56 protein-coding genes and 3 pseudogenes are annotated in these 47932 nt (G+C 61.3%); 33 read left to right on the forward strand and 26 right to left on the reverse strand.

Annotation, left to right across the window (positions count from 1 at the left end; all coding sequences use genetic code 11):
- Positions 1-20: 20 nt before the first annotated feature.
- Complete coding sequence (locus ACUSIJ_RS26680) at positions 21-206, reverse strand: hypothetical protein (protein ID WP_449311459.1); 186 nt, start codon at positions 204-206, stop codon at positions 21-23.
- A 181-nt stretch (positions 207-387) separates the two neighbouring features.
- Between ACUSIJ_RS26680 and ACUSIJ_RS26685 the strand changes: the two genes are divergently transcribed.
- Together ACUSIJ_RS26685 and ACUSIJ_RS26690 are read left to right on the forward strand one after the other, a co-directional pair.
- Positions 388-663 (forward strand): AbrB/MazE/SpoVT family DNA-binding domain-containing protein, encoded by a 276-nt coding sequence (locus tag ACUSIJ_RS26685; protein ID WP_449311460.1) that lies wholly within the window; start codon positions 388-390, stop codon positions 661-663.
- Positions 650-1039 (forward strand): type II toxin-antitoxin system VapC family toxin, encoded by a 390-nt coding sequence (locus ACUSIJ_RS26690; protein ID WP_449311461.1) that lies wholly within the window; start codon positions 650-652, stop codon positions 1037-1039. The genes ACUSIJ_RS26685 and ACUSIJ_RS26690 overlap by 14 nt, the downstream gene beginning before the upstream one ends.
- Before the next feature lie 189 nt (positions 1040-1228).
- Here ACUSIJ_RS26690 and ACUSIJ_RS26695 read toward each other — a convergent pair whose 3' ends face one another.
- The 3 genes from ACUSIJ_RS26695 to ACUSIJ_RS26705 form a co-directional block, all read right to left on the reverse strand.
- Complete coding sequence (locus ACUSIJ_RS26695) at positions 1229-1852, reverse strand: MucR family transcriptional regulator (RefSeq protein ID WP_449311462.1); 624 nt, start codon at positions 1850-1852, stop codon at positions 1229-1231.
- 540 nt (positions 1853-2392) lie between these two features.
- Positions 2393-2755, reverse strand: coding sequence for a GMC oxidoreductase (locus tag ACUSIJ_RS26700; RefSeq protein ID WP_449311463.1), 363 nt, complete (start codon positions 2753-2755; stop codon positions 2393-2395).
- A gap of 219 nt (positions 2756-2974) precedes the next feature.
- Positions 2975-3535: a hypothetical protein gene (locus ACUSIJ_RS26705; protein WP_449311464.1), complete on the reverse strand. Its 561-nt coding sequence runs from the start codon at positions 3533-3535 to the stop codon at positions 2975-2977.
- Positions 3536-4315: 780 nt separating this feature from the next.
- Here ACUSIJ_RS26705 and ACUSIJ_RS26710 point away from each other — a divergent pair.
- Positions 4316-4552 carry a hypothetical protein gene (locus tag ACUSIJ_RS26710; RefSeq protein WP_449311465.1) on the forward strand — a complete coding sequence of 79 codons (237 nt, stop codon included), beginning with the start codon at positions 4316-4318 and terminating at the stop codon, positions 4550-4552.
- Between the two features lie 16 nt (positions 4553-4568).
- Here the strand turns inward: ACUSIJ_RS26710 and ACUSIJ_RS26715 are convergent, their stop codons facing one another.
- Positions 4569-5066, reverse strand: a complete 498-nt coding sequence (locus tag ACUSIJ_RS26715; protein ID WP_449311466.1) for a hypothetical protein — start codon at positions 5064-5066, stop codon at positions 4569-4571.
- A gap of 62 nt (positions 5067-5128) precedes the next feature.
- Positions 5129-5485: an FCD domain-containing protein gene (locus tag ACUSIJ_RS26720; protein WP_449311513.1), complete on the reverse strand. Its 357-nt coding sequence runs from the start codon at positions 5483-5485 to the stop codon at positions 5129-5131.
- Between ACUSIJ_RS26720 and ACUSIJ_RS26725 the strand changes: the two are divergent.
- From ACUSIJ_RS26725 to ACUSIJ_RS26740, 4 genes and pseudogenes are all read left to right on the forward strand, one after another.
- Positions 5482-5742: pseudogene (locus ACUSIJ_RS26725) on the forward strand (VirB8/TrbF family protein); the annotation flags it as partial. The gene ACUSIJ_RS26720 and the pseudogene ACUSIJ_RS26725 sit on opposite strands and share 4 nt — an antisense overlap.
- Entirely contained in the window at positions 5739-6695 is a 957-nt protein-coding gene (gene trbG / locus ACUSIJ_RS26730) for a P-type conjugative transfer protein TrbG (protein WP_449311467.1), read from the forward strand. The pseudogene ACUSIJ_RS26725 and the gene trbG, both read left to right, overlap by 4 nt.
- Positions 6692-7758, forward strand: a pseudogene (locus ACUSIJ_RS26735) (TrbI/VirB10 family protein). Before trbG ends, ACUSIJ_RS26735 begins: the two are co-directional and overlap by 4 nt.
- Position 7759: 1 nt before the next feature.
- Positions 7760-7999, forward strand: coding sequence for a DUF2274 domain-containing protein (locus ACUSIJ_RS26740; protein ID WP_449311468.1), 240 nt, complete (start codon positions 7760-7762; stop codon positions 7997-7999).
- Here ACUSIJ_RS26740 and ACUSIJ_RS26745 read toward each other — a convergent pair.
- The 5 genes from ACUSIJ_RS26745 to ACUSIJ_RS26765 form a co-directional block, all read right to left on the reverse strand.
- On the reverse strand, positions 7932-8912 hold the full coding sequence (locus ACUSIJ_RS26745) for a LysR family transcriptional regulator (RefSeq protein WP_449311469.1): 981 nt from the start codon (positions 8910-8912) through the stop codon (positions 7932-7934). The two genes, ACUSIJ_RS26740 and ACUSIJ_RS26745, sit on opposite strands and share 68 nt — an antisense overlap.
- A gap of 112 nt (positions 8913-9024) precedes the next feature.
- Complete coding sequence (locus ACUSIJ_RS26750) at positions 9025-10002, reverse strand: alpha/beta hydrolase (protein ID WP_449311470.1); 978 nt, start codon at positions 10000-10002, stop codon at positions 9025-9027.
- Entirely contained in the window at positions 9999-10937 is a 939-nt protein-coding gene (locus tag ACUSIJ_RS26755) for an MBL fold metallo-hydrolase (RefSeq protein ID WP_449311471.1), read from the reverse strand. Before ACUSIJ_RS26755 ends, ACUSIJ_RS26750 begins: the two co-directional genes overlap by 4 nt.
- 255 nt (positions 10938-11192) lie before the next feature.
- A complete protein-coding gene (locus tag ACUSIJ_RS26760) occupies positions 11193-12068 on the reverse strand; it encodes an aldo/keto reductase family oxidoreductase (RefSeq protein ID WP_449311472.1) in 876 nt (291 codons plus the stop codon).
- A gap of 29 nt (positions 12069-12097) precedes the next feature.
- Complete coding sequence (locus ACUSIJ_RS26765; RefSeq protein WP_449311473.1) at positions 12098-13045, reverse strand: NADP-dependent oxidoreductase; 948 nt, start codon at positions 13043-13045, stop codon at positions 12098-12100.
- A 142-nt stretch (positions 13046-13187) separates the two neighbouring features.
- On the opposite strand from ACUSIJ_RS26765, the gene ACUSIJ_RS26770 reads away from it, so the two are divergent.
- From ACUSIJ_RS26770 to ACUSIJ_RS26800, 7 genes are all read left to right on the forward strand, one after another.
- Positions 13188-13820, forward strand: a complete 633-nt coding sequence (locus ACUSIJ_RS26770) for a TetR family transcriptional regulator (protein ID WP_449311474.1) — start codon at positions 13188-13190, stop codon at positions 13818-13820.
- Between the two features lie 5 nt (positions 13821-13825).
- Complete coding sequence (locus ACUSIJ_RS26775; RefSeq protein ID WP_449311475.1) at positions 13826-14797, forward strand: LysR family transcriptional regulator; 972 nt, start codon at positions 13826-13828, stop codon at positions 14795-14797.
- A 73-nt stretch (positions 14798-14870) separates the two neighbouring features.
- Positions 14871-15599, forward strand: a complete 729-nt coding sequence (locus tag ACUSIJ_RS26780; RefSeq protein ID WP_449311476.1) for an SDR family oxidoreductase — start codon at positions 14871-14873, stop codon at positions 15597-15599.
- Between the two features lie 61 nt (positions 15600-15660).
- Positions 15661-16353, forward strand: coding sequence for a dienelactone hydrolase family protein (locus ACUSIJ_RS26785; RefSeq protein ID WP_449311477.1), 693 nt, complete (start codon positions 15661-15663; stop codon positions 16351-16353).
- Between the two features lie 153 nt (positions 16354-16506).
- A complete protein-coding gene (locus ACUSIJ_RS26790) occupies positions 16507-17262 on the forward strand; it encodes an alpha/beta hydrolase (protein ID WP_449311514.1) in 756 nt (251 codons plus the stop codon).
- Between the two features lie 324 nt (positions 17263-17586).
- A complete protein-coding gene (locus ACUSIJ_RS26795) occupies positions 17587-18462 on the forward strand; it encodes an SDR family oxidoreductase (protein WP_449311478.1) in 876 nt (291 codons plus the stop codon).
- Between the two features lie 48 nt (positions 18463-18510).
- Complete coding sequence (locus tag ACUSIJ_RS26800; protein ID WP_449311479.1) at positions 18511-18885, forward strand: YciI family protein; 375 nt, start codon at positions 18511-18513, stop codon at positions 18883-18885.
- Between the two features lie 28 nt (positions 18886-18913).
- Here the strand turns inward: ACUSIJ_RS26800 and ACUSIJ_RS26805 are convergent, their stop codons facing one another.
- Positions 18914-19822, reverse strand: coding sequence for an aromatic alcohol reductase (locus ACUSIJ_RS26805; RefSeq protein WP_449311480.1), 909 nt, complete (start codon positions 19820-19822; stop codon positions 18914-18916).
- 72 nt (positions 19823-19894) lie between these two features.
- On the opposite strand from ACUSIJ_RS26805, the gene ACUSIJ_RS26810 reads away from it, so the two are divergent.
- Positions 19895-20362, forward strand: coding sequence for a winged helix-turn-helix transcriptional regulator (locus ACUSIJ_RS26810; protein ID WP_449311481.1), 468 nt, complete (start codon positions 19895-19897; stop codon positions 20360-20362).
- 169 nt (positions 20363-20531) lie between these two features.
- Here the strand turns inward: ACUSIJ_RS26810 and ACUSIJ_RS26815 are convergent, their stop codons facing one another.
- The 4 genes from ACUSIJ_RS26815 to ACUSIJ_RS26830 all read right to left on the reverse strand — a co-directional run bounded on the left by ACUSIJ_RS26815 (position 20532) and on the right by ACUSIJ_RS26830 (position 22885).
- Complete coding sequence (locus ACUSIJ_RS26815; RefSeq protein ID WP_449311482.1) at positions 20532-21140, reverse strand: NADPH-dependent FMN reductase; 609 nt, start codon at positions 21138-21140, stop codon at positions 20532-20534.
- 1 nt (position 21141) lies between these two features.
- Positions 21142-21540 (reverse strand): VOC family protein, encoded by a 399-nt coding sequence (locus ACUSIJ_RS26820; RefSeq protein ID WP_449311483.1) that lies wholly within the window; start codon positions 21538-21540, stop codon positions 21142-21144.
- An 86-nt stretch (positions 21541-21626) separates the two neighbouring features.
- Positions 21627-22316 carry an EthD domain-containing protein gene (locus ACUSIJ_RS26825; protein ID WP_449311484.1) on the reverse strand — a complete coding sequence of 230 codons (690 nt, stop codon included), beginning with the start codon at positions 22314-22316 and terminating at the stop codon, positions 21627-21629.
- 146 nt (positions 22317-22462) lie between these two features.
- Positions 22463-22885: a hypothetical protein gene (locus ACUSIJ_RS26830; protein ID WP_449311485.1), complete on the reverse strand. Its 423-nt coding sequence runs from the start codon at positions 22883-22885 to the stop codon at positions 22463-22465.
- 61 nt (positions 22886-22946) lie between these two features.
- On the opposite strand from ACUSIJ_RS26830, the gene ACUSIJ_RS26835 reads away from it, so the two are divergent.
- On the forward strand, positions 22947-23507 hold the full coding sequence (locus ACUSIJ_RS26835) for a TetR/AcrR family transcriptional regulator (RefSeq protein WP_449311486.1): 561 nt from the start codon (positions 22947-22949) through the stop codon (positions 23505-23507).
- Positions 23508-23695: 188 nt separating this feature from the next.
- Here ACUSIJ_RS26835 and ACUSIJ_RS26840 read toward each other — a convergent pair whose 3' ends face one another.
- Complete coding sequence (locus ACUSIJ_RS26840; RefSeq protein ID WP_449311487.1) at positions 23696-24157, reverse strand: MarR family winged helix-turn-helix transcriptional regulator; 462 nt, start codon at positions 24155-24157, stop codon at positions 23696-23698.
- A gap of 184 nt (positions 24158-24341) precedes the next feature.
- Here ACUSIJ_RS26840 and ACUSIJ_RS26845 point away from each other — a divergent pair, with 184 nt between their 5' ends.
- From ACUSIJ_RS26845 to ACUSIJ_RS26855, 3 genes are all read left to right on the forward strand, one after another.
- Positions 24342-25118 (forward strand): alpha/beta fold hydrolase, encoded by a 777-nt coding sequence (locus ACUSIJ_RS26845; RefSeq protein WP_449311488.1) that lies wholly within the window; start codon positions 24342-24344, stop codon positions 25116-25118.
- A gap of 145 nt (positions 25119-25263) precedes the next feature.
- Positions 25264-25689 carry an organic hydroperoxide resistance protein gene (locus ACUSIJ_RS26850; protein ID WP_449311489.1) on the forward strand — a complete coding sequence of 142 codons (426 nt, stop codon included), beginning with the start codon at positions 25264-25266 and terminating at the stop codon, positions 25687-25689.
- Positions 25690-25702: 13 nt separating this feature from the next.
- Positions 25703-25840: a hypothetical protein gene (locus ACUSIJ_RS26855; protein ID WP_449311490.1), complete on the forward strand. Its 138-nt coding sequence runs from the start codon at positions 25703-25705 to the stop codon at positions 25838-25840.
- 142 nt (positions 25841-25982) lie between these two features.
- Here ACUSIJ_RS26855 and ACUSIJ_RS26860 read toward each other — a convergent pair whose 3' ends face one another.
- Positions 25983-26897, reverse strand: a complete 915-nt coding sequence (locus tag ACUSIJ_RS26860) for a LysR family transcriptional regulator (protein ID WP_449311491.1) — start codon at positions 26895-26897, stop codon at positions 25983-25985.
- Between the two features lie 94 nt (positions 26898-26991).
- Between ACUSIJ_RS26860 and ACUSIJ_RS26865 the strand changes: the two genes are divergently transcribed.
- Positions 26992-27990 (forward strand): aldo/keto reductase, encoded by a 999-nt coding sequence (locus tag ACUSIJ_RS26865; RefSeq protein ID WP_449311492.1) that lies wholly within the window; start codon positions 26992-26994, stop codon positions 27988-27990.
- Between the two features lie 78 nt (positions 27991-28068).
- Positions 28069-28485, forward strand: coding sequence for a nuclear transport factor 2 family protein (locus ACUSIJ_RS26870; RefSeq protein ID WP_449311493.1), 417 nt, complete (start codon positions 28069-28071; stop codon positions 28483-28485).
- 117 nt (positions 28486-28602) lie between these two features.
- Here the strand turns inward: ACUSIJ_RS26870 and ACUSIJ_RS26875 are convergent, their stop codons facing one another.
- The 4 genes from ACUSIJ_RS26875 to ACUSIJ_RS26890 form a co-directional block, all read right to left on the reverse strand.
- On the reverse strand, positions 28603-29814 hold the full coding sequence (locus ACUSIJ_RS26875; RefSeq protein WP_449311495.1) for an FAD-dependent monooxygenase: 1212 nt from the start codon (positions 29812-29814) through the stop codon (positions 28603-28605).
- A gap of 35 nt (positions 29815-29849) precedes the next feature.
- The gene (locus ACUSIJ_RS26880; protein WP_449311496.1) at positions 29850-30596 is read right to left on the reverse strand and encodes a siderophore-interacting protein; all 747 of its coding nucleotides are present in this window, start codon (positions 30594-30596) and stop codon (positions 29850-29852) included.
- Between the two features lie 96 nt (positions 30597-30692).
- Entirely contained in the window at positions 30693-31574 is an 882-nt protein-coding gene (locus tag ACUSIJ_RS26885; RefSeq protein ID WP_449311497.1) for an AraC family transcriptional regulator, read from the reverse strand.
- A 129-nt stretch (positions 31575-31703) separates the two neighbouring features.
- Positions 31704-32459, reverse strand: coding sequence for an SDR family NAD(P)-dependent oxidoreductase (locus ACUSIJ_RS26890; RefSeq protein WP_449311498.1), 756 nt, complete (start codon positions 32457-32459; stop codon positions 31704-31706).
- A 175-nt stretch (positions 32460-32634) separates the two neighbouring features.
- Between ACUSIJ_RS26890 and ACUSIJ_RS26895 the strand changes: the two genes are divergently transcribed.
- On the forward strand, positions 32635-33234 hold the full coding sequence (locus ACUSIJ_RS26895; RefSeq protein ID WP_449311515.1) for a TetR/AcrR family transcriptional regulator: 600 nt from the start codon (positions 32635-32637) through the stop codon (positions 33232-33234).
- 147 nt (positions 33235-33381) lie between these two features.
- Here ACUSIJ_RS26895 and ACUSIJ_RS26900 read toward each other — a convergent pair whose 3' ends face one another.
- Together ACUSIJ_RS26900 and ACUSIJ_RS26905 are read right to left on the reverse strand one after the other, a co-directional pair.
- Positions 33382-34044: an NrsF family protein gene (locus ACUSIJ_RS26900; protein ID WP_449311499.1), complete on the reverse strand. Its 663-nt coding sequence runs from the start codon at positions 34042-34044 to the stop codon at positions 33382-33384.
- Positions 34041-34607: a sigma-70 family RNA polymerase sigma factor gene (locus ACUSIJ_RS26905; protein ID WP_449311500.1), complete on the reverse strand. Its 567-nt coding sequence runs from the start codon at positions 34605-34607 to the stop codon at positions 34041-34043. The genes ACUSIJ_RS26900 and ACUSIJ_RS26905 overlap by 4 nt, the downstream gene beginning before the upstream one ends.
- Positions 34608-34788: 181 nt before the next feature.
- Between ACUSIJ_RS26905 and ACUSIJ_RS26910 the strand changes: the two genes are divergently transcribed.
- Positions 34789-35571: an alpha/beta fold hydrolase gene (locus ACUSIJ_RS26910; RefSeq protein WP_449311501.1), complete on the forward strand. Its 783-nt coding sequence runs from the start codon at positions 34789-34791 to the stop codon at positions 35569-35571.
- Positions 35572-35851: 280 nt separating this feature from the next.
- Entirely contained in the window at positions 35852-36793 is a 942-nt protein-coding gene (locus tag ACUSIJ_RS26915; protein WP_449311502.1) for a LysR family transcriptional regulator, read from the forward strand.
- On the opposite strand, the gene ACUSIJ_RS26920 is transcribed toward ACUSIJ_RS26915, so the two are convergent.
- A complete protein-coding gene (locus tag ACUSIJ_RS26920) occupies positions 36785-38221 on the reverse strand; it encodes an amidase (RefSeq protein WP_449311503.1) in 1437 nt (478 codons plus the stop codon). The two genes, ACUSIJ_RS26915 and ACUSIJ_RS26920, sit on opposite strands and share 9 nt — an antisense overlap.
- A 534-nt stretch (positions 38222-38755) precedes the next feature.
- On the reverse strand, positions 38756-39613 hold the full coding sequence (locus tag ACUSIJ_RS26925; protein ID WP_449311504.1) for a type 1 glutamine amidotransferase domain-containing protein: 858 nt from the start codon (positions 39611-39613) through the stop codon (positions 38756-38758).
- Between the two features lie 162 nt (positions 39614-39775).
- Here ACUSIJ_RS26925 and ACUSIJ_RS26930 point away from each other — a divergent pair, with 162 nt between their 5' ends.
- From ACUSIJ_RS26930 to ACUSIJ_RS26970, 9 genes and pseudogenes are all read left to right on the forward strand, one after another.
- Complete coding sequence (locus ACUSIJ_RS26930; protein WP_449311505.1) at positions 39776-40669, forward strand: AraC family transcriptional regulator N-terminal domain-containing protein; 894 nt, start codon at positions 39776-39778, stop codon at positions 40667-40669.
- Between the two features lie 350 nt (positions 40670-41019).
- Positions 41020-42446 (forward strand): annotated as a pseudogene (locus ACUSIJ_RS26935) (NAD-dependent succinate-semialdehyde dehydrogenase).
- Positions 42447-42478: 32 nt separating this feature from the next.
- The gene (locus ACUSIJ_RS26940) at positions 42479-42988 is read left to right on the forward strand and encodes a hypothetical protein (RefSeq protein ID WP_449311506.1); all 510 of its coding nucleotides are present in this window, start codon (positions 42479-42481) and stop codon (positions 42986-42988) included.
- Positions 42978-44357, forward strand: coding sequence for a class-II fumarase/aspartase family protein (locus ACUSIJ_RS26945; protein ID WP_449311507.1), 1380 nt, complete (start codon positions 42978-42980; stop codon positions 44355-44357). Before ACUSIJ_RS26940 ends, ACUSIJ_RS26945 begins: the two co-directional genes overlap by 11 nt.
- A gap of 89 nt (positions 44358-44446) precedes the next feature.
- Positions 44447-45199: an SDR family NAD(P)-dependent oxidoreductase gene (locus tag ACUSIJ_RS26950; protein ID WP_449311508.1), complete on the forward strand. Its 753-nt coding sequence runs from the start codon at positions 44447-44449 to the stop codon at positions 45197-45199.
- A gap of 105 nt (positions 45200-45304) precedes the next feature.
- Positions 45305-45733 (forward strand): tautomerase family protein, encoded by a 429-nt coding sequence (locus ACUSIJ_RS26955; protein ID WP_449311509.1) that lies wholly within the window; start codon positions 45305-45307, stop codon positions 45731-45733.
- Between the two features lie 127 nt (positions 45734-45860).
- Entirely contained in the window at positions 45861-46556 is a 696-nt protein-coding gene (locus ACUSIJ_RS26960) for a type 1 glutamine amidotransferase domain-containing protein (RefSeq protein ID WP_449311510.1), read from the forward strand.
- A gap of 173 nt (positions 46557-46729) precedes the next feature.
- Complete coding sequence (locus ACUSIJ_RS26965; protein WP_449311511.1) at positions 46730-47098, forward strand: MBL fold metallo-hydrolase; 369 nt, start codon at positions 46730-46732, stop codon at positions 47096-47098.
- Positions 47091-47555, forward strand: coding sequence for a hypothetical protein (locus tag ACUSIJ_RS26970; RefSeq protein ID WP_449311512.1), 465 nt, complete (start codon positions 47091-47093; stop codon positions 47553-47555). Before ACUSIJ_RS26965 ends, ACUSIJ_RS26970 begins: the two co-directional genes overlap by 8 nt.
- Positions 47556-47932 lie beyond the last annotated feature (377 nt).

Below are 47932 nucleotides of genomic sequence, written 5' to 3' on the forward strand. Positions count from 1 at the left end.
GATTAATGCACAGCTGCGCATTAGTCCCAGTAGCCGCCCCGGTAGTCCGGGCTCAGCCACTCCATGAACCGATAGACGATAAACTCAGCCGTCAGCAGCAACTGCCGGCCGAACAATTGCGGGAGGAAGTCAACCCTGTGATTGTCAGGGACAACCGTCGCCGGACGCGCCGGCGGTTGAGCGGGATTCGAGGCATCTTGTGTCATGAGGGGTTCTCCGGACGGAAGAGGACAGGACCGGACCCGGGCGGCTCTCTCTCCACTACCGGGGCTCGCCCCCTTCCCCTCCCGCCTTTCCCTCTGAAACCGCGCCACCCCACCGGCATCTTGAACGGCAAGGCCCCGGAGTGTATCTTACCGTTGTCTTACTCACGGAAGGTTCAAGTCCATGGCAGGCGCACACAAGCTCGTCACGATCGTTTCGACCAAGGGGCAGGTCATCCTGCCGAAAGCCATCCGGCAGCGGCGTGCATGGGAAGCCGGCACGCAGCTCGTGGTCGAGGAAACGCCGGAGGGTGTGCTGCTGCGGCCCGCACCGTCTTTCCCTGAAACACGGCCGGACGAGGTGTTTGGTTCCCTGGCCTATAAGGGTGAGCCGAAGAGCATTGAGGACATGGACGCCGCTGTGCTGGCCGAAGCCAAACGCCGCCATGCTCGCGATTGATACGAATCTGATTGTCCGCTACCTGACCGGCGATCATCCCGACCAGGCCGCCCGCGCCCGTGCCATCATCGACCGACAACCTGTTTTCGTTGCCGCAACGGTCGCGCTGGAGGCGGAATGGGTTCTTCGCAGCGCCTATGGCTATCGCGGCGCCGAGGTCGTCCGCGCACTGAGGTCGTTTGCCGGGCTACCGACCGTAACCGTCGAAGATACAGCACGCGTCGCCACGGCACTCGATCTCACGGAGAAGGGCATGGATTTCGCGGATGCCCTTCACCTTGGCAGGTCGGCCCATTGCGAGGGCTTCGCGACCTTTGACCGGAAGCTCGTCAAGGCCGCGAGAGCGGCAGGTCATAAGGCCGTGCAGGAAGCTTGAGCCAAGTCGATGTACACGACATCGTTGGCACGTCGGGTAAGAGCGACCTGAAGCGATGCGTCACCACTGGAGGGCATCGGCAAGGTACATTTCGTAGTCAAAAGCCGCGACCTGGGGCCGAGAGTCTCTGACAATGCTGGCATCGTACGCGTACCGGGCCGCGGCCGGCCCGGTATTCGTTCAAACCGGTCATGCGACGGGCTCTGCACCCTCCTCGTCGGCAGACTGTTTCCGCTTGCTGGTCCGCCTGGAGCGCGATGAGGCGCTCGAGGCTGCCTTGCCGCGTCCCCGTTTTGCCGGTTCGCCAACTGGCGCCTCAGACACCTCAGCAGCAATAACCGGCTCTTCCGCCGGTGAATCTGCTATTTCCGCCACTGCCGTTTCAATGTTCGCTTCAGTCTCGGCCTGCACCTTACGCCGTCCGAGGCCCTGCAGCTTCGCCGTTTCCTGACGTTGCTTCGAGTAGTTCGGAGCTACGAGCGGATAGTCGTCTGGAAGCTTATAGCGCGCCCGGTATTCCGCTGGTGTCAGGCCGTTAGTTGCCAGGTGCCGTTTCAGGGTCTTGTAAGGCTTGCCGTCGATGAGGCTGATGATGTGGTCCGGCGACGCCAAGCTGGTACGCACGGAAACAGCCGGCGTATATTCCGGTTCAGGCTTCTCCGGTATCGACGGCTTCTCATCTCCCGCAAGTGCAGCCCGCGTCGCTCGGACCAGCTGCGCAAGCTCACTGCTTGGCACCGCATTGTTCTCGACATAGGCACTCAAGAGCTGGACAGTCAATGCGGTGAGATCAGGCGTTTCGGCCGCCGACATAAGAAATCTCCTTGCATCAAGGTTGGAGGAAAGCGCGTGACATAGATGTCATCCGGTCACGTACATCTAAACCTGCAATGTTTGTTTCAGGATTTCAAGGGGATGAAGATAGAAAAACGCGTGTAAAGAAATCGGCACCTTGCTCGATGACCCCATTGTGCGGCTGAGCAGAGTTTGAAGGCCGACATTTGAGCGCGCGGGCGCTTTTCCGTTGTCCTCAAATTGAAGCGAGACGCGTGCCGCAAAGACCAAACCCTATCCCAGACGTTGACCACTCCCTCTTGGAAACATGAACATCAAAGACGGACGCGCTTTTACCACCCGCTGAAGTTCCTCCAGGACAGCTGCTGCGACTGGCTCAACGGCGTAAAGTTGTGCAACCGGAAAATCGGATTTCCGTAAAAGCACCTTTCCGAGTTTGTGCAGGTGGATAACGCTGCCGCATCATAGGCTTCGTATGCTGGAGCCGACGTGAAGTCTACGCAGTCATGTCGTTCGGCCCCACATGCGACGTGGGACCGAACGAGGTACGCGAATGCGCTACCTCTTGCTGAGCAGATGATGAGCCAATTGGTATCCTGCGACCACTGCCGGGACCATCGTGTTGGCACGCGGAATATCTGGAAAAATAGAAGTATCTGCGATACTTAGATTGCGAACGCCCCTCACCGATTGATAGCTGTCGACCACCGCCGTGTCGTCTCCGTCCACACCCATTTTCGCGGTCCCGCTCATGTGAAAATAAGTCACAACGCTGTTCCTGATGAATTCCACCATGTCAGCGCGGCCCAATTTGCCCGGCAGTATCTCCCGCTTGTTGAAATCTCGCATCTCCGGTGCGTGCGCCAGCTCTCTTGCCTGTTCAATGGCAAGGCACGAGAACCGGATACAGCGTTTGATCATGATTGGCTCCGGAAACGAAAAAACCCGGCGCGAGAGCCGGGACTGTAAGAGGTTGATGCAGCATTCACGCCGCGATTACTGGATGGACCCGACCATCAACGGACTCGATGTCCAGAGTGCGCGCCTTGCGACTATCGATCGAGAGACAGCCGATGGACAGGATAACGCTTTCGCGCTGCTCGTCCGTGTCAATGTGCTCGGGATAGACTGCCAACGGTGTCAGGCTTCCCGCGAGAGTGCAGCACGAACGGCGTCACGCCAGATCGGGTCAACCAACCGTCCTTCAACCACAGCAGCACGAAGGTTCAGTTTCCGCGCCGTTTCGTGGTTATCCCAGCTGGCTTCAGAGGAGGCCTCAGCACGCAAACGCTCAATCTCCTCCTTAACCTCATTTGCCTCAGAGTCCGATTCGACTGGATGATACCACTTGATCCCGTTGCCCCAGACCTGCCCGGCGAGCACCGTCCGCTGCTCATCGTCGACGATCTGGAAGAGGTCAGGCCAAAACCGGAGGGCGTCGTCATCATCAGTCGGAAAGTCGTCACGCGCCAGCCGGTCCTCGGCAAATGCGATCGCGGCAGGGATCGAGCCGCGCTCGCCAAGCTCTAGTGTAATCCGGACATAGTAGGTTCCGAAGATTGGATCGTCCTCCGGATATTCAACTTGCCCCTGGCAGCTGGTGTACAAGGGGGACGCGACAACGCTGCTCGCGACCGATGCGGGACCTCGGTCAACGGCGTGTCGCAAGGTTGAGATGACCTGTTGAATAATTTCGAGCATCGTCAGTTCTCCGCGACGGTTGCGGAAGCCTCTCTCCCGCGACCAAACCGTCACCGGTCAACCAACACCCTTTCTCTTTGCCGGTCGCCACGCCGGCTCCAGATTGTACGCATCAAGACCGGACGCACCTGGCCTGCGGACACCCCGAAAACGAAAGGCCTCGCATTGCATCGAATGTTGAGCGACTTGCCACGGTGGCTCTCTCTCGAGCAGCCAACACGGCATTTCTGCCTAATCAAAGCGAACGGAATGACAAGGCTATCGACAGGTCGAAGGAGCTTGCGGCACGGAAGGCTATCTCTCGCAAGCGGGACAAGGATTGACAAGCCGCTCATGTCGTTCTGCAGCCCGCAGAATCAATCCGGCATTTGTCGAGTCAGAAAGCGAGGGGTTTGTGCTCGCCCTTCCCCTCTACCGCGCGTCGCGGCAAGAGATCTATATGGCAACACCACACCGCTGGGATGCAAGAGGTCACTCACCTGATGGGCTCAGGCTCGGCCATCGTCTCTCCTGCATCATCACGGGCGCTGGCGGTAACTTTTGCGCGAGAGCCGCCCCTTGAAGTTCGAATTCCTCCTGCGCCGGGCAGCTGAGAGTCTTGTGCGACTCCGTTTTCTTGACGTATCGTCACCTATCAGATGCGACGTTACGACGCGAATGTCTGGATTCCGACACCCGAACTGACGGAGGTGCGAGCGCGCTCCTGACGGTAACTGAGAGGTGGGCTCGGGAAATTGACCACCGTATTTCGATTCCTATGCACCAGATTGCAAACGCAATGTGCCGTTTCAATGGCCTGGGAAACGTGGTCGCCTCCGGGCGATTGAAATTGGGTCAACTGATAAGCAACTTTGCGACGGCGTGCATGTGCGAAGGACCGACGAAGTAGGAGCGGTGAAAATTACAGGTCTATTTCCCGTTGGGCGTGGCCGCTTACGTGCAGCGGTTGCGTTGCCTGAGATTCAAGCATTAGATCCGGCGGAGGTTCGGCGGCGATACACCCAACCTCGCGCCTGAGCGCCACGCAAGTGTTTCAACTTGCGAGGGGCTCGTGCACCCGCAGCTGTGGCACGATCTGTTCTGCCCGCTCCATTCGACGGTCGAGGCAGTGCTGAAGGCTTTCGAGTGCCGCAGGCTGATCCTGATCGAAAAGGGCGTTGATGAGGTCCGCCGTGTGATCGAGGATATCGCGAGCAGCCTCGGGGATCATGAGCTCGCATTCGCGGAACTCGCGTGTGACCTCGTTAAAACGCCATATTTCCTGCAGCATCTTGCGATTGTGCGCGAGACCCGCGATCCTGTCGACGAGATGCTCCTGAAAGATGGACACCTGCAGTGCAAATTCGCTCGGGGCAGGCAAGTCGGCTCCCCGGCTCCAGGTCTGGAGCACCCGAGGGATCTTGAGGCCGGATAGCGCGAATCCCGCGATATTCTGGCGGATTGCGTACTGCAAGATTGCGCTCGCCATACCAAATTCGTCGCGCATCGCGTCAACCGCGTTACGATACTTTTGTCTCAGGCTCATTTGCATTGGACGGGAAGTTCCTTGTTGATCCGTCTGTGAAGTGTCCAGGTGTTACGAAATGCGATGCGTCATTCGTTCAGGAAGTCAACAGCCTCGATTGCACGCTGATTCCCCTCACGGACGAGTCGAGGCAGGATATCAAGTTTCTGTGAAAGTTGGATGTCCAGATTTTCGACAGCGGCCTCGACATCCCCGCGCTCCAGCAAATCAACGAAGCGCAGCATGGATTCTATGGTTGATTGAGCGCGCTTTGGGTCGTGAAAGTCCAGCCGCCGAATGAAGGTTGTCCGATCATTGAAGTCCTGCATGAGCCTTACGAGCCTGCGATTGCACGTTGCAGCTGCAAGCCTTTCATAGAGGTCCTCAACTGTAAGGGCGATGGTACGGGGAAACTCCTGCGGGTTTCCACGCCACTCATTTGCGATCGAACGACCCGTTCACCAAGGTCGGCCGCCAACAGGTCGCCGTCGAGGTGTCGAGCGTCATCCGCGCCTCGCCGGACTCGTTCAGGGTCGCCTGGGTCGAGCGACATTATGAGAACGGTCAGCTCTCCACCACCGAGCGCTGGACCGCGATCCTGACGATCGTCATCCAAACGCCGCGCGACGCCGAACGGCTGCGCGCCAACCCGCTCGGCATCTACGTCAATGCCATCAACTGGTCGCGGGAGCTGGGACAATGATAACGATTGTCCGTAAACCCGTCTTTGCGGCTTTGCTGCTTTCCGGGCTTTCGCTGGCCGGCTGCGCGACCTACAAGCCGCCCGAGATCAGCTATGACGCTGACGTCCCGCCCTTGCCGGCGGTGCCCACCGCCATCACCGAAGATCGGCCGCGACCGCTGCATACGCCGCCAGCCTGGACGGTCGCGCGCGGCGGCACTGCTGCCGGGACACCGACCGGCCGCGTCACCAACGCCAACGCCGCCGCCCGCGTCGAGCCACGACGCGAGGGCTATTACAACTCGATCCAGATTTATCCCTGGTCAGAGGGCGCGCTTTATCAGGTCTATGCCGCCCCCGGCCAGATCACCAATATCGCGCTGGAGCCGGGCGAGAGCCTGACCGGCGCCGGGCCGATCGCCGCGGGCGATACGAGCCGCTGGATTATCGGCGACACCGAGAGCGGATCGGGCGCAACCCGGCGTGTGCATGTGCTGGTCAAGCCCAGCCGAGCCGACATCTCCACCAACCTGGTCATCACTACCGACCGGCGCATCTACATGATCGAGCTTCGCGCCGGCGACAGCCCCTACATGCCCGCCGTCGCCTGGGCCTATCCGACGCCGCCGGCGAGCCAGCGGCAGACCGTGCCCGCCACGCCAATCATCCCGGCCGCTTCCGCTCGCAACTATCGCTATGGGCTGACGGGCGACAATCCGCCGTGGAAGCCGGTCGCGATCTACGACGATGGCCGCCGCGTCTATATCGAGTTCCCGCGCGGGATCGCACAGGGCGAGATGCCGCCGCTGTTCGTCATCGGCGCCGATGGCGAGGCGCAGATCGTCAACAGCCGTATTCACCAGCACATCCTGATCGTCGACCGCATCTTCGCCGCCGCCGAGCTGCGCCTGGGCAGCGGCCAGCGCCAGCAAACCGTCAGGATCGTCCGCACCGACGGGAGGCCCGCGTCATGAGCGATACCGACAAGAAAAACGACGACGACGTCGCCCTGACCGGCGCTCCCGACACGGCCGCGCCCATGCGGCTGCGCGCCGAGTCGCCGCGGGTGACGCGGCTGTCGCGCAAGATGCTCGCCGGTCTCGGCGTCGTCGCCTCGCTCGGCGTCGGCGGGGCGCTGATCTACGCGCTCCAGACTCGTGAGGCGGGACCGGGCGGGCAGGAACTTTATTCCACCGAGAACCGGCCTACGGCGGATGGCCTCGCCGGCCTGCCGCGCGACTATACCGGGCCGGTGCTGGGGCCGCCGCTGCCCGGCGATCTCGGCCGCCCGATCCTCGACGCCCAGAACCGGGGCCAGCCGGTCGCACCGCCGCCCGTGGCGACACCGGCTGTCGATCAGGCCGAACAGCGCCGACTGGCCGAGGAAGAAGCCACACGGGTGAGCCGCGTCTTCTTCCAGACCGCGCCCGGCGGCAGCCCAGGGGCCACGGCCGCACCCGGCGGCGCGACGCCCAATCTCGCCGGCCTCGGACTGCCCGGCCAGCCGGGCACACCCACGGCGCAGGATCGGCAGGCAGCGTTTCTCAACGCGGCCGTAGATCGCCGCACGGTCGCGCCCGATCGCGTCATGGCGCCGGCTTCGCCCTATGTCCTTCAGGCGGGCGCGGTCATCTCGGCCGCACTCATCACCGGCATCCGCTCCGATCTTCCGGGCCAGATCACCGCCCAGGTCACGGAACATATCTATGACAGCCCGACCGGCCGCATCCTGCTCGTGCCACAAGGCACCCGCATCATCGGCCAATACGACAACAATGTGCAGTTCGGGCAGCAGAGAGTGCTGCTCGTCTGGAACCGCCTGATCTTCCCCAATGGCCGCTCCATCGTTCTGGAGCGCCAGCCCGGCGCCGACACGCAAGGCTACGCCGGCCTTCAGGATGGCGTCGATTATCATTGGTGGGATCTCGCCAAGGCCGCCGTCAGCTCAACGTCGCCCCGACGTTGACCATCCGGCCGGGATTCCCGGTCAGGGTCATCGTGACGAGAGATTTGATCCTCGAACCCTATGGAGGTTGAAATGGCGAAGCTGAAGCTCGGGCCGTTGGCCGACGACAAGCCGGTGAAGGTGACGGTGGAACTGCCCGCCGCGCTGCACCGCGACCTGGCCGCCTATGCCGAGGTGCTGACCCGCGACACGGGTCAGCCTGCCGCCGATCCCGTCAGGCTGATCGTGCCGATGCTGGAACGGTTCATTGCAACAGATCGCGGCTTTGCAAAGGCACGACGCTCACCCGCGTCTCCGACGGGTCAGGGCTGAAGCCGTTGCCCTTCCTTGATCGAGCCATCGAACGGGCGAGACTGAGCAACTGCCGAAAGGCAGGATTGTCGTTTTTCGGCGACCACACAGCACTGAACGGCAATGTCTCGCCAATCATCGGCCGATAGACAACACCTGGAAACCGTGCCGCCGTGGTCGCCTCGCTGGTCAAGGTCAATCCGCGCCCAAGCGCGACGAGGGTGAGCAGATTGTCCCGCCCAACCTTTTGCGGCTCAATAGCCGGGCTGCGGCCGAGTTCGGCTAGCCTCTGAACCAGATAGTCGTGGATTTCCGATCCGCCGGCCGCGTGGCTGACAATGAAGTGGTGCCCGGCCAGGTCCGCCCAACTGAGCCCGTCCTTCTCAGCAAGGGGGTGCCCACAAGGCCGGACGGCGAAGACACGCTCGGACCATAGTTCCGTCGTCTCGCACTCGCTCCAAGCCGCTATTCCCGTAATGAAAGCCACATCTAGCCGAAGCTGTCGGACCGCAGCCACATGCTCGGCCGGATCGCCGTCGATGAAATCCACTCGGACCTTGCTGCGCTTCTCGCCGTAGGCGCGGAGGAGATCGGGCAGGAATCCCGAAGCGAGCGACGAAAAGATGCCCAAGCGCAACGCGCCTTCATCGCCGCGACCGATCAAGGCGCTATTCTGTGTCCCCTCTTGGATCGTACACAGCCCCTGTCTCGCCCTTCGTAGCAATCCTTCTCCAGCATGGGTAAGCGATACACCGGTCGTGCGGCGGTGAAACAGCGAAACCCCAATACGATCCTCAAGATCACGAATGCGGCGGCTGATCGCGGACTCGCTAACGCCCATGGCATTTCCAGCCTTGCGAAAGCTGCCATGTTCGGCGGCGGCTACAAAGTAGTTCAAATGGCGAAGCTCGATCGGATATATGCGCCCCGCCATTTGCTGTCTCATCGCACGCGGGTGGGCGAGCCGGCCGCCACTGGCTTGACGCGCTTGACGCCGTACATCAGACGCTGGGAAATCGCGCAATCGAGCGGTTCGTAGCGCAACACTACTGCCCTCGCCCCGCTTTGGAGAAGGCGACGATGGCCTGCAAGGCCACCTCCCGGGCAGGCTCCATGAGCAACATGTGAGTCGCGCTGCCGACTTCGAGCGAAGTCTTCTGCTCTGCTTGAACAAGACGATCAAACAAATCGGCAGCCATCTCACGGGTGACATCGACATCCCACTCACCACGAACCATCAAAACGGGCGTGGTGATCAGGCCTGGATCATATAGCGGTTGCCCCGCCAACCAATGATTCCGCACATCGGCCACCGCTCCGCTGGGAGCGCGGATGGCGCCCTTCGGAGCTTCGCTGTCGGTTTCATCGGTGATGTCCCGCCAACGCTCGAACCATCCCTCGGGAAGAAAGGTCTCGCGCTTCGTCTCCGGTACGGGTGCGAGCCATGCCGCGCGGTAGGCGCTCACATCGACGATGCGGTGCGTCATGATCGGCGCGCCGGAATCGAAACGCAACGGGTGCGCCGACAACCACAGCGGCGCGACCAGGATCAGCCGGTCCAGACTGTCCTGATGACGACTGGCGTATAAACCGGCCAGGGAGCCGCCCCAGGACATTCCGAGCAGCGCGATCCGCTCGATCTTGCGGACGGTTTTTATGTGCTCGACCGCGGTCGCCACGTCGCCGACGGCTTCGACTGCCGGGACGAGCGGCTTTGCGCCGGACGGCTCATGGGCCATTTCAGGGAGACGTGTCGAACCGCCATATCCCCGCACATCCAAAGCCCACACGTCGAGACCTTGACGCGCAAGCGCATCCATCACCGACGTTCCGCCCACATCCACATCGAACAGGCTCACCGACGGATATGTCGCGCCATGGACCAGCAGAATCGCCGGCTGGGAATCTTTTGTCGGGATACGCTTGTTCCGAAGGAAAAGTTCGATATCAGGATCGTCGCTCGCAATCGTGATATCATGCAGTTCAATGCCGTCAGCTCTGACGGTATGTGGCTGTTTACTCATCGGGATTCTCCGTTCTCAGGTAGCCATCGATAGTTCAGTCCGTCCCGCTCGATGCGGCCCGCTGAACTACCTGGAAAGTGGGTTGTGAATACGAGCGCGCCGGTGTCGGCTGCGATGTTGAGAGCTTTGCGGCGTGCGTTCTGCGCGGGACCAAGGAACTCACAGAAAACGGAGTTCCAGTTCAGGTTCGTGAGCTGCACAGGGTGATGAAGGACGTCGCCCCAAAAGAACGCCTTTTCGCCATTGTGCTCCAGGAGGATCGACGCATGGTCTATACTGTGGCCAGGTGTCCCGATGTAGCGAAAGCCCGGAATTGGCTCAGGACCATCAACCGTGACCCGCTTGGCGAGCCCCGCCTTGATGATCGGTGCGATGCTGTCTTCATACACGCCAGGCGCAGGAGGGTGATGCGGTATCCCGAGTCCGGCATCGGCGAGCAGGCGGTCAACCTCCGCCTTGTCCTCAGCAGCAAGTGCTGCGCTATAGTCCGCTTCCAAGCCGGAGAAATAGTATTTCGCGTTCGGAAAGGTTGGAAGCCATTCCCCTGCGCGCAGGTATGTATTCCACCCCACGTGATCGGCATGAATATGAGTGATCAGAACATCTGTAACCTGGTCAGCAGAGATCCCGACCCCACGCAATCGTTCGATGAATGGCTCCTGGAGATGGTGTAAAACCGGCATCATTGGCCGGTCCTTGTCGTTACCCGTCGCCGTATCGAGCAAGATCACGCGATCGCTTGTTTGGATCAGCCAACTATGGATGCTCTGCCGGAGCGTCCCATCGGTGTGGTCGACAGCGACCGTGTCCAAGGCCATTGCGGCCTGACGCACCTCGCGTTCATCTGCATTCGGCAGCAAACCCGAAGGAATTACCGCCTCCAGTGACAGTTCTGGGATCTTTGTTACTGTAATACTACCTATTCGGAACAGCATGCCTTTGTCCTACCTGCCAAAGACACTTAGATTGCCACTCGATGGTTATATAGCAAATCGATCTGACTTATTCTGCCAATCGATAATTCTAATCGGCCAAGTGCCTTTACGGCGCGCCGGACTGCAAAGTCACCAGACGGAAGACCTAATCAGGTGCGAAGTGGTAAGCCCCGAAGCGCAGCGGCACTAGGCTGGCCGCAGGAGCCCGCCCTTCTAGCATGCCAACGATCGCAGTTTGATCACCCGGCACATTGATCAAGCGGCGCCCTCCGCAATGCCATCGAGCAGGGTGAACGCCTCGTTCGGCAGGGTGATCTCCGCCACGGAGAGATTTTCCCGCAAATGACCGACGGACGAGGTTCCTGGGATCAGAAGGATATTGGGCGACCGGCAGAGCAGCCAGGCGAGCGCGACCTGCATGGGCTTGACGTCGAGGTCCTGCGCCACGTCGGAGAGTATGGACGATTGCAGCGGCGAGAAGCCGCCGAGCGGAAAGTACGGCACATAGGCGATACCGTCGCGGGCGAGATCATTGATCACGGCGTCATCGGCCCTGTGCGCCAGATTGTAGTGGTTCTGCACGCAGACGATCTCGCAAACACTGCGGCCTTCCTCGATCTGGGCAGGTGTCACGTTGCTGAGGCCGATATGGCGGATCAAGCCCTCCTGCTGAAGTTCGGCGAGGGCGGTCAAAGCCTCCTCGATGGAGCCCTCGGCAGGTCCAAGGAAGTCGAACATGCTGCGCAGGTTGACCACGTCCAGCACGTCGAGGCCGAGGTTGCCGAGATTGTCATGCACCGCCTGGCGAAGCTCTTCACGCGAGAAGGACGGAAACCATGAACTGTCCTCGCCGCGCCGGGCGCCGACCTTGGTGACGATGACGAGATCGTCCGGATAGGGATGCAATGCCTCGCGGATCAGCCGGTTGGTGATGTGCGGGCCGTAGAAGTCGCTGGTATCGATGTGGTTCACACCGCAGGCGACCGCCTCGCGCAGCACGCCCAGTGCCGCGCCGTGGTCCCTGGGCGGACCAAACTGGCCTTGTCCCGCAAGCTGCATGGCGCCGTATCCGAGCCGCTTCACGACGCGGCTGCCGACGGTGAACATGCCTGCCTGATCGATTGTCTGCATGTTTGATCCTCCAGTCATTTCGGGTTTCGTCAGCCGAGCGTCAGCACGAGCTTGCCGCGAATACGCCCCTGCTCCAGCCGGTCATGCGCCCGGCGGACGTCCTCGATCGGAAATGTCTCGGCGACGACGACCCTGACCTTGTCGCTGTCGATCAGTTCCGCGATCTCGGCGAGTTGGGAGCCGCTGGGCTGCGTGAGAAAGGGCGGTGCCGAGCGCGCATTTGCAGCGGCGGCCTTCCGTTCGTCTGCGCCCCCGAGGGTGCAGACGATGATCCCGCCTTCGCGCAGAACCGCCCAGGAACGATCCTGCGTTTCGCCGCCGATCAGATCGAGAACAACGTCGATGTCCTGCGCGACGTCCTCGAAACGCTCCTGCCTGTAGTCGATCGCCACGTCAGCGCCAATTTCGCGCACGAATTCGAGATCGCCAGCCGAACATGTGGTGAAGACCGTGGCGCCCGCCGCCTTGGCAAACTGGATGGCGAAATGCCCCACACCGCCCGCGCCGCCGTGGATCAGCACACGCTGGCCTTCCCGCAATCCGCCATGATCGAACAGCCCTTGCCAGGCCGTGAGCCCTGCGAGCGGCACCGCAGCCGCCTGCACCATGTCGATCGCCTTGGGCGCCGCGGCGAGGAGACCGGCGTCAACGAGGACGTAGTCGCTCTGGGCTCCGCCGGCGCCGCCGAGCATCGCAAAGACCCGTTCACCAATGCGAAATCTGCCATCTATGCCGGGGCCGACGGCCTCGACCGTGCCGGCCAGGTCGCCGCCGAGCCAGGCTGGGAGGCTCTCCGCCGGCAGGAACGACTGAAAGAGGCCTGCGCGCAACTTCCAGTCCACGGGATTCAGGCTTGCGGCCGCGACATGCACAAGCACCTCGTTTTCGGCCGGCTGCGGCACCTCGCGAGTCCCAACTTCAAGCACCTCGCTTCCGCCGAAACGAGGCAGGACAACTGTCCTGTTCAGTTTCATCATGTCGTTCACTCCAGATCTCCGATTCGAGTATTGAGGACGGCATGCGTCTCTTGCATGCCGAAGGAAGGCGTCCCGAGCCACCTTGAATGAAGTCACAGATTATGTTATCTGTGATTTGTTGTTTGTCAATGTATGAGCTTCAATGTCACGATCGTCTCCATCGCCTGTATCCGCCGCCTCGGTCCTTGGCGCCGCCAAGGCCCAGGTCCGCCGCTTTGGCGAAGCCAAAACGAATATGGTCGACATTGCGCGTGCGTTGGGGGTCAACCACGCCATGCTCTATCGCTTCTACAAGTCCAAGAGCGCCCTCATGGACGCGATCGTTCAGGAGATCATGTGCGATGAGGCAGAGATGGCGGCGGCCTATGTTGAGACAAACGGCCCTGCGGCTGACCGCCTACTTGGCCTGTTTCTAGATCTGCATCGCCGCAAGCGTGAACGCTTCATCGGGGACCGGGAGATCCATGATCTGCATCGCCGTATTCTGATCGAGCGGCCGGACATGATCGCGGACTATGCCCGACGCATCAAAACCTTGGTGGAAACGCTTATCGTGCAGGCGGCAGAAAAAGGTGAGTGGAAGATCGATGACGTCGGCAAGGCCGCCGGCATGGTATGCGACGCGATGACCGCCTATGTTCATCCGGCGCTGGTAGCGCAGTTGGTATTGAGTAGCGCGCCCGTCGAAGACATGCTGCGCACATCAGTCACCACACTTGCGCGAGCTTTCGAAGCGGGAGTGAGATATGGCCCGCCAACTGATGCAGACGGGTGAAGGCCATGAAAAACATCAATCATTTTAATCTGAGGTCGTTCGATCTCAACCTTCTGATCGCATTTGATGCTCTCATGAAGGATAGAAGCGTGACCAAGGCTGCCGGACGCCTCAAGGTTCAGCAACCGGCACTCAGTCACCATCTGTCGTCTCTGCGTGTTCTGCTTGACGATGAGCTTTTCATTCGTGTCGGTAACTATATGCAGCCCACCGCGAAGGCCGAGGCTCTCGCCGAGGGTGTCGCGCAGATCCTTGCCGGCGCCCAGGCTCTCATTCTCGCCCAGGACAGGTTCGATCCATCGATCTCCGACCGCATCTTCCAGATGGGCTTCTCGTGCGAGGAACTCCTCATTCTGCCGGCGCTCTCCGAGCGAACACAGGAGGCAGCGCCAGGGCTTCGTTTCATGGCGCGCCGTGTCGGAACCACAGAGGTCGGGAACCAACTGGACAATGCAGAACTCGATGTCGCCGTCGGCTGCTATCCTCCCGCACCTGCGCGCTACGAGCATGTTCAGCTATTCGAACAGGAGCTCGCCTGCTGCTACAATCCGGCGCTGATCGATGCCCCGGACGGGATCGACCTCGAAACGTACCTGTCGGCACGGCACATATTCGTTTCGCAGCAGGACGATATACAGGGCTGCATCGGCAGCATGCTCACAGATGCGGGCCATCAGCTCAATATCGTCCTTGGCGTTCCGGAATATCTCACCGCGCTCGCTGCCGCGGTCAGCAGCCCGCTCCTCGTAACGGTTCCCTTGCCCATTGCCCGGCGGTATGCGTCATTCTTTAACTTGAAGACGCAACTTGCCCCTGTTGAGCTGCACCTGCCACCGATCTCTCTTATCTGGGCAAAGCGGTCGAGTTCCGATGCGGCCACCACCTGGCTCCGCGATGAGATCATCGCGGCGTGTGCGAAGACGAACGACAATCGTAGCGCATCTTCGAAGCCCTACCCATTGGAAATGTCGATATAGCGGATAAGGCGCATCGATTTGCCTTATCGAGATTGAGGTGCGATCTCTTCCGAGCACAATCGGAGGCTAGATCATGACGAAGAAAATTGTAGTAATCACCGGAGGTAACAAGGGAATCGGGCTGGAAACGGCTCGACTGCTCGCCCTACGGGGCTTGAGCATCATTATCACGAGTCGCAATGCGGCACAGGGCGAGGCTGCGGCCCAGGAACTGCATTCGAAGGGACTGGATGTCGAAAGCGTCCAGCTCGATGTGACCGATCCGGTATCCATCGCGGCCGCTGCCGAGACAATCGCGAGCAAGCACGACCACATCGACGTGCTGATCAACAACGCCGGCATCATGATCGATGCTTTCGACAAGGCGCCGTCCCAGCAGACCATCGACATCTGGCGAAGGACCTTCGACACCAACCTGTTCGGCGTGGTCGAGGTCACGCAGGCGCTTCTGCCCCTGCTGCGCAAGTCCCCGGCCGGCCGTATCGTCAACGTGTCGAGTATCCTTGGCTCGATGGCGGCAAATGTCGATCCGGCCTCGACCTTCTACGACTTCAAGATTCCAGCTTACAACATCTCGAAATCGGCTCTGAACGCCTGGACCGTTCATCTCGCTTACGAGTTGCGCGACACCAACATCAAGGTGAACGCGGCACACCCCGGCTTCGTCAAGACCGACCTTCATGGCGTCGACGCGCCCATGTCGCCCGAGCAGGGCGCCGAAACAAGCGTCAGGCTGGCCCTCCTCGATGAGGCTGGACCGCACGGTTCCTTCTATCATGTTGACGAAGTCCAGCCCTGGTAGTTCTGCCGACAATCATCAAGGCGGGCGCTGTCAGGACTCGCCCCACTTCCTGGAGGCCTCCATGGGTCAATTCACAAGCATCATCATGTCCGACGGAGCGAGGATCGAAGCCTATCGCGCGCCCCCGACAACGGCCCGACGCGGTGGGCTGGTCCTGTTGCAGGAGATCTTCGGGCTGACGGATCACATACAGGAACAGTGCGAGAAGTTCGCAGCCAACGGCTATGAGGTTCTCGCGCCGGCGATTTTCGACCGCGTGGCGCCGAGCCTGCGTCTATCCTACGATGCGGCTGGTCTGGAGAAGGCTATTTCGTTGGTGCGCGCGCACCCCTTCGAGCTGGGTATCGCCGACGCTGCTACCTGTGTCGAGGAACTGCGCCATGCCGGCCCCGTGTTCATGCTCGGATACTGCTACGGCGGTTCGATCGCCTGGGCGAGTGCCGGCCGCCTGAACGGGCTTTCGGCCGCCATCTGCTACTATGGCGGCAAGCTCCCGACGCTTGCCTCCGAGGCGCCCCTTTGCCCGACACTCGTCCATCTCGGACGTGACGACAGGGAGATCCCGATGCGGTCGACCAGGGAGGCACTGGAGCAGCATTCGGCCGTGGAGGTGCTGACCTACCCGGCGGGCCACGGCTTCAACTCCGACCGGCGCGCCGACTTCGACCAGCTATGCTCCGATCTCGCGTTCCGCGAGACTTTACGGTTTCTGGAAAAGCAAAGCGTCGTGCCGCGTCCGGTAAAGGACGAATGACCGCTGGGCGGGATCGTAGATCGTAGCCGACGACATTCAGTCGTCTACCGAAAATCAGCCACCGCATTTCCTGTCGGCATCCGTTTTCCGGGGCCGCAAGCACTACTCACATATCAGGAGATAACGAAAATGAGGACACGCTTTGTGATTTCAATGACGGCGGCCGTGATCGGCTTCGTCTTCCCCTTACAGATTACGCAGGCGGCTGACTCCTTGCCAATCGGCAACGTCGTGATCGTTCACGGAGCCTTTGTGGATGGGTCGAGTTGGAGAGAGGTCTCCGATATTCTCACGAAACAAGGGCTCAAGGTCACGATCGTGCAACAGCCGATGACCTCCCTGAAGGACGACATAGACGCAACCAACAGAGTGCTGGACCTGCAGACGGGACCGACGCTCTTGGTCGGGCACAGTTACGGAGGGGTGGTCATATCCGAAGCCGGCAACCACTCGGCCGTTGCGGGGCTTGTCTATGTCGCGGCTTTTCAGCCCGACAAGGGCGAGAGCCTGTTCAGCCTCGCGAGTGGCAAGCCTGCGAAGGCAGAGGGCATCAGGGAAACGAAGGACGGCAAATATCTCTATCTCGATCAGGACCACTTCGCATCGGATTTCGCGGCCGATCTCCCGAAAGCGGATGCCGATTTCCTTGCCAGGTCGCAGGTCTTTGCATCGAAGGAAGCAGCTTCGGCGACTATTTCGAATCCGGCCTGGCGCGATAAGAAGAGCTGGGCCGTCGTCGCCACCCAAGATCACGCGCTCAATCCCGACCTCGAGCGAGACATGGCAAAGCGCGCGAAAAGCACTGTCATCGAGATCGACTCCAGTCACGCAGTGTTCGCATCGCACCCGCAGGAGATCGCTGACCTCATCCTCAAAGCGAGCAAGGACGCGATAAGCGCTGCCAAATAAAACGCGCCCATTAATGTCTTTTCCAAGCGAATGCCGCCGGATACCCGCCTCCAGTTCGGCGGATCGCCAGAACAGGACTTCCGGCCTGTCGGCAAAATAGCGAAAAAAGGTCCGCTCGGTCAGCCCGGTGGCCGCCGCGATCTGAGGCACGGTTGGTTCCCTGTAGTGTTTCCCTGTAGCCGCGCTCTTGAAAGAGGGCCATCGCTATCTAGGCAAAACGCCCAGGCGCATTCGGGCCTTCACGAACTATGTCGGCATCGCAGGTATTGTCAGTTTCTGACAATTGCGGTATTCATTGTCAGAAACTGACAATGAGGAACGATCATGCAAGTTTTCATCACCGGCGCAAACGGATTCATCGGCTCCGCGGTTGTCTCCGAACTCCTAGCTGCGGGCCATCAAGTGCTGGGGCTCGCGCGGTCCGAGGAAGCAGAGCGTGCGCTCCAGGCAGCGGGCGTCGAGGTTCAACGCGGTTCGCTCGCGGATCATGACGGTCTGCGCGCGGGCGCCGCCAAAGCCGACGGCGTCATCCATCTGGCGTTCAATCCCGACTATGCGAATTTCCAGCAAGCCTGCGATCTTGATCGACGCGCCATCGAGGTCATTGGCGAAGCCCTCGTCGGCACAGGCAAGCCCTTTCTGGTCCCGAACGGTTTGGCCGGCCTGGCTCCCCGACGGGTCGTGACGGAAGACGATGGCATCCCGGCGGATTACCGGTTCCCGCGTATGTCGGAACAGACTGCGCTACGTCTCGCCTCTCAGGGCGTCGCCGCATCGGTCGTCCGCCTGTCGCAGATCCATGACACCAGCAGGCAAGGCCTCGTGACCAGCCTGATCCAGATCGCACGGGCAACAGGCGTCTCCGCCTATGTGGGCGATGGCGGCAATCGGTGGCCGGCGGCGCATATCTCGGATGTGGCCCGGCTTTTCAGGCTGGTTCTCGAGGCCCCCGAAACCGGCGCAAAGTACCACGCCGTCGCCGAAGAGGGGATCGAACTGCGAGCCATTGCCGAGACGATCGGCCGGGTGCTTGGCCTTCCGGTGAGGTCGTTCGGCTCGGCAGAAGCCGAAGGCCATTTCGGACCTTTCGCTCTCTTCGCCACCCAGGACATGCCGGCTTCATCGAAGGCGACAGCCCGAAAGACGGGCTGGCATCCGACAGGTCCAGGTCTCCTGGATGATTTGGAGAAGATCGGCTGATCCCGCCGCCGCGCGAATAGACACATAGGAAAAGAAGGAACCCAACACATGAGCCACGCCATCGATGACGACGAGCGTCTCGTTTCAATGATGCTGCAGAAGACGTTCTTCGTCATGCTTCGCACGACCGCCGATGCGACGCGCATCGCACCCGCCATGCACGACCATCACCGCTGGATCATCGCGCTGGAGAAGGAGGGCAGGATCTTTGCGTCCGGCCCTCTATCCGGGCGCGAGGGCGAGCCGGCAGGCGGCATGACCGTCTTTCGGGCCTCAAGCCATGAAGACGCCGAGGCGGTGGCTGCCAGCGATCCGCTGGTAACGAGCGGCGGCGTCACCTTCGAGATCAAGCGATGGACCGTCAATGAGGGCCGGCTGATCCTGTCGGTCGATTTTTCCGACCGAAGCTTTGCTCTCGACTGAGCCCTTACGGTAGTCGGATGTCGCCATGCTAAGCGGCCTTGTGTTGAGCGAGCCAGGCTGGCACATCCGTCACCGCGATGCCCTGAGCCACATTGAACGTGCTCTCCTTGTCCCACGCCACGCCTGTATCCCGCGCAAAGGCCAGATGATATTTCCGCATCCCGTCCTGCGGATGCGCGGCGACTTCGGACCGGAGCTTATCCATATCCCAGAGGATGCGCTCCACCGGGCGGCCGATATGACGTTCCACCATGTCTGCGAGGCCCGTGTAGGAGAAAGTATCGCCCGCAACATAAACGACCTTGTCATCAAGGCGCGGTTCATACGCCAGAATCGCAGCGGTGAGACGGCCGATATCCTCAGGGGTGGTGACTGTCAGCCGGTTCTCCCAGCTTCCAAGCGCATGCACCACGCCCTTTTCAAGATCGACCACCCCGAATGACGGCTCGAACAGGAAGCTGGTGAACATGCCCGTGGATATGATCGTCCAACGGGTGGCTGACTGCGCCCGCAGCATGTCGCGCACATCAGACTGTTCATCGAACACCTCTTGCCCGCTGCCGCGTCCGACGATGTCGTAGTCGACGCCGAATTGCCACGGGACATAGCGTTCTACGCCCGCTTTCAGAACGGCCGCGGTGATCTTGCGCTGCGTACCCGGCCCCCCGACAAAGCCCGTACAGCAGATGACTGTCGGGAACTGCACAAATATATCAGCAAGCGCATCTTCCGTTGCTGTCGCCAGATCGACACGGACGATGTCCGCCCCCATGTCACGCAGGATCGCAGCAGTCGGATCTGGCTGAGGCGCAAGAAGGACCGTCAGCACGCCTCCTTCTGCCAACCCACGTTCGAATAGCGCCCGTATCACGGCCATCCCCAGCTCGCCGGCGCCGATGACAAGGGTGGTATTGGGATTGGACTTGGCGTCGGACATCTTTAGTCTCCATTTTCAGGTAAGTTTACCGTCAGATGGGGCGGGAACTTTCGAACAAAAGAAGGAACACTCGTGATACTGGAAGAGAAAATCAGTTTCGACGATCTAATTGCGCGGTCGCAAGCCATTTGCGAGGCGTTGAGTGACGAGGAGGACGGGTTGAAGCGCGAAGTCCTGGCACACGCCGGCAACCGATGGTCGCTCGGCATCGTACATGCCTTGGGCGTGTCAGGAACCCTACGCCATGCGGAGCTGGCCCGGCGGATTGATGGCGTATCGCAGAGGATGCTCACCCGCTCCCTGCGTCAGCTGGAACGCGACGGCCTGATTGTCCGGAACGATCATCGGGAAGTGCCGCCACGGGTGGATTACACACTCACCGAATTGGGGCGGGGGCTGCTGGCGGGAATGATGCCGCTCTGGATGTGGGTGATAGACAATGCCGCGGCGTTCAAGACGGCACGCAACAGCTTTGACGAGCGCAGTTCAGACGAAGACTATCGGTTCAACGATAGTCCGGAGACTGAGAAGGTTTCGTGAGATTTACGGTGTTCGTTTGCTTTCAATAGAAAGAGTGCCCGGCCGCCGAAACAAAAGATGCCGAAGCCTTTCGAATCAGGGCGAGCCGGGCGGCCGAGATCACGTTCCACCGTCGCAGCGAGGCCAGTGTAGGCCACACGCATGACGCTGCCAGGTTAGGATTTGTTTGTTACGACAGCGATGACGTCTTGGCGGCCATCGTCGCATTCGCCCACCAGACGAGTTCGTCGAGCGCCGTCTTGGCGGATGGCAGAAGGTTTGCTTCGATATCCTCGATTGGCTTGTTGCCGCCATGTGGCATGACGGCGAAGAAGTCGCCCCCGCCGATATGGACGGCTGCATGTGTGGAGACCATCTGCAATTCGATGCCGATCGCTCGCAGATGCTCGACGGCGCGCGCCCCGCCGACACCGCCATATCCGATGGCGGTGAACGGCTTTCGGTTCCATTCGTTGTAGGTCTGATCGAGCGCGTTCTTTAAAACGCCGGTAATAGAGCGGTTATACTCGGCAACGACGAAGATGTAGCCATCGAAGCGATTGATGGTTTGCTGCCATCGGATCGCTTCGGGGTTCTGGCTCGGCACCCAGAGGTTTGAGCCTAGCTCGTCGAAGAAAGGAAGCGGATGATCGCGGAGATCGACGATTTCCGCTTCCATGTCGTCCCGGCTCTGCGCCTGTTTCAACATCCATTGTGCAGGCTTGTCGGCAAAACGTGTCGGCCGCGTGGAGCCAATGATGATGGCGATGCGGGGTTTGCGTTGCGTATCCATACTCATCTTACCTTCCAGAAAACCGCAGCTTCGCTTCGTCCGTCACAGGCGTGAAAAGGCTTACCAGCGTCCCTTCCGGATCGCGGAACTGTGCCGCGCGATTGCCCCAGGGCATGGTCTTCGGCTCCTGAACGACTTCGACCAAAGACTTCAACCGCTCGTATTCCGCGTCCACATCGTCGACCATGAATTCGAGAATCGCGGTGCGGTTGGCGGCCGGTTCCGCGCTGCCTTCGCTGAACAACGGGACCGTCTGAACCCCGCCGATCGCCAAAGCCGCGGATGGGGTGACGATCTCCGCAAAAACGGGAGCAAGCCAGACCGCGCTTATGCCCGTCACGGTTTCGTAAAAGGAAACAACCGCCTTGAGATCGGAAGCGATCAGACGTGTGGATGCCAGTTTCATATATAACTCCATATATTAATCGTTCGCGTCACCCCCATGGTGATCGCCGAAGCTTCTTGTTTGGTGTGCTCAGGGCAAATGCGGCGTCAGAAGAAACGCTCGGCCTGAAAGATGCCCGAATAGCGGCCCGCTGCTTGGGCCGTCAGTTCCTGCCATGCGGTCTGGCTCTGCGAGATCCCTGTCTCGAAGGCCGTATAGGTCGGCCACCAGAGCTGTCGAATGGCGACAATCGCGTTCATCTCGTCCGTGGGATGAAGCGTACGATCGGGCGTTGCGATGACATGCCTTGTCGCCGCCAGGGCCTGTCCGATCGCCTTTTCGTCATCCGGTTTCCAAGGCTCTCCACCGACATTGGTGATGACCTGTATGAGCTTGATGGACACGGGCTGCTCGGATTCCCGCCACGGCCACCTGCCATCGTCCTGCCCTTCTGTCGGACGCTCTCCCGATCGGAGAACGTCTTCATTCATGAAGCTCAGGCCGATGTTCTCCACGAAATTGGGTTCGTCGGTCTGCAGGTGCTCGATATATGCCTTGTCCGTCGACAGGCCTGCGACGTCCTCCGCGGTCTCAAGACCGACCTCGACCACGCCGTCGAGCTCTGCCTGGGCGGCCCCTAGATGCGGCGTGTCGATGCGATGGCTTTGCACGTAGCTCGTCAGGTTCCGTATCCCGCGTCCCCATGTTCCATGCGGGTGCCTCCAGTGGTCGTGAAACTGCTGCTTCGAAAGGTGCGGCTTGCTTCTGATGGTCACGAACATTTTTATCGGCGTCATGGTTCAGCTCCGTGAAAAGGGTGGATAGCGCGTGTCAAATGCGGCCTTTCTACTTCGGCACGACAGTTGCAATCATAGGTCGGGCGGGAACGCCGCAGCGCTTGGATGGACGATCCGGGGAACCGTCCGGCGGCCGCTGAGAAGGATCATGCCTGGACAGCTTCCACCCCTTGGCCGTTGGCTCCGAGCCAGCGTTGGGCGGATTCGAGGCTGGTGGTAGGCCCTTCGTTGAAGGCAAGTGGGACGCCGGCAGCAAGTCGGCGGACAGTGTCGACGATGATCTCGAAGACGGGCACGCTCTTGTGCGAGAGGCGAACGCCGCCGCCGATGACGATGCAATCGTACTCGGTGGCGGACAGGACACGCGCGACGTCGTCCGCCGCAGTTCTGTCCGGCTTTACCGTACACAGAGTGGCCTGCCAGCCGTGATCGCGTATGCGCTGCAGGCTTTCCATTGTGCCGGCCCAGACCTTTTCCCTGTCCAGGCCTGCGGGTGTGCCCGGATCACTGTAGTCGACGCTGTCGGGGTCGTAGCCGATGACGAGAATGTGGGGCATGAGGGACTCCATTGTCAGTTTCTGCCAATGTAATGCGATTGGCAGAAACTGACAATGGTGCTATCAACGAATAATGGTTCAGAAGATCGAAAATGCGCGGGAGCGCTTTGGACGGGCAGCGATCGAGGCTTTCCGCGATCGTGGCTACGCGGAGACGACTGTCGCCGATATTGCGGCGGCTGCCGGTCTGACGGAGCGGACCTTCTTCCGGTACTTCATCGACAAGGCGGAGGTTCTCTTCTGGCGGGCAGACGAACTCGAGGCAGAAATCGTCGGTGCCGTCCGTGAGGCTGAAGAAGCGCGCCCGCTCGAGCTGGTCGTCGGCGCCCTGGAGACGGCCGGCGTTTTCTTCGATGCAAACAGAGCCGATGTTGTCGCCCGACAGGCTGTCGTCGCAGCCCACGCGGAGTTTCACGAGCGCGAGCTGATGAAGATGCGCTCGCTCGCTGCCGCGATCGCAACAACCCTGGAGGAGCGGGCCGTTCCGACCCATCTTGCAGTAATGGCCTCCGAGGTCGGCGTCTTGATATGGCGAATTGCGATCGACCGGTGGTGTTCGAACGCTTCCTCTACGGATTTTGAAACCCATATCCGCGCGGCGCTGAAGGACCTGGTCGAGATCGCGATTGATTGAACTTAGGGTTCGATTCATGAGGTTGCCGAATGACGGCGGGCGACTGACAGCTCTTCGCCTGTCCGAGCCAGCAAACTCGCGGCTTCCTGCCGATGTCATCAGGAACGCTGTCGGTCCGTGGGTCTGCCCTCCGAAAAGAGAGCTTTCATGAAGGACCCGCATCCCGAGCCGGCGCTTGTGTTTCTGGATCAGCTCGCAATCGACGGTGCCCGGCGGGACGGAACGGTCGGCGCTTTCCTATGAACGCAATTTCGGAAGAACTGCATTTTTTCCAGGAGCATCTCCACGTCCTGCGACGAAAATCCTGCTGCCTCGGCGATACAGCCGGGAACGTGCGCGGCCTTCTTCGCGAGCGCCTGTCCTTCCGGCGTAAGCCGGATCCGGACGGACCGTTCATCCTCGGCATCCCGCGCCCTTGATACCAGTTGCATTGCTTCGAGGCGCTTCAGGATCGGAGTCAGCGTATTCGACTCCAACGATACGGACTTGCCGAGCTCCTTCACGCTTTGATCATCTTGCGACCACAGGCTCACCATGACGAGATACTGGGGATATGTCAGCCCAAGCTCATCAAGCAACGGTCGGTAAAGCTGGTTGAATGCCTGCCCGGCTCGATAAATCGCAAAGCACAGCAGGTCTTCGAGTTTCACTGGGTACGTCATTTGCCCCTTCCGCATTAGTTTCTTGGTGGACGCTGGAGCGCGATCAACGAAAGATACATCGCACACGCTTGAATCGCAAGCGGTTGACACAAGCAGGTTCGTGCATTAATGATCGTACACGCTTTAATCGTTTCCGATCTAAAAGCGTGTGCAACCTCAACAGGAACTAATTATGCGTCATCTGATCATGGCCGCAGCGATCGCGGCTGCGACGTTCGCGTCCGGCGGCGTCAGCGCTCAGGAGCCGAAACCGACGGTCGTTCTCGTTCACGGCGCTTTTGCCGACTCATCAAGCTGGAACGGGGTCGTCACCCGCCTCAGAAACAACGGATACCCGGTCGTTGCTGTCGCCAACCCATTACGCAGCCTGACGGCCGATGCGGACTACCTCAAGCAGACACTGTCCAATCTGAATACATCCGTCGTTCTGGTTGGCCATTCCTACGGCGGTGCGGTCATCAGCCAGGCCGCCTCACAATCCCCGAACGTGAGGTCGTTGGTGTACGTGGGGGCCTTCGCGCCCGATCTTGGCGAGAACGTCATCGGCCTGTCCGGCAAGTACCCTGGCAGCACGCTTGGGGAGGCTCTCGCGAGTCCGGTCGAACTCGCCGATGGCGGCAAGGATCTCTACATCCAGCAGGAGAAGTTCCACCAGCAATTTGCGGCCGACGTCCCAGTGGATGAAGCCGGGCTCATGGCGGCGACGCAGCGCCCCATCAGTGAGGCGGCCCTGACGGAAACGGCAACCGAGGCTGCGTGGAAAAATCATCCGTCCTGGTTTGTCTATGGCGATGCCGACAGGAACATTCCGCCCGAGGCAATGGGCTGGATGGCAGAAAGGGCGGGATCTCGAAATACGGTGGTTGTCGAGGGAGCATCGCACGTTGTGATGATTTCCCATCCCGACAAGGTAGCCGATCTGATCGAAGAAGCTGCCGGCTCAAGCTGAGTCAGAAACTCAGCGGCGCGGAAAAGCGCCGCTGAACCCTTTGCCTCTGCCTGTCGTCTTTTTTGACAGCAGAGAATTCATGATCGTTACCAGCGATCACGCACGATAGCTGTGTTTTCACTGGTCCAAATCATCGGAGATCATCATGACGAAAATCCTCTACACCACCGCCGCGACCTCGACTGGCGACGGCCGCAATGGGCATGTCCGCAGCAACGACGGGCTGCTCGACCTCGACCTGGCGTTCCCGAAAGAGTTCGGCGGCGCCGGCGGAAAGAGCAACCCGGAACAGCTTTTCGCGGCCGGATATGCCGCCTGCTTCCATTCGGCGCTGAAACTCGTCGCCGGGCGCGAGAAGGTCGCACTCGCGGATTCGCAGGTCGAAGCCACCGTCAATGTCCATCCCACGGACGACGAAGGTTTCCTGCTCAGCGCCTCGCTCAACGTCACTGTTGAAGGCGTCGAGCAGAAGACCGCCGAAGACCTCGTGGCCCGCGCCCATCAGGTATGCCCCTATTCCAATGCGGTGCGGGGGAACATCGAGGTGTCTCTCACAGTGAATGCGGGATAGCGGGATATAAGGGATGGCCAAGCGGTTTCCTCCCCCGGAGCTTGGCCATCTCCGCTATCTCGTGGCGATCGCCGAACATGGCAGCTTCGGCAAAGCCGGCGTTGCCCTTGTCCGATACCGGTTCGCCATCGACGGTTCGCCATCGACATGAATGGCTTGCGCTTCGGGGCGGGTTAGCCCGGCTCCGCGAGAAAACCAGTCGCCATGAGCTGAACCGCCTTGATGGCTTTGGGCAAAACCGCTCGGGGATCATCGCTCGCATCCCCGACACAGCCTGACCACCCCTGGGGCGCCTATCCGTGGGAGATTGCGCGCGACCCGTGCCTTGTGTGCTTGACGAAATCCACAAAGGCACGAAGCGCGGAAGGCATCAGCCGCCTTTCTGGGTAGTAGAGATAGGGACCATCGAACGGCTGGCACCAATCTTCCAGAACCGCTTCCAACGTCCCGGCCTTCAGATCGGGCTCGCAATGCTCGATGAACAGGAGGGCTAGACCCAGCCCGGCGCGGGCCGCGCTGAGTTGAGTGTGTGGTTCCGTTGTGAAAATGGGGCCGCTCGGCGCGATTTCGACCTCTTCTCCGGCCCGTTCGAACGGCCAGTTCAGGCGATTCCCGCGCGGGAAGATCTGTCCGAAGCACGGCCTGTCGATAAGTTCCTTCGGATGGCCGGGGCGGCCATGTTCCTTGAAATAATCTGGTGAGCCCACGACGCAGAACCGTTGCGGACCGCCGAGAGGCACGGCGATCATGTCCTTGGCCAGGGCCTCGCCATACCGAACCCCAGCGTCGAACCCGGCGCCGATGACGTCGATGAAGCTCTCATCCGCAATGAGTTCGACTCGAATTCCGGGATAGTGCCGGGAGAAGTCGACGATCAGCGGCGTTACCCGGAAATCCAGCGCCGGGCGCGGCCCATTGATACGCAGCGTGCCTGTTTGCGCCTGCGTGCCTGGACCGAAACCGGCGAGCGCCTCACCGATGGTGGCCATCGGCGGGTCAATCGCGGCCAGCAGCTGGCTACCTGCGTCCGTCAGAGCGACGCTCCGCGTCGTGCGGTTGAACAGCCGCGCCCCGAGGTCGCTTTCCAGGTTGCGGATATGCTCGCTGAGGGTAGCAGCCGTGATGCCAAGCTCCAGTGACGCCCGACCGAAATTCCTGTGTTTCGCCACGGTCGAGAACATGCGCAGCCGGTTGAGGTCGATCGCCATTCTTCGGAATCTCCTAATAGTAGATTCGGCTTTTACCCGATTATTGCCGATGTGTTTAGGGTTTAAAGTCTCCTGAGCAACAAGGAGAACATCCATGACCAGAAAACTTGGAAAATCGGGACCAACCACCTCCAGCATCGGCCTTGGCGCCATGGGGATGTCGGATCTTTATGGTCCCGCCGACCGCACTGAGAGCATCGCGACCATTCGCACCGCTCTCGACGCTGGCGTCTCACTCATCGATACCGGCGATTTCTACGGTTGGGGCCACAATGAACTGCTGGTCGCCGAGGCGATCGCTGGCCGCAAGCGCGAAGACATCCAGATCAGCGTCAAGTTCGGGGCGCTGCGCGATCCGGCCGGTGGCTGGGGCGGCACCGACAACAGCTCCGCGCATGTGAAGAACTACCTCGCCCAGAGCCTCGTACGGTTGCACACGGACTACATCGACATTTATCGCTCCGCCCGCCTCGATCCCCGCGTTCCGATCGAGGAAACTGTGGGCGTGCTGGCCGAGATGGTGAAGGCCGGCTACATCCGCCACATCGGATTGTCCGAGGTTTCGGCCGAGACGCTGCGGCGCGCGCATGCCGTGCATCCGATTTCTGACCTGCAGATCGAGTATTCGCTCATCTCGCGTGGCATCGAGGCAGAGATTTTGCCGACCGCCCGCGAGCTTGGCATCGGCATCACCGCCTATGGCGTTCTTTCCCGTGGCCTTATTTCGGGCCACTGGAACAAGGCGCGGGCCGGCGAATACGACTTCCGCAACATCAACCCGCGCTTCCAGGGTGAAAACCTCGATCGCAATCTCGAACTGGTCGAGAAAATCCGGACGCTTGCATCCTCCAAGGGGGTGACGGTCGCGCAACTCGCCATCGCCTGGGTTCTCGCCCAGGGCGACGACATCGTTCCGCTCGTCGGCGCCCGCAAGCGTGAGCGCCTGGAAGAAGCGTTGGGTGCGCTCACCGTGACACTTTCGACCGAGGATCTCGCTGCGATCGAAGGGATCGTTCCGGTGAACGCGGCGGCCGGCGCCCGCTACAACGATTACCTCATGGGCGATCTCGACAGCGAGAAAACGTCTGCGTGATGTGAATAGATTGAAGGATGTCGCAATTGATGCGGCAGCCTCGGCAAAGGAAAAATGGAACCAAGACGAGGAGTCCAAATGAAATGGCTTCTGAACATCGGGATCGCAGCGGCCCTTGTTTCTTTAAATGCCGCACCCGTCATCGCTCAAGATAAGGAAACTGCTATGCAAGCTATATCCATCCCCGCACCTCTCGACAGGCTCGTTGCTGTCATCAACGGTGGAGACACCGAAGGCTATCTCGCGCTTCTGACCGAGGACAGTGTTGTCGATGACAACGGTGATCGCTACGTCGGCAAGGCCGAGATCAGAACCTGGTCCGACCGCGAGCTGATCGGAGCCAAAGGCGTCATGACCGTTCAAGGCGTCGAAACGCACGGAACGGAAATCCACCTCATCGCCGATTGGAAGAGCAATTTCTACACCGGGCCGGGCAGATTCATCTTTACTATCCGGGACGGGAAAATCTCCGAGTGGAGAATCCAGGCTGTTTAGGCGGCAACGATCGTTTGCGCGCCAGGGCCGGCTTTGCCGCCTTGGCGCGCTTGGTTCGAAGACGCTCTCGCAGAGGATTGACGATCCGGGATCACCGGCGCCATCCAAGCACGACCCCTAGTAGTCTTTGAGTGCATAGGGCTGGGTCATCTGACCGAAGTCCGGTGCGGCATCGGACTGGAACAAATCTTCACCCTCTGCGTCCGGTGCGCCGCTTCCCATCTCAAGGGCGAGTGCCTGATTACGATCCACGTAATCCCGGAGTGCGTTCTGGTAGTAGGCGATGCCACGCAGAAGATCGCCACCGGACTTCGCCAACTCGCCCGCCAGCACATAGGCTCCCACCATCGCCACCGTGGTACCCTGGCCTGATGAAACCGAGACGCTGTAACCGGCGTCACCCACGAGAACGGCGCGTCCTCTGGACCAGTCCTCCATTCGCACCTGGTTCTGCGGATAGAAGTAGAAATCGGTCGCTTCCTGCATATATGCGAGGATGCGCGGAAACTCCCAACCGGCGCCTTCATACTTTTCGGCCACGATCCGTTTCTGCGCATCGATATCGCGATAGTCGTACTCGAGCGGGCTGTCGGCGCCGAAACCGAGATACATCCTGGCGGGTCTATCCTTGTCGGTCGCCATCATCATGCCGCCCATCCCGCCATTGCTGTTGCTGTCCTGGCAGAACAGTTCCCAATGATCGAGATTGAGGAAGTTTGGCATCGCAAAGACGGCAATGTAGGTGCCGAGATAGCGGACGAACCGCTCGTCGGGACCGAACGCTGCCCGACGCACGCCGGAATTCAGTCCATCGGCGCCGATCACGAGGTCAAAGCGCCGGGCCGGCGCCTGCACGAACGTCACGTCGACGCCGCTTTCGTCCTGGGCGATGGCGGCGATCTGGTCGTCGAACCTGAAGGCGACCTTGCCCTCGATCGCCGACCGGAGTTCGTTGCAGAGGTCATCGCGTAATATCTCGATATCGGGACTGTCGAGCCGGCCGGTGACGGTTCGTTCGGTGGTGCGGTAGATTTCCTTTCCATCGCCATCGACCGCCGACATACCGCGCAGCCTGGTGCTGCGACCCCGTAAGGTTTGCAAAAGCCCCATGCGCTCGGCGACCTCCAGTGCGGGGCCGCGGATATCGAGCGCTTGTCCGCCAGGTCGCAGACCGGGAGCCCGTTCCACTATCGTTACCTGAAAGCCGTGATGGACCAGCCAGTAGGCGACGGACAGACCCGATACGCTGGCACCTGAAACAAGGATATTCAAGTCGTTCATCATCAGTCTCATGGTGCGACGCAGACTTCGCCCGTCCGCTTCCGGCATGGAGCGGTCCCGCGTCGTCGGTAATCGTTGAAGCCTCAGTCGAGGCCCTTCTTGCCCGGCGCCCAGTAGGCCTTGGTCATCACCCGGCCGCCCGGAACGCCGTGTTGCTTGAGCATTGCCCGTATCCGCTGGATCGAAGTCGCCTTTCCGGTCAGCACGAAGGTGGCGTCCGTTTTGTTGGCGCTGGCGAGGCGCGCGCCTACCTGTTCGAGATGGGCGTCATCCTGGGTGCGCGTGAGCAACTCGGCGCGTTCGAGACCGAACTCGGCCGAGGCTTGCCGCGAGGCGTCATTCGCGTTCACCTCGAAGAGGCAGGTCGACACGCCTGCCGCTGGCCGTGCCGCCATTGCGATGGCCACAGCGAATGAGGTTTCGTCGCCGAACAAGAAAGTCGGCCCTTTGAGCGAGCCCAGATCGAGAGAGGCCCGAGGTCCATAGACATTACAGCCATCTCCGACTTTAGCGTGCAGCGACCAATCGCTGCCCGGTCCGTCGCCGTGGACATAGGCAAGCAGCCGGGTGCGGCCATTGCGTGAGTCCCATTCGATGGGCGTGTAGGTTCGGTAGGTCAGGGTCGGCCCGACCGCGATCTGCACTTTCTGCCCCGGCGTCCAATCGAGGCCGATGAACTGCGGACTCTCCAGCGTGAGAACGACAAAGTCGCTGCCGATGGCCCGGGATTCCACGATGCGTGCCGGGCGCGCGAACAGCTGGCCCATGACCTGGGCGAGCCGGCCTGGACGGCGGGTGCGGGAAGATGGGGACGGCGCAATGTCGGTCATTCAGGCATCTCGAAGGGCAATTAGATTCCCATCAAGAATACGCGACCATCCGCATGACCACATTGGGCCAATATGACAAAATGTTGCTCGATATGGTCAATCGAACAACTGATGCCCGATATCGTCCGTCTCGGACAGGTTCGAGTTCCGCTCGGCCAGATACCGCCTGGGCGGCTTGCCCAACGCCTTGCGGAACATGGTGACGAAAGAACTGGTCTCTTCATAGCCCAGGTCGAGCGCTACCGTCTGCACCGACGCACCTTGAGCAAGTCGCTGAAGCGCGATCACGATGTGAAGGCGCTGCCGCCACCGGCCGAAGCTCATTCCCGTTTCGCGCTCCAACATGCGTGTGAGCGTTCGCGGAGCGACGCCGAGGCGCGTCGACCACGCCTCTATCGTCGAACGATCCCGTGGATTCTCGATGATCGCGTCGGCGATCGTTTTCAATCGGGGCGTGGATGGCATGGGAACGTCCAAAGGCTCGGGAGCCGCCGCCGCGAGCTGATCGAGCAGGACGGCAATGAGCCGTCCATCAGGGCCATCCACGTCATAGAGTTCCGGCAGTTGGGCGGCGCGCAGCACCAACTGCTTTAACAACGGCGATACGACGAGGATGCTGCAATGCCTCGGAAGCGTCGGCACCGCCTCAGGCTCGATGAACAGGCAGTAGAGCTCGACGTCGCCGATGAGCGTCACATTGTGGGGCAGGTCGCCGGGTATCCACACTGCACAATGCGGTGGTGCGATCCAGACGCCTTGTTCGGCTTCGCAGGTGACGGCGCCCCGCAATGTCAGCAGAAGCTCTGCCCTTCGGTGATCGTGCAAACCGACCTCGATTCGCGGGGCGATCAAGTCGGCGCCGAACGCGATCACGTCGCGCGGAATGTCGAAGAGGCCGGGCTCTTCGACACTATCGAGGTCAAAGCCTGTCCAGTCGTCCTTTGCGGTAGCTGCACTCATTGATTTGAAGAAGGGCATGGCTAAAGAACCTCTTGCACAAGTATAGCATAGCTGGTCGAGGCTTTCTCCCTACCAATCCCACTCCTCGCCGACATCAGTTCAGGATCACAGCTGCGCCTCGCCAGATGACCTGTTCTGCAGAGGATCTCAGATCTGCACTCCGCCACCAATATCGACGACGCCACCCGTGATGTAGCTCGCATCCGGTCCTGCGAGGAAGCAGACGGTCGCGGCCACCTCTTCAAGCGTTGCGATGCGACGGATCGGGTGCAGATCCATGATCGCATCGGGAAGATTTCCGGCAACGTCGGCGGCCATGTCTGTGGGCATGATACCCGGCTGAATGACGTTCACGGTGATATTGCGCCGACCCAGATCACGCGCCACGCCTCTGGCGTAGCCGAGCACTGCTGCCTTGGTGCCGGCATAGTCCGCGACGCCGGGAAAAGGAACACGGGTGCCGAGGGTCGAGCCAATGAAGATGATTCTTCCTCCATCGGGAAGCTTCTGCGCTGCAGCCCGCGTGGTCGCGACAGAGCCAAGGACGTTGACCTGCCACTGACGATCGAGACCCGCTATGTCGAGTTCCGGATCGTCGACCAGCTTGCCCTGGACAGCGATCCCGGCGTTGTTCACGAGAATGTCGAGCTTGCCGAAATGCGCCAGCACGGCATCGATCAGCGGCCGGGCAGCGCTCGTGTCGGCTTGATCGCTCCTGATGGCGAGAGCCCGCGTGCCTTTGGCCTTCAGCTTCTCGACGACTGCCTCGGCCTTCTCCACCGACGACACATAGCTGATGGCGACATCGGCCCCCTGGTCGGCAAGGGCCTCGGCCGTGACGGCTCCCAGACCGCGCGAGCCGCCGGTGACAAGGGCGACTTTGCCCGACAGTGGTTTCGACATGGATGATCCTTCCTTGAGTATGACGGGTGAATTGCGCCGCCGGCGGTGGATGGACGAAGCGTTGCGGCTACGCCGGCGGTTTCATAACGAGCGTTACGCAATACGGCTACAAATCTGGACAGGAGGTGTCAAGCAGTTTAATAATGATCATTATGAAAACGATCCGGATGATATGATGGGGCGTCCCCGAAAAATAGAGACCGAAGCTGCACTGGACGCCGCGCTGGCGGTCTTTTGGCGCAAGGGCTTCGAGGGCGCCTCCTACGCGGACTTGACGAAGGCGACCGGCGTGGAGCGGCCAGCCCTCTATGCGGCCTTTGGCAACAAGGAGGAATTGTTTCGCCTCGCGCTACAGCGTTACTACGAGCACTATATGGATTACGTCCCTGAGGGCCTGAAGCAGCCGACATCCTACGATGTGGCCACTTATATTCTTCGCGGCGCAGTGGAGCTTTGCACACGCTATCCGGGCCATACGGGATGCTTCGGGGTCAACGGAGCCTTGGCCTGCTCGGACAGCGCCGAACCCATTCGCAAAGCCCTGATCGATGCCAGAGCGTCTGGCGAGAACGCCCTTCGCATGCGCTTCGAGCGAGCCAAAGTCGAAGGAGACCTGCCGGACACCGCCGATAGCGGAACCTTGGCGGCCTTTCTCATGGCGGTCCTGCATGGCATTGCCGTGCAGGCCAAGGCAGGGTTCTCCCGAGAGGCGCTGATGGCGGTAGCCGAACAGGCCCTGTCGACGTGGCCGTCCGGCAGGCGTCATAACCTGTGAGGGACTGGACCGTCACCTGAGAATGAGCGATCTGCGCGGAGTGGGCTTATGCCAGAGGGCGTAGGTTTGAGAAGAAGGCCGCCCAGGTTCCCGTCTGCATTTTCGCGACGCCGGCCTCTTTGCCCAAACTTGCGAGACAGGAAGAATTCACCAGGCGAGTGACCTTGGTCCCACGGCAGCGCCTATGGCAGCGACAATCAGCAAAGCCGACGTGTACCAGAGGCTAACGAAGACGGCGCCATCGTTCACACAGGCCACGGTGTAGGCGAGTGCGCCGATGGCCCCGGCGAGCAGTCCGGCAAAAAAGCCGGCGCGCCGAAGGCGGGTGGGTATGCCGCGTCGCATGACGACCAGAACCAGCGACAGCGCCGGCAGTGATGCAAGGATGATCGTCCCCACGCAGATGAACACCGAGAAGGGCGGACGCGCTCCGGACAGCGGCAGACCGGAATCGTCGATAATCGCGCTCACGACAAGGAAAAGCACGGCTGGCGCCAACGCAAAAAGCGGTTTCGGCACGTTTCCGGGGGTCGCCGCGTCACGAACCAGAAACAAGCCGCCGCCCGCCAGCAGCAGCATCGCCGCGACCTTGAACAGGAAAATCCAGCTCCCGAGGATCGAGAGCAAATCGCTCCGGGCGCCGATCAGCATGAGGACGACCATTAGCGAGACCGGAAGCGCGGCGACAGCGCTGGCGGGAAGTGCAACAGCAAGAGAGATGTGTCTGGAATCCGAACGGCCGGCCTCGCTTGCGAGACTGCGCACCAGATCGTCGGTTCCGGACGGTTGCGCCGCCACGTTGTGTGTCATTCTCCGTCCTCCTGTCGCGCCACAGCCATCAGCTTCTTCAACGAGCGGTGGAATGCGATGCGGATGGCGCCCTCGCTGGTTCCGAGGCGATCCGCCGCCTCGCGGTGCGAGGCGCCGTCGATGGCAACCGCGCGAACCGCCGCCTGCTGGCCAGCCGGAAGCGCTGAAACCAGTCTTTCGACGTCCATCCGTTCGTGGTCACGGTGCGAGCCCTCCGCGACAAACAGCATCGACCATTCCTCTTCTGACAGATGCACACGCCCGCGCGCCTGCCGCTGCAACCGGCGCATCGCGTCGATGGCCTTGTAACGCGCGATCGCATTCAGCCAGGGAACCAGCGGGCGGGAAGCCTCCCACTGTCTTCGCCTGGAATGCACCGCAATCAGAATCTCCTGGACCACGTCTTCCGCCTCGTCGGTTCCAAAGCCCACCCGGTGCAGGTGCATCGCGATGATCCGGCGCATCGAAGCGGCGAAGTCCCGAAGAAACGCCTCGTAGGCGGCGGCATCACCACGCCGTTCCGCCAGCATCGCCCGACTCCATTTTACCTCGCGTGCATCCATATCGATCTCTTCGATCCCGGCTCCATGTTCGTTACACCGATGTCGGCATTTTTTTCTTCCCGGACCATGCGTCGATAACGGCGTGCGAGCGTAACGGCGAGGCGTACCGGAGCGAAAGACTCAATTGGAACGCGCTGCGTTCGAGCCCTCCTGAATCGAATAACTCCTGGGACAAATCGCCATGATGAACCGTCGTAATTTCTCGAAAGTCCTTGTCGCTGGAGCCGCGGCATCGCTGGTCGTATCCCGCAGCGGGATCGCCGCCGGCGCGGACAAACCCATCGTCGCCCGGAATGTCGTCTTCGTCCACGGCCTCTTCGCCGACGGCTCATCCTGGAGCGAGGTCATCGCCCGGCTGCAGGCTAAAGGACTGAACGCAACTTCGGTACAAAACCCGTTGACGACACTGCCGGAGGCGGTTGCGTCAGCGCAGCGCGTGCTGGCGCGACAAGATGGGCCGACCGTGCTGCTCGGGCATTCGTTCGGCGGCATGATCGTGACTGAAGCGGGCGTGCATCCGAATGTGTCGGCGCTGGTCTATGTCGCTGCCCGTGCGCCTGATGCGGACGAAGACTTTGCCGCACTCGCAAAAACCTATCCCACGCCGCCGGCGGCGGCAGGCATTGTGTTCGACGGCGATGAAGGGCGACTGGGTGAAGAGGCCTTCCTGCGCGATTTCGCCGGCGATCTGCCGGAGGCCAGGGCAAAGGTGCTCCATGCCGTGCAGCAGCCCTTCAGCAGGCCGCTTCTTGCCGGCAGGGTCTCGCAAGCGGCCTGGCGATCCAAACCCAGCTTCTACGCCGTCTCGACCGAGGATCGTACGATCAACCCCGATCTCCAGCGTTTCATGGCCAGGCGCATGGGGGCGAAGACCATCGAGGTTCCGGCGAGCCATGTGTCGCTCATCTCCCGCCCCGACGAGATCGCCGGGCTTATCCTTGAAGCCGCCGGGTCCCCAGCCTAGCACCGGGCTCGGCCCGCCTTCCTGAGTTGGTTCAAAGAAGCCGTCGATGATTGCACGGCGGGCTCCTCCCGCCTTGCGAGCGATTTGCTTGCGGTTCATTGTGAGGAAGGTTTTGAATATGAGTCGGCGATAATTGTGCCGAGGGCTGTATTTGAGTCGATGCCGATAAGGAGGCCGAGAGGATAATCATGATGGAGCGGCCACTTAAGTATATCGTGACCATGAAGCAAAAGATTGCTCGATCAATCGAAGATGCTTCCGTCCAGCCCATTGATGCTTGATGAGTGACGCTGTTCCGGACTGGAGCGCCATGATTGCCTTCGTGCGTGTCGTTCAGGAAGGTGGATTCACTGCGGCGGCGCGGGTACTTGGCGTGCCAAAAGCGCGTATCAGCCGGAAGGTTCGCGAACTGGAGGAGCGGCTCGGGACGCCGCTGCTGAAGCGAACCACGCGCCGTCTCGGCCTTACGGAGGCAGGGCATATTTATCTTGCGTATTGCGAGAAGCTGATCCGGGATATGGCCGATGCCGAAGAGGCGGTCGCCAGCCTTGGCGCCCGACCACGTGGCTGGTTGCGCGTCACGGCCGCATCCTGGCTCGCGACCGATGTGCTTGCCCCGATGTTTCCGGCGTTTCGTGCCGAGTATCCGGACATCATGATGGATGTAATGGCAACACACGAACCACTCGATATGGTGTCGCTCGATGTCGATCTCGCCTTTCGGCTGTGGATCGGCGACCTGCCGTCCTCGGATCTGGTAGCTCGCCTTTTGTGCAAATTGCCAATGCACATCTACGCCAGCGCCGAATATGCACGGCGTCATGATATGCCCACGAGACCCGAAGAACTGATCGATCATCCGGCGCTCGTGACACATGTGCGTCGGCCGCTCGACGTCGAGCAATGGTGGCTTACAGATGGGCAGGTCGCGGGCTCATATCCGATCCGCGCGGTTGCGGTCGCCAGCGATCCTGGCGTGCTGAAGGCGATGATGCTCGCCGGCGAAGGCCTCTTGCTCGCTACTGAAATCCAGATGCGCACCGAGGTCGCTGCCGGCCGGGCCACTTCTGTGATGCCGGCATGGCGCGGACACGAGCCCGGCCTTTACGCTGTGATGCCAGCAGCCCGCGCGCACCCGCCCAAGGTGCGCGCGCTGGTCGACTTCATGGCGCCCCGGCTGAAGCGCGCCGCTACCCGGCCGCCGGAACGGGAATCAGAGTAGGTCAGCAGAATAAGGGGGCTTGCGGCCGCTCCACGGTGCGGCCGCTTCGAGCTGCGCCGCCAGTTGCAGGAGGATATCCTCGGCGCCAAATCGGGCAGCGAACTGCATCCCGATCGGCAGCCCCGAGTGCGGGTCCTGATTGAGCGGCAGGGAGATGGCGGGCGTGCCGCTCATGTTGAAGAGGCCAGAGAACGGGGCGTGATCGAGAACCCGCCGTACCCAGCCGACTCCGTCGAGATGCTCCGCGCCGTCATGAAGCGCCCCGATCGGCAAGGGCAGGTCGGGCAATGTCGGCGTCAGGAGGATATCGAAGCGCTCGAAGAACGTGCCGATAGATCGGGTGATCATGTTACGCACACTTCCCGCCTCGATCAGATCCACAGCCTTGGTCTCCAGCCCCTGCCGATAGACGGCCAGGCTCGCCGGCTCGACCGTGCTCTCGTCAACTGGCCTCCCGGTCAAACCGGACAGCCATTGAATGAAGGAGGCGTTGTACGCGGTCCAGTAACGCCCCGTCGCCAAAGCATAGGCTTCCCAGGATATGCCGGGATCGAGCGTGACAGGTTCTACCTCATGCCCCAGGGTATCGAGCGTCCTGGCGGTTTGCTCGGCCGCCGACACGATGGATGCAGCGCTTCGTTTCCCGTTCAAAGGGTGGACCATATATCCGATCCGGAGCTTGCGCGGGGAGCGCTGGATCAGCTCGGCATATGGGGTTGCCGGACGCGCGAGCTCAAAGGGTTCGCCGACATTCGGTCCTTCAAGGCAATCCAGCAACGCCGCACTGTCGCGCACGCTGCGGCTCAACACGAACTGACTGGCAAGCCCGCCCCATACTTCATCAAGCGCTGGTCCCATGGAAACCCGGCCACGGCTCGGTTTCAGCCCGACGACCCCTGTGCAGGAGGCTGGAATGCGGATCGAACCGCCCGCGTCCGTTGCATGAGCTACGGGGACAACGCCGGCGGCGACCGCGACCGCCGCGCCGCCACTCGATCCTCCTGCGCTACGTGTCTTGTCCCACGGATTCAGGGTCGGACCGCCGAAAACCGGCTCGGTCGTCGTGCTCATCGCAAATTCCGGCATCGTGGTGCGGCCAATGGCCGTGAAGCCGGCTTTTCTGAAGCGCCGCATCAGGTCACTGTCTTCCGGCATTACCGTTCCGGCGGCAAGGCGGCTGGCGAATTCAAGGCGGCGGTCTTTTACGGTGAGGCCAATCTCTTTCACCGCGAATGGCACGCCCTTGAACGGTCCATTGTCGGCAAGAGGTTCGTCGTCCCAGATCTCGACGAAAGCATTCAATTCCGCGTTGACGAGACGCGCGGCCGAACGCGCCGTATCCGCGAGTTCCGCGGGCGAGACAGCCCCGGTCGAGACGAGAGCAGCGAGACCGACAGAGTCCTGTGTCACATATTCTGAAATGTCCATTTATAGTCTCCCACCTGGCATGCCGAAATTGCCACGCCGTAACGGACAAGGTGGGACGAAGCGCCAGCTTCATAAATAATTGCCGGCGGAACAATGTGTCACGCTGCACGATACAATAGCAATTTTCATGGTTGGGTGGGGTAAGTCAGGATGAGGTCGAGGTAGAAACGTCGCCCACTCCGTCCTGGACGCAGACGCGGCCGAGCAGCGCGGTGATTACAACGGCTTTCGCCACCGAGGCTGCGGCCAGGATGAAAATCATGGCCGCAGCCTCATATCTTCGCCGAGTGACGGCGTGTTGCCGGAGACGAGCGCTTCCGTCGCCGCGCCCCATCATTCCGACCGTAACCTTATATGAAGGTCGTCGGCATGGTCGCCGAGGATGACCGGGTGGCGGCCGAAGCGCGGTCCCACACCGTCGACCGTTCTTGCCTATTTATGCACCTCATCTGGGGCGAGTATTTTATCCGCCCGCGACCGCGCCCCTGCGTGAGGCGGAGCCGGGCGAACCGGCTCCGCGCTCGATCGCCGTCGTTACGAAGCGCGGGCGCGACGCAACGCTTCGATGACCGCGTCCGCCAGCGGCGCCGTCGATGTGGGGTTCTGACCACTCATGAGGTTGCCGTCGGTGACGACATAGGCGCCCCAATTCGGGCCTTGGGAGTAGACGGCGCCCCGTTCGCGCAACGTCGCGGCGAGCAGCCACGGCGCATTGTCCGCAGTGCCGAACTCAACCTCCTCCTCATCGCTGAACGAGGTCATGCGGCGGCCGGCGAACGTCCAGGAGCCGTCCGCGTTGGTGGCCGCGAGCAGGGCGGCCTGACCGTGGCAGACCGGTGCGATGATTATGCCGGCCCGGTTGGCTTCCACGAGGATGCGGCCCATGTCGGCGTCCTTGTAGAGGTCCTCCACGGGGCCATGGCCGCCGGGGATCAGCACGGCCGCATAGCGTGCGGTGTCGATCCCGGCCAGCGTCAGCGGATTGGCGATGCGCGCGGCGTTCGCGCGGAGATAGGCGTTGAAGTGTCGGACATGCGCCTCGCCCGCGACGGCGGGATCCAGGCTCTTGGGGTCCATGGTCGGGGCGACGCCGCCCGGCGTGGCGAGCTCCACATTGTAGCCGGCCGCGACGAGCTTCTCGTCCAGAACGATGAACTCTTCCGCCCAGACGCCGCTTTCATATTTCGAGCCGTCGGCCCGGGTCCATTCGCTCGCGGCGGAGAGCACGATGAGGACGTTCTTCTGGGAACTTGCGACCTGCGCCTGCGCGGCCGTCACGCCGAATGTGAGCATGGCAGTCGCCGCGATTGCGGCCACGGCCTTGACGACCATCCGGCGGCCGGTGGCCGCAAGCGTGATGATGCCGTCTCGATCAACTGATCGGTTGTCCATGGAAAACTCCTTTGGTGAGGGGTTTGCGTTGATGAGGGGTTTGCGTTGACCTCGCCATCATCATCGACCGACCACCTCAGATGTTGCCCGAAACTCGGAAGTTCTTGCCTAATTTTCCAAAGGGCGTTGAAGCCTCGAAGGGCATGTCTTACAATATGACGCATGTCTCAACTCTTGCTCGACACTGTAAGCCGATACGCGCAGGCGCACGCCGATGGAACGGGCGTCGCCCAAACGCCCATTCCTTGTCTGACGATCATTCGCGAAACTGCGCCGACTGCGCTGCAGTACGCGATCAATAAGCCGCTTGTCGCCCTTGTGCTTCAGGGCAGCAAGCGTGTCACGATGGGAAGCAGGACCTTCGACTTCGGCGCCGGAGAATCGTTGCTGATCACGGCCGACGTACCGACCGTCAGCCAGATCACCAAAGCCAGCCTCAACGCGCCCTATCTGGCGCTCATCATCGACCTCGATATCGCCCTGATCGAGGGCCTCGTGGTGGAGATCGGTTTCTCGCCGTTCGTCGCCGATACCCCTATCCGGGTGGACCCCACCGAGACGGAAGTGACCGATGCGGCCTTGCGGTTGATGCGGCTCCTCGACCGACCGGCATCTGTACCTATTCTTCAGTCGCAACTGACCCGTGAACTGCATTATTGGCTGCTTTCAGGTCGACACGGAGGCGCCATCCGCGCCCTTGGGGTTGTCGATAGCCACGCGCAGCGCATCACTCGCTCCGTCGCGCTGATCCGCGAGCACTTCGCCAAACCCTTGAGAGTCGAACATCTGGCAGAGGTCGCCAGGATGAGTCTGTCGTCCTTCCACGAGCACTTTCGGATGATCACCTCGCTATCGCCGCTGCAATTCCAAAAGCAGCTCAGGCTGATCGAGGCTCGTCGGCTGATGCTGGCGGAAGGCGAGATGATCAGTAACGCCGCCTATGCCGTGGGCTACGAAAGCATTCCGCAATTCACCCGGGAATACGGCCGCCTGTTCGGACTTCCGCCCGCCCGCGACATCAAGGCTGCGAAGACGCGGATGAAACCCGCCGCCTGACGCCCGACGCATTCATCCGTGAGCGCCTATCGCGCCTGCTTTCATCCGCATGATCCGTCATGTGACGGACGGCATCGGCCATTGCGCGACAACTTCGACAGGGAAACATCCGCTGCGATCTTCGCAAGGCTATGCTGATAGGCGTCAAACATAACCGGGACGTTTCTCGCACCTGAAGAGGTCGCTGAACGTTAGCAACGCGCCAGCGCAGTTCACCCATCCAAAACATTTCGAACGAATAGGCAAGAACTTCCGAGCTTCCGGCAACTTACGCCCGCTTCCTGGGGGCAAAGTTGTCGGAAACCCGCCCGGCGCCAGCCGTGTCCACCCCAAGCTCGGGAGTCCCGTCTATGAACGCCCAATTCAACCTACTTATCAACGGTCAGGAACGCTCAGGCTCGGCTGGCGAAACCGAGGCTGTGCTCAACCCGGCGACAGGTGAGGCGATCGGCCATATCGCCTATGCGTCGTCGGCGGATATTGACGACACGATTGCATTGGCCGTCCGCGGAATGCGCGAGTGGCAGGCCGTAACGCCCTGGGAGCGCGGCCGCATCCTCAAGCGCGCGGCCGATATCCTGCGGCGCGATGGTGAGATCGCTGCGCGCACCATGACGCTCGAACAGGGTAAGCCGTTGGCGGAGGCCCGGATCGAGGTCGAGCGCGCGGCCGACTTCCTCGAATGGGGTGGCGAGCAGGCGCGTCGTATCAGCGACCGTGTGATTACGGGGCGCACGCCGGGCAGCCGGGTCGAAGTCCAAAGTTACCCGATCGGTGTGGTCGCCGCCTTCACGCCGTGGAATTTCCCGATGGCGCTCGCCGCGAAAAAGTTCGCCGGCGCGCTCGGCGCAGGCTGCGCAATCATCTGCAAGCCCTCCCAGGAAACGCCCGGCTCAGTGCTGGTGATGGCCAAGGCATTGCTTGAAGCGGGGGTGATGCCCGCCGCCCTCGCGGTCATCTTTGGAGATGCCGGACGAATTTCAGACCATCTCATCGCCGCGCCTGAGATCGCGAAGGTCACGTTCACGGGGTCGATCCCGATCGGCAAGCGGCTGGCGGCCGCTGCCGCTTCCCGCATCAAGCCGGTCACGATGGAGCTCGGCGGCCACGCGCCAGTGATCGTATGCGCCGATGTCGACCCCGACTGGGCCGCCCAGATGCTTGTGCGCGCCAAGTTCATGAACGCCGGTCAGATCTGCCTGTGTCCGACGCGCTTCTTCGTCGAGGAGCCCATTCGCGAGCGCTTCACCAGGCGCTTTGTCGAATTGGCGAGCGCACTACGCATCGGCGACGGAACCGATCCCTCAACTGAAATGGGACCGCTGGCCAATGCCCGACGGCTCGAAGCGATCGCCGCCCTGGTCGATGATGCGCGGGAACGCGGCGCCTCGGTGCTGACCGGTGGCGAGCGCCACGGCGATCACGGCTTTTTCTACAGCCGACCGTGCTCGCCAACGTCCACGATGACGCCGCCATCCTGCATGAAGAACCTTTCGGCCCGGTCGCGCCAATCCTGCCTTTCACCGACGAGGCGGACATGCTGTCACGCGCGAACGGTCTCGAGTTCGGCCTCGCCTCCTACATCGTCACCAACGACGTCCACCGCGAGCGCCGCCTGACCCGAGCCCTGAACTATGGCGTGGTCGGTGTGAACGGCGCCGTCATGCACTATCCCGAGGCCCCGCTCGGCGGCTGGAAGGAAAGTGGCATCAGCACTGAAGGCGGCATCGAGATTCTTGATCCGTACACGCGGACCAAACACGTCAGCGTCGCGTGACGCTCCGCCGATCGTCCAGGAGCCAGCCGGCAATGCTCGACCACTTCACGCCACTGTCGTTCATCGCAGGCCCCGCGATCCTGACAAGCGCCTGCGCCATCCTGCAGAACGGAGCGTCCATCCGGTACAATCTCGCCATCACCCAATGGCGTGATTTCCGCGCCTCGTTAGCGGCCGGGGACGATCGGGTGGCGCAGCAGTATCGCGACACCCAGGCAGCCCTGGCCCTGGCGGAACAAAGAATACGCCTGCTGCTTCTGGGGCTTGGCCATCTCAACGCGGCCGTGGCGCTGTTCGCGGCGACCGCGACACTGGGCCTCGGCGGCGCCTACCTTGTCCAGTGGCGCATCCTGCCGGCCGAAACGGTTGGATTCGTCATCGTGAGCGCAGGCAGCGCCGCGCTTCTTTTCCTTCTCGCATCAACCTTGGCGTTCTTCCGCGAAGGCGCATGCGGCCGAGCGCTGCTCACGCTGCACCGCGACCTTCGGGAGCCCGACGGCGCCGGCCAACATCGTGGGAATGACAGTAATCATGCCATCTGAACCCATTCTGCCATTAACGCTTCTCGACTCACCCTTGTTCGGCGCCAGCCTCGTCGATGCGGACACGCGCGAAATCTTCAATTTCCAGAGCTTTGTGCAGCGTTGCATCGAGTGCGAAGTCGCACTGGCGCGCGCGCAAGCACGGCTGGGCGTCATTCCAATCGAAGCCGCCGATGGCATCGCGGCGACCGCACAGCGCTTCCATTGCGACTGGGAGCGGCTACAGCACGATACCGAGATAGTCGGCTATCCCATCCTGCCACTGGTCGAGCAACTCGCTGACGCCGCCGGCGACGCGGGTCGCTATCTGCATTGGGGCGCGACCACCCAGGACATCATGGATACCGCCACGATCCTCCAGGTTCGCAGCGGAATCAAGGCTATCAAAAGACGGCTGGAAGAGGCTGTCGGCGCCCTCCGGCGTCTCGCCGCCGCTCATCGTGACACGCCAATGGCGGGACGTACTCATCTCCAACACGCGCTGCCGATCACCTTCGGCTACAAGGCCGCCGTCTGGCTGTCGGCGCTTGGCCGCCATCGCGAGCGGCTGAAGCAGCTCAAGCCTCGCGTGCTCGTGGTCGAATTCTCGGGCGCGTCCGGCACGCTGGCGTCGCTCGGTGACAAGGGCCTTCCGGTACAGGAGGAACTCGCAAGGGTTCTCGGTCTGGCCGTCCCGCCGATCACCTGGCATTCCGCGCGCGACGCCCTGGCGGAGACGGTGCAGGTTTTGGGTCTGATCACCGGCAGCTTGGCCAAGATCGCAGTCGACGTGTCGATCATGATGACGACCGAAATCGGCGAAGTGGCCGAACCGTTCGTCCGCCATCGCGGGGCATCGAGCACGATGCCGCAAAAGCGTAACCCCATCTCGTGCGAACTGATCATCGCGGCGGCGAAAATGGTTCGCCAGCACGCCGGGCTGATGCTCGACGCATTAGCGCATGACTTCGAACGCGCGACCGGACCCTGGCACATCGAATGGGCCGCGGTTCCGGAGAGCTTCGCGCTCACATCTGGCGCGCTGGCCCAGGCCAGCTTCCTGCTTTCGGGCCTCGAGGTCTATCCGGATCGGATGCGCGCCAATCTTGACGTGTCGCGTGGCCTCATCGTCGCCGAAGCCGTGATGATGGCGCTGGCCCCGATCACCGGCCGGCAATCCGCACACGACATCGTTTATGCGGGCTGCCGTGAGGCCGTCGAGACTGGCGTGTCGCTGTTCGAAGTGCTCGCCAAGGCGCCGGACGTGGCGGCGCCCCTAGGGCTTGAACGACTGCGGACGCTCACCGACCCGGCGAACTATCTCGGCGCCTCCGGCCTGATGGTCGATCGCGTCCTCTCTGTCGGCCACGCCCTCGTTCTGGAGGAATAGGCAAGAAAGGCCGACGATCCGGCAACACGGATCGGGAGCGCTCGATAAAAATACCAAATACCCCCACAAACCCAATGATGGAGCTTCAGATGACCACCATTTCTATCGTCACCGGCGCGAATCGCGGTCTTGGCCGCAACACCGCGATCAGCATTGCCCGCCGCGGCGGTGACGTCATCCTCACCTACCGCAGTGGCGCCGAACAGGCACAGGCCGTCGTCGCGGAGATCGAGGCGCTTGGCCGTAAAGCGGTCGCGCTGCAGCTCGATGTCGCTGACGTTTCGGGCTTCGCTGCCTTCGCCGACAAGATTCGCGCGGCGCTCAAGACCTGGGGACGTGACAGCTTCGATCACCTGGTCAACAACGCCGGTCATGGCGAGATGGCCGGGATCGCCGAGACGACCGAGGCTCAGTTCGACCTGCTGTTCAACGTCCATGTGAAGGGCGTATTCTTCCTGACGCAGACTCTGCTGCCGCTCCTGGCCGATGGCGGCCGGATCGTGAACTTCTCCTCCGGCCTGACCCGCGTCTCCAATCCGGGCTTCTCGGCCTATTCGGCCGCCAAGGGCGCGGTCGAGATCCTGACGCTCTATATGGCGAAGGAATTCGCCGGGCGCGGCATCACCGCAAACACAATCGCACCCGGCGCGATCGAGACCGATTTCCTCGGCGGCGCGGTGCGCGACACCCCGGCCTATAACGAGGCTTTCGCGGGTATGACTGCCCTTGGCCGTGTGGGGCTGCCCGATGATATCGGCCCGGCAGTCGCGAGCCTGCTCGGTCCGGACAATCGCTGGATCACGGCGCAGCGCATCGAAGTGTCCGGCGGCCAGAATATCTGACCTGCCATGTCTCGTCCCGGGCCTCCCCCCAGCCCAGGACGGGGCGCCTGGTCGCCGCGCACAGCGCACCAGCCAACAATCTCAACCTCACAAGTGGAATAAATCATGCCCAAGATCATCGTCCATGCCCCCGCCACAGCCTTAGACCCCAAGGCTCGGCAGGCTATCGTCGCCGAACTGACCGATTTCGCGCTCGATTGCGAGGCGCTGCCCAAGTCTCCCTTCGTGAAGAGCACGGCTTGGACCTACTTCAATCTTTATGATGGCGACACGTTCTTCATAGGCGAGCAGCCGGCCAAGTCCAACGCCATCAGCGTACAGATCTTTGTCCTCAAGGGCGGTCTCGACGCCGATGCGAAGAAAAAACTCATCACCGGCGCGACAGCAATCTTCGGTCGTCAATTGGGCATCCCTGATCGCGTACCGATCTACGTCGTCATCCAGGAAATCGCTGAGGCGAACTGGGGCATCTTCGGAAGCAACCCCGATCTCGCCGTACTGCGGGCCACGCCTCTCGACGCGCCCGCCATCTGAAAGAGCGGCGCGCGATGCTTTCGCGCATCTGCCGCCGCAGAAACCCTTCCCGACTTTCAAGTGGACCCGCTCTCCGAGCACGGATCACGGACGTCGGCCAGCGCCGTGATTAGGCAGGAGAAGAACCATGACCAAAGTGCTGATTGTCCTTTCCGCAGCAGACAAGTGGACGCGCGCAGACGGCTCCATCTACGAATCCGGAGTGTGGGCACAGGAATTCGTCGATCTGGACAAGGCGTTCGTCGAGGCTGGCTATCAGGTCGACCTGGCCAGTCCGGGCGGCATCGCGCCGACGATCGACAAGAAGAGCCTCGATGCGGCGATCGTCGGCGACGAGGTGGCTGCGGAGATGCGGCGCTACATCGATCAAAATGCCAAGCGGATCGATAATCCGTTGGTGCTCGCTGACATCAGCGCGAGCAGCTATGACGCGGTGGTGATCCCCGGCGGCCACGGTCCAGTCGAGGACCTTTACAAGGATCGCAACATGGGTCGAGTGCTGGTCGAGGCGGACCGGCAATCTAAAGTCATCGCATCGGTTTGCCACGGGCCGGCGGCTCTCCTGGCCGCGCAGGACGAAAACGGCCAGTGGCCGTTTGCCGGACGCCGGATGACCTCGTTCACCGATGAGGAGGAGATTGAGTTCGGAACGGCGGACAACGCACCCTGGCTGCTCGCTGATACCTTGCGCAAATCCGGTGCAGTCTTCGCGCAGGGGCCTAATTGGGGAGCCTTCATCGTCAAGGACGGCAACCTCCTGACTGGCCAGAATCCCGCGTCGTCTTCCATGTTGGCGGAAGCCGTGATCGAGACGCTCGGCTAAGAAGCCGCCCTGCCGCATTTCGATCGAGCGCGAGGGAATGATCATCGGCGGCGGCGGATTAATCTCCGACGCCGCCGATGACGTTCCAGGCGTCCTGTCTCGGACAGGGCGCCGACCACAGCGAAAAATCTGCCCGCCACACTCAAACATCGTCCAGGCAATGGAGGCAGGACATGCCATACCCTTCTAGGACCATCGGAAACCTCTCGGCCCAGGCAATCAACATCGGCGACATTACGCTTCCCCTCGCTCCGAATATGCGAGGGCCGGCGTCGAGCCGCGCCGAGGTTCTGAAAGCCATCTCCGGCCAGACCATCGTGCCGATGCAAGATCTGCTGGTGCGCGGTGGCCGGACCAATATTCTCGTCGATGCGGGCAGCTATGACATAGATGGAAGCTCCGGCTATTCGATCGCGGGCTACCGTGCCCCAGCTTCCCTGCAGGACCAGCTCGCATCCATTGGTGTCCCGCGGGAGAGTATCGGGCATGTCGTGATGACCCATTCCCATTGGGACCACTTCCAACGGCGCCACGATGCTTGAACATGGGCGGCGCGTTCCGACCTTTCCCAATGCCCGTCATTACATCAACCGGGCGGATTGGACGAATATGCAGAGTTCGATCGCGCGCACAGGAACACGTGAAGCGCTGACGTTTCCGTGCTTGAAGGACGCAGGTCTGCTGCATGTGATCGACGATACCGTCGAAATCGAACCCGGTGTGACGATCATCCCCGCACCTGGAGAGACGCCCGGCCATCAGATCGTCCGTTTTGCCTCGGCTGGCGAAACGCTCTATGCGGTCGGCGACATGTATCATCATCCTATCGAAGTGATGTTCAGGGACTGGATGATGTCCTGGGCGGACCCTGAGAGCAGTCGGCGAAGCCGCGACGTTTTCCTCAGGGACGCTATTCCGGAGCGCGCCTGGCTGATGGCTTCGCACATCGCCGGCTTCGGCCGTCTCGATTCATCAGATGGGACGGTTGATTGGGAGTGACCTTCGATTCTCCCCATTGCAATCTCCAACAGGCATCACAGTCCATAGCCTGCACAGGGTCAATCCCGCCAATGTGGTCTCACTGGCATCCAGCATCCCTTGCTCAGGTGCTGGCGGCCCTCCTTCCCGCGACTCAAATGCAACCTTTCCCCGCGGTGGCAGGCGACATCCCGTTTGAGGTAGATTGTTCCCGGCGCAGAATCGCGTTATTTTTGCCACACTCGCGAAGAAAACCCGCGACGTAGTATCCGGCCTTACTTCGCTATGACCTTCCACCCGGTGCTTCCACGGCGCTTCCACGGCCATTTCGCGTTTTGGCATTCGGGCAGCAAAAAGCCCGCTAAGCTGTTGACTTAGCGGGGCTTTTGATGTTTTGA

The sequence above is a fragment of the Pseudochelatococcus sp. B33 genome, from assembly GCF_053570585.1.

Coding starts and splice junctions, on each gene's coding strand:
- ACUSIJ_RS26680 (WP_449311459.1), bottom strand. CDS start 206: ATGACACAAGATGCCTCGAATCCCGCTCAACCGCCGGCGCGTCCGGCG.
- ACUSIJ_RS26685 (WP_449311460.1), top strand. CDS start 388: ATGGCAGGCGCACACAAGCTCGTCACGATCGTTTCGACCAAGGGGCAG.
- ACUSIJ_RS26690 (WP_449311461.1), top strand. CDS start 650: ATGCTCGCGATTGATACGAATCTGATTGTCCGCTACCTGACCGGCGAT.
- ACUSIJ_RS26695 (WP_449311462.1), bottom strand. CDS start 1,852: ATGTCGGCGGCCGAAACGCCTGATCTCACCGCATTGACTGTCCAGCTC.
- ACUSIJ_RS26700 (WP_449311463.1), bottom strand. CDS start 2,755: ATGATCAAACGCTGTATCCGGTTCTCGTGCCTTGCCATTGAACAGGCA.
- ACUSIJ_RS26705 (WP_449311464.1), bottom strand. CDS start 3,535: ATGCTCGAAATTATTCAACAGGTCATCTCAACCTTGCGACACGCCGTT.
- ACUSIJ_RS26715 (WP_449311466.1), bottom strand. CDS start 5,066: ATGCAAATGAGCCTGAGACAAAAGTATCGTAACGCGGTTGACGCGATG.
- trbG (WP_449311467.1), top strand. CDS start 5,739: ATGATAACGATTGTCCGTAAACCCGTCTTTGCGGCTTTGCTGCTTTCC.
- ACUSIJ_RS26740 (WP_449311468.1), top strand. CDS start 7,760: ATGGCGAAGCTGAAGCTCGGGCCGTTGGCCGACGACAAGCCGGTGAAG.
- ACUSIJ_RS26745 (WP_449311469.1), bottom strand. CDS start 8,912: ATGGCGGGGCGCATATATCCGATCGAGCTTCGCCATTTGAACTACTTT.
- ACUSIJ_RS26750 (WP_449311470.1), bottom strand. CDS start 10,002: ATGAGTAAACAGCCACATACCGTCAGAGCTGACGGCATTGAACTGCAT.
- ACUSIJ_RS26755 (WP_449311471.1), bottom strand. CDS start 10,937: ATGCTGTTCCGAATAGGTAGTATTACAGTAACAAAGATCCCAGAACTG.
- ACUSIJ_RS26760 (WP_449311472.1), bottom strand. CDS start 12,068: ATGCAGACAATCGATCAGGCAGGCATGTTCACCGTCGGCAGCCGCGTC.
- ACUSIJ_RS26765 (WP_449311473.1), bottom strand. CDS start 13,045: ATGATGAAACTGAACAGGACAGTTGTCCTGCCTCGTTTCGGCGGAAGC.
- ACUSIJ_RS26770 (WP_449311474.1), top strand. CDS start 13,188: ATGTCACGATCGTCTCCATCGCCTGTATCCGCCGCCTCGGTCCTTGGC.
- ACUSIJ_RS26775 (WP_449311475.1), top strand. CDS start 13,826: ATGAAAAACATCAATCATTTTAATCTGAGGTCGTTCGATCTCAACCTT.
- ACUSIJ_RS26780 (WP_449311476.1), top strand. CDS start 14,871: ATGACGAAGAAAATTGTAGTAATCACCGGAGGTAACAAGGGAATCGGG.
- ACUSIJ_RS26785 (WP_449311477.1), top strand. CDS start 15,661: ATGGGTCAATTCACAAGCATCATCATGTCCGACGGAGCGAGGATCGAA.
- ACUSIJ_RS26790 (WP_449311514.1), top strand. CDS start 16,507: ATGACGGCGGCCGTGATCGGCTTCGTCTTCCCCTTACAGATTACGCAG.
- ACUSIJ_RS26795 (WP_449311478.1), top strand. CDS start 17,587: ATGCAAGTTTTCATCACCGGCGCAAACGGATTCATCGGCTCCGCGGTT.
- ACUSIJ_RS26800 (WP_449311479.1), top strand. CDS start 18,511: ATGAGCCACGCCATCGATGACGACGAGCGTCTCGTTTCAATGATGCTG.
- ACUSIJ_RS26805 (WP_449311480.1), bottom strand. CDS start 19,822: ATGTCCGACGCCAAGTCCAATCCCAATACCACCCTTGTCATCGGCGCC.
- ACUSIJ_RS26815 (WP_449311482.1), bottom strand. CDS start 21,140: ATGAGTATGGATACGCAACGCAAACCCCGCATCGCCATCATCATTGGC.
- ACUSIJ_RS26820 (WP_449311483.1), bottom strand. CDS start 21,540: ATGAAACTGGCATCCACACGTCTGATCGCTTCCGATCTCAAGGCGGTT.
- ACUSIJ_RS26825 (WP_449311484.1), bottom strand. CDS start 22,316: ATGACGCCGATAAAAATGTTCGTGACCATCAGAAGCAAGCCGCACCTT.
- ACUSIJ_RS26830 (WP_449311485.1), bottom strand. CDS start 22,885: ATGGAGTCCCTCATGCCCCACATTCTCGTCATCGGCTACGACCCCGAC.
- ACUSIJ_RS26835 (WP_449311486.1), top strand. CDS start 22,947: ATGGTTCAGAAGATCGAAAATGCGCGGGAGCGCTTTGGACGGGCAGCG.
- ACUSIJ_RS26845 (WP_449311488.1), top strand. CDS start 24,342: ATGCGTCATCTGATCATGGCCGCAGCGATCGCGGCTGCGACGTTCGCG.
- ACUSIJ_RS26850 (WP_449311489.1), top strand. CDS start 25,264: ATGACGAAAATCCTCTACACCACCGCCGCGACCTCGACTGGCGACGGC.
- ACUSIJ_RS26855 (WP_449311490.1), top strand. CDS start 25,703: ATGGCCAAGCGGTTTCCTCCCCCGGAGCTTGGCCATCTCCGCTATCTC.
- ACUSIJ_RS26860 (WP_449311491.1), bottom strand. CDS start 26,897: ATGGCGATCGACCTCAACCGGCTGCGCATGTTCTCGACCGTGGCGAAA.
- ACUSIJ_RS26865 (WP_449311492.1), top strand. CDS start 26,992: ATGACCAGAAAACTTGGAAAATCGGGACCAACCACCTCCAGCATCGGC.
- ACUSIJ_RS26870 (WP_449311493.1), top strand. CDS start 28,069: ATGAAATGGCTTCTGAACATCGGGATCGCAGCGGCCCTTGTTTCTTTA.
- ACUSIJ_RS26875 (WP_449311495.1), bottom strand. CDS start 29,814: ATGCCGGAAGCGGACGGGCGAAGTCTGCGTCGCACCATGAGACTGATG.
- ACUSIJ_RS26880 (WP_449311496.1), bottom strand. CDS start 30,596: ATGACCGACATTGCGCCGTCCCCATCTTCCCGCACCCGCCGTCCAGGC.
- ACUSIJ_RS26885 (WP_449311497.1), bottom strand. CDS start 31,574: ATGCCCTTCTTCAAATCAATGAGTGCAGCTACCGCAAAGGACGACTGG.
- ACUSIJ_RS26890 (WP_449311498.1), bottom strand. CDS start 32,459: ATGTCGAAACCACTGTCGGGCAAAGTCGCCCTTGTCACCGGCGGCTCG.
- ACUSIJ_RS26895 (WP_449311515.1), top strand. CDS start 32,635: ATGGGGCGTCCCCGAAAAATAGAGACCGAAGCTGCACTGGACGCCGCG.
- ACUSIJ_RS26900 (WP_449311499.1), bottom strand. CDS start 34,044: ATGACACACAACGTGGCGGCGCAACCGTCCGGAACCGACGATCTGGTG.
- ACUSIJ_RS26905 (WP_449311500.1), bottom strand. CDS start 34,607: ATGGATGCACGCGAGGTAAAATGGAGTCGGGCGATGCTGGCGGAACGG.
- ACUSIJ_RS26910 (WP_449311501.1), top strand. CDS start 34,789: ATGATGAACCGTCGTAATTTCTCGAAAGTCCTTGTCGCTGGAGCCGCG.
- ACUSIJ_RS26915 (WP_449311502.1), top strand. CDS start 35,852: ATGAGTGACGCTGTTCCGGACTGGAGCGCCATGATTGCCTTCGTGCGT.
- ACUSIJ_RS26920 (WP_449311503.1), bottom strand. CDS start 38,221: ATGGACATTTCAGAATATGTGACACAGGACTCTGTCGGTCTCGCTGCT.
- ACUSIJ_RS26925 (WP_449311504.1), bottom strand. CDS start 39,613: ATGGACAACCGATCAGTTGATCGAGACGGCATCATCACGCTTGCGGCC.
- ACUSIJ_RS26930 (WP_449311505.1), top strand. CDS start 39,776: ATGTCTCAACTCTTGCTCGACACTGTAAGCCGATACGCGCAGGCGCAC.
- ACUSIJ_RS26940 (WP_449311506.1), top strand. CDS start 42,479: ATGCTCGACCACTTCACGCCACTGTCGTTCATCGCAGGCCCCGCGATC.
- ACUSIJ_RS26945 (WP_449311507.1), top strand. CDS start 42,978: ATGCCATCTGAACCCATTCTGCCATTAACGCTTCTCGACTCACCCTTG.
- ACUSIJ_RS26950 (WP_449311508.1), top strand. CDS start 44,447: ATGACCACCATTTCTATCGTCACCGGCGCGAATCGCGGTCTTGGCCGC.
- ACUSIJ_RS26955 (WP_449311509.1), top strand. CDS start 45,305: ATGCCCAAGATCATCGTCCATGCCCCCGCCACAGCCTTAGACCCCAAG.
- ACUSIJ_RS26960 (WP_449311510.1), top strand. CDS start 45,861: ATGACCAAAGTGCTGATTGTCCTTTCCGCAGCAGACAAGTGGACGCGC.
- ACUSIJ_RS26965 (WP_449311511.1), top strand. CDS start 46,730: ATGCCATACCCTTCTAGGACCATCGGAAACCTCTCGGCCCAGGCAATC.
- ACUSIJ_RS26970 (WP_449311512.1), top strand. CDS start 47,091: ATGCTTGAACATGGGCGGCGCGTTCCGACCTTTCCCAATGCCCGTCAT.